A 57,671-nucleotide genomic window follows, 5' to 3' on the forward strand; every position below is an offset into this window, starting at 1 on the left:
GTAATTCCTTCTGTAAACGTTTCTAATCGGTAGTGGTGGCTGTTAGGAAGCCAGAGCCTGTTTCATATCTGAGATACGAGTCGAGAGGCTGGCATCGATCGATGTTGTCTGTGCACGTATTTTGAAGCCACCGACAAGACCGGGAACGACCGAGATAGCAAGTGAAATCTCTGAGTTGAAGCGCTTTTCCAAGAGCGAACGCAAGCGAGAAACCTGCTCTGGCGACATTTCGACCGCGCTTTGAACTGTGACAAGCCGCCTGTTTTGGATGACAGCTGACCATTCGGCGAAGCGCCGAAGGTTCACCAGAAGGCGCCCACGACGAGAACGACCGACGGCACGACGTAGCAAACGCATCGTCCACACTGAAAGCTTCGATTCAAAAATCGCGGTGGCTAGATCACCACGTTCATGGGATGTGCCTAGCGAAGCATCGGAAAGCTTCAAGCGGAGTTCACGGTTGCCTTCAAGGAAATGGCGTACTTCAAAGAGCTCGGATTCGACTCTATCGAGGCTCGAAGCACGATTCGCATCTGAAAGAACTGCGAGGATACCAAGGACCTCCGTGGCATCGGCAAAACTATCGAGATTCGACCAGTGTTCACGCACCATCATTTGAAGAACGCTGAGTGAAGCGTCCGTTGTAAGGTGCGAGCTCAGCAAAGTGCGAACCAGCTGGGCTTTGTCGTCACCACTACGTGATGGATCAGTGAATGCACGAATAACCCGCGGTTCTTTCTTCACGAGGTCAGTGATGGAGAAGAAGTCCTCTCCCACTGCACGCGCGTCGACACCGCTCTGGGCTAGTGCGTCTTCGAGTTGCGTTGCATATGCAACGCGAGAGAGTCGACCGAGTTCACTCATCGATTCGTACGCTCGCTTTCACGGAGAGTATCCGCCTCAAGATCGTCAAGGAAACGATCGACGACACGGCTGGTCAGTGCGGTGTCGCTCAGATGTTCACCAACGATCTTTTCTGCCAACTCGGTTGCCAGAAGACCAACGTCAGAGCGCAGGGAGATCTCAGCTGCCTGCTTTTCAGCAAGAATCTGACGTTGCGCGTTCTCGAGGATACGGGTTGCTTCGTTCTGTGCTTCCACCCGCGCGTCAGCAATGATGCCCTGTGCTTCTTGGGAAGCCTTTTCACGAATCTCGTGAGCCTCGATATTCGCCTGCTTCAGCACGTCTTCACGATCGCGTGTTACACGCGCCTGGTCTTCCTTTGCCTTTTCGGCAAAAGCAAGGCCCTCTTCGATCTTCGCTTGGCGTTCGTCCATTGCAGCGTAAAGACGCGGAAGAGCAAACTTACCAACGAGGAGGAGGACGATGAGCAGAACAAACGCCGACCAGAAGATCTCGTAGAGCGGAGGAAGAATGACGGCGAGGCCACCTACTTCCTCACTCGCGGCGATTACCTGGTGCATAGCGATGGTCACTTAACGATGAGCGGAAGAACGAAGCCGATGAGACCGAGTGCCTCGACCATGCCGGCGCCGATAATCATATTGGTGAACAGACGGCCACCAACCTCAGGCTGACGAGCGGTGGATTCCTGGGTCTTTCCGACCAGGAGACCAATGCCGATGCCAGGGCCAAGGGTTGCAAGACCGTAGCCGATGTAGGCAAATGCTGCGGTTGTCATAGTGTTCTTCCTTTTGTATTGGACGCCAAGAGGCGCGGTTGGGCTCAGTGAGCTTCGATGGACAGTTTGATGTAAACGGCGGAAAGGATCGTGAAGATGTACGCCTGAAGGAACGCAACGAAAACCTCGAAGGCCGTCATGACAAACATTGCTGCGCCGGTCAGCACGCCAAGGGAGCTCATTGCGTTGAGCTCGTGCAGAAGGATTGCGGTACCGAAGTAGGTCATACCCAAGAGCAGGTGACCAGCAATCATGTTCGCCAAAAGTCGCAACATCAGTGTGGACGGGCGAACGATGAACGTCGAGAGGAACTCAATCGGCGTGATCAGCAGGTACATTGCCTTCGGCAATCCCGGCGGGAAAAGTTGGGACTTAAAGTAGTGGCCAATGCCTTGGGCCTTGATACCGCTTCCGACGAAGGTCACGTAAGAGATGATGGCGAACACCATCGGAACAGCAACGACCGAGGATGCTGCAATGTTGATGCCGGGAATAACGCCGGCAAGGTTCATGGCCAAGACGCCAAAAAATGCAAACCCGATGAATCCTGCGAAGCGACGACCGTTCTTGTTCCCAAGCATTTCAAGCGCAACATTCGCGCGAATAAAATCGGCGAGGAATTCAACGGCCATCTGACCGCGACCTGGAACGAGCTTCGGCTTACGGGCAACACCGACCAGTGCAAGGCAGAGAACAAGCGCCATGATCACGCGGGCAAGAGTCAAGCGTGAGAACTCAAAAAGAGTTCCTTCCCCGAAAATTGCGCTCGGGAAAAAATCCTCAAGTCCGGGTTGATGGGGGTGCTGTGTAAAAGCGGGAATTGCCGTAACAACGATAACGATGACGAGAATGACAAGAAGCGTCCAATACCAGACCGGTTTTGCGGTGCTTGCTCGACGGCTCGTCGAGGGCGATGACGTGGACAGGGTGTCCTCCCGGGTAGGTTACTCGACTTTGACAGGCATTTTCACCGTTGATGAAGCGGTCTGACCATCGTATCAGCAGCGTGAGCTTTGATTCATCTTTAAACATGAACTCACCAGATTGGTATGGCTCACGTTTTCCAAATGGGAACGAACGAGCGTTCAGAGGAGCAGTTCACACACGCAGTCGAAAGCCAGTCACGAGGTTCTTTCTGAGCCTCGTGAACCTTCGCACAACTAGTCGACGTTGAACTGGCGCATTCGCACCAGCGCCACCAACTCGAACAATTGGGAGCCGACGATCGCGATCAAAGCGCAGGTAGCGGGAAAACGCGCCGGCTGGGCAAAAGCGGTCGGTAGATAGACGAACAGAGCGATTGCGCCGATGCGACCGATGTACGAAAAGGCAATCCACGCCAGAGGATTGCGGGCGGGCTGGGCGAGCTCCAGAAGCGACCTCACATGAATGCCAATAACTGACGCGATCACGCCGATAGCAAGGAGGATTGAGAGGATTTGCGCTCCCCCCGCGTACCCCAGCGCCCCTACAAGGAGGATCGCCACCACTGCGGTCACGATTTCAAGACGCGCAAGCTTTGCCACGGTCGAAGCAAAGAAAGCGGGACGAGAATCGTCTACTCCTTCGTTTTCCTTCGGTTCGTGATTGTGGGAGGAAGTCGTCATTACAGGGTAGTTCTCTCAAAAGTGGGCGACGGGTATTCAGCGTGCGCTGTAGCGGGCACTAGGGAATTCGCGCAGTGTCAGCCCGACAGCAACAGCCAAGAATGGGCTGGTAATCAGCAGAATGATCTTCCAGTCGACCACAAGCAGACAGACTGCGGGAATACACACTAGGGCTGTCCACATCCACATGATCGCGACGACCGTACGGTGCGAGTGTCCTCGCATGATCAGACGATCATGGAAGTGGGATCGGTCGGCGTGGAATGGGCTCTTGCCTCGAAGCATTCGCCTGATCGACGTGACAATCAAGTCAAGAATCGGGATGAAAATGACCGACAAGGGCAGAACAATCGGGAGCACCCCGACGAAAACCTGTTGCGTTCCCAGCAGTGATGGGTTAATTTGCCCAGTCATGATGATGCCGGCTGCAGCCAAAACAAGACCGAGTGTCTCCGCTCCCCCGCCCATCATGATTGACGATGGGTGGAAGTTGAACCAGAGGAAGCCGACACATACGCCTACCAGCGTGATCGTAATCAACGAGGCCGTCGTCGCATACGATGTTGCGCCGACGATGCGGGTCACCGAATAGGAATAGACGAAGAATGCCGCCGCCCCGATAGCGATAATCCCCGCTGCTAGCCCATCAAGACCATCAATGAAATTGACGGCGTTAATGATGCCGACGACAAGGAACACTGTCACGATCAAAGACAGGCGCGATGACCCGATGGTGATGCCGAAGATCGGGAAAGATACCAGCTGAACACCGTTAAACGCCATGATTCCGGTGATCAGAATCTGCCCGGACAGTTTCGCCATCCAGTCCAGTTCGATGACATCGTCGATAACTCCAAGGATGCACATTCCGAGAGTGGCAAAAAGGACTGCCCAGGGAATACTGGTTGCATACAGGGGACTCATGTAGGGAATCCTCGACGCCAATAAAAGCGTCACGACAAGACCGACCGTCATCGCGATTCCACCAAGGCGAGGAATCGGGTCCTTCTGGATATCACGGGAACGCAGCTTGGGAACAATCCCCCACGCAATGCACGCACACCTGACAATGGGAGTCATCAAAACGGTGACTCCCATGGCGACGAGCATGAGCAGAAGATAGACCTTCATCGGTCGGGGGTTCCAGGCCTTTCAGTGTGAACCGGTTGCGATCACTTTGACGTGTTCGCGGGTTCGATGGTGGTTCCAGCGGTAAGCGATAACTGTTCTAAGGATAGTGTGCCCAGACGGATTGCCCGTACCCCACCCTTCGTGAAGTCGAGGATTGTTGAGGGTGTCGAGCCGGGAGTCGGGCCACCGTCAACGTAGAGCGGAACCTGCGTCCCAAAGTAGTCCACTGCTTCGCCAACGCTTGTTGCCGGTGGATTTCCGGTGGTGTTTGCGCTGGTCAAAGCCAGTGGGCCGACCGTATCCAACAGTGTGCGGATGCGGGGCTCGTTCGGCATACGCACGCCGATTGTTCCCCCGGTTTCACCCAGATCCCAGCCAAGATCGGGGCGCGCCCGCAGGATCAGAGTCAATCCGCCCGGCCAGTATTCATCTGTCAACCGGTATGCAGCCTCGGGGATATCGACGCAAAGAGTTTCGATTGATTCGCGCCCCGGAACGACAACGGGCGGCGGCATTTGGCGACCTCGTCCCTTGGCTGCAAGAACGCGAGCCACTGCGTCAGGATTACTCGCATCGCACCCGATTCCGTACACGGTGTCTGTCGGGATGACGATCAGCTGACCGCTTTTGACAGCGGTTGTCGCTTCCTTCAGGTCTGAGCTATCCCACGTGGGGGTGCAAGAAATGATTCGCGTAGTCACATCGGCATTGTGCCACGTCTGGTAACAAGATAGCGATCACGACCCGTCAGATCGGGCATGGTCTGAGGGTGCGTGAAGCCTGCCCGTTGTGCAGCGGTACGCATCAGTTCTGATTGACTCGGCGAGTGTTCAACAATCACCCAACCGCCGGGCTTCAGCAAGGTGGCGCTGCGCGCGAGGATCGCAGATGGAATCTGCATGCCACTCTCTCCCAGCCCGTAGAGTGCCATATCCGGGTCTCGCTGGGCTTCTGCCTGCGTCGGAGCCTCGTTAAAAGGAACGTAAGGCGGGTTCGAGACAACAATGTCGACACTGCCGTCAAGGTCAGCCAAAGTGGCCGGGTCAGTTGCGTCACCGTTCACGAGGCCAATGCGCCCGCCACCGTATTTTTCACAATTTTCCCTGGCGCATTGGAATGCCACCGGCGACAGTTCGACGGCGAAAACATCGCTTTTGGGGATTTCGTGTGCGAGCGAGCAGGCGATTGCACCAGATCCGGTACACAGATCGACGAGGCGCACGCTGTCACGAGTTTTCAGGATCTCGCGCGCCTGATCGATCGCCTGGCCCGCAACGACTTCGGTTTCTGGACGGCACACGAAGACACCTGGCATTGCACGCAACGTCAGACCACGGAAGAACATGCGCTCAGTGATGTGTTGCAGTGGAACACGTTTCATTCGTCGTTCAACCCCATCAATAAAGCGATGAACGATCGCTGGGGCGATGGGCTCACGGATTAACCACAGTGATTCCACATCCGCCGCCCATTCCAGAAGTTCGCGCGCCTCGGAAGCTGGAGCGGCCTCGTCGATCTGTGAAAGCTGGGCGCGTGCGAAGGCAAGAGCGTCGCGGACGGTGGAAATCTCGGCAGTCATTGGACGATCGGTGAAATGGTCGCGAGAGACTCTCAGGCGCTGGCAGAGGCGAGTCGCTCGGCTTCATCGGCTTCGATCAGCGAAGCGATGACGGGCTCAAGTTCGCCGGCAAGCACGCGATCAAGATTGTGCGCTTTGTAGCCGGTGCGGTGTTCAGCGATGCGGTTTTCTGGGAAGTTGTAGGTGCGTACGCGCTCGGAACGATCAACGGTGCGAACCTGGCTGAGGCGCTGGGCCGATGCTTCAGCTTCGCGCTTCGCACGAGCTTCGGCTGCCAAACGGGACGCCAAGACGCGCAGGGCTGCTTCCTTGTTCTGTAGCTGCGATTTTTCGTTCTGCATCGAGACCACGATGCCCGACGGAATGTGGGTGATGCGGACAGCGGAATCCGTGGTGTTCACCGACTGGCCACCGGGACCCGAGGAACGGTAGACGTCAATGCGCAGGTCGTTCGGGTCGATGACAATCTCAGTGTCATCTTCAATTTCGGGCATGACGAAGACGCCGACTGCGGAGGTGTGAATACGACCCTGCGACTCGGTGACGGGCACGCGTTGCACGCGGTGAACTCCGCCCTCGAACTTTAAGTGAGCCCACACGCCTTCTTCTGGGGTCACGGTTCCCTTGGCGCGAATTGCCAGCGTGATGTCTTTGTAGCCACCGAGTTCAGTGTCCGTTGAAGAGAGTTCTTGGACGCTCCAGCCCTTCGATTCGGCGTAGCGCGCGTACATGCGAGCGAGGTCGGATGCGAAAAGAGCGGATTCTTCACCGCCCTCCCCTGCTTTAATTTCGAGGATGACGTCGAGGGCATCCTCACTGTCGCGCGGTGCGAGGATTTTCAGTAGCGCGTCGTAGGCGTCTTGCGCCTCATTTTCGAGGCCTGGAATCTCGTCAGCGAACGATGGATCTTCCGTGGCCAGTTCACGGGCAGCCTCAAGGTCATCTCGGGTGCTCGAGAGTCGATCAGCAGCAGCCTTGATGCGAGACAGCTCAGCGAAACGCCTTCCCACGCGACGCATCTTCGCAGGGTTGGACAGAGTATCCGGCGCCGACATCTCCTGTTCGACGCTTTCGTACTCGCTCAAGAGTGCTTCAAGGGCACTCAGACCTTCACTGGTCTCGTTATCGACTGTCATGGACTTCCTTTAAAGCTGAGTGGCCAGATACGCCTCGGCGCCGGGCGCTTAACGCTCCCGGCGCCGATCAAAACGCAACGTACGCTTGCCTCATTTGGAGGGGCGAACACGCTTTCCGTAACGTGCCTCGAACTTAGCGACGCGACCGCCGGTGTCGAGGATCTTCTGCTTGCCGGTGTAGAACGGGTGGCAAGCGGAGCAGACGTCCACGCGCATCTCACCGGTGGTGAGGGTGGAACGGGTGTGGAAGCTGTTACCGCACGTGCAAGTCACGAGGGTATCCACGTATTCGGGGTGGATGTCCTTCTTCATGGAGTATCTCCTGGGTTCGTTGGTGCCCCGGGTCCGGATCCGCAGATCTTCCCACATCTGGTGGCAAGTATCCTTCCGCCTTGGAGTATCCAATTGGAGTATCCAAACGGTGGCGAACCGGTGAACCGATGGCCGACGGCGTCAATTGTGCCACTTTCGGCGCTCTTACGTCTATGTGGCAGGGCCCTCATATGCGTGAAACGCGCGACCTTTTGACGCGCGTTTCACGTCAGGGGGTTCTCAGTCAGCACTGGGAGTGGTCTTTTGGACCATCATCAGGAACTCAGCGTTCGACTGGGTTTCCTTGAGCTTTTCAAGGATCAGTTCCAGACCGGACTGCTGATCCAGCGTGCCAATCACGCGACGAAGCTTCCACATGATGCGAAGTTCTTCAGGCTGGAACAGCATTTCTTCACGGCGGGTACCGGACGCATTGACGTCGATCGCTGGGAAGATACGACGGTCTGCCAGCTGACGCGACAGACGCAGTTCCATATTGCCGGTGCCCTTAAACTCTTCGAAAATGACCTCGTCCATCTTCGAACCGGTCTCAACCAGAGCCGACGCGATGATGGTAAGCGAGCCGCCTTCCTTGAGATTACGGGCGCCACCGAAGAACTTCTTCGGCGGGTACAGGGCGGATGCGTCAACGCCACCCGACAGGATACGGCCGGAAGCCGGTGCGGCTAGGTTGTAGGCGCGCGACAGTCGCGTGATCGAGTCAAGAAGAACGACAACATCCTGGCCGAGTTCAACCAGACGCTTTGCGCGCTCTATGGCAAGTTCGGCGACGATCGTGTGATCCGATGCGGGGCGGTCGAAGGTCGAGGCAATGACCTCCCCCTTGACGATCGAACGCATATCCGTCACTTCTTCCGGACGTTCGTCAACCAGGACGACCATCAGGTGAACCTCGGGATTGTTGATCTCGATAGCCTTCGCGATCTGCTGGATGACCATCGTCTTACCGGCCTTCGGTGGCGAAACGATCAGGCCACGCTGGCCTTTACCGATCGGAGCGACCAAGTCGATAACGCGTGGCGTGTATGCCTTTGCGGACGTTTCGAGGCGTAGTTGCTCATTCGGGTAAACCGGGGTGAGCTTGGAGAACTCGCGACGAGCCTGCGCTTCCTCGATCGACATGCCGTTCACGGAGTCAACGCGAACCAGAGCGTTGTACTTCTGACGCTGCCGTTCACCTTCACGGGGCTGCCGAACGGCACCTGCAACGGCATCGCCCGCACGCAGACCCCAACGGCGAACGTTGCCAAGGGTGACATACACATCGTTCGGACCGGGAAGATAACCAGAAGTGCGAACAAATGCGTGATTGTCCTGAATATCCAAGATGCCAGCGATCGGAGCAAACTGTTCGTCTTCGCGCACCTGTTCTTCGCGGTCGCCACGATCATTGCGGTCACGGTTACGACGATTATAGCGATCGTTGCGGTTGTTGCGATCACGGCGACGGTTGTTGCGATCACGGCGGTTACGACCGCGCTCTTCGCCTTCTTCCCCTTCGGGAAGCTCAATGGCGTCCAGGGACGGAGCCTTGACGGAAGCGTTTTCTTCCGCTTCGGGCTTCTCACCGCCCTTCTTGGGAGCCGGCAGTTCAATAGTCGCCGGTTCGGTTGGTCCGGCGGTCGCGACGCGACGACGACGTGACTTGCGCTGGGGCTGTTCAGCGTCGTCATTCTTCGTTCCCTGATCCTGGGTTCCCTGGTCCTGGGCAGGTGCCTGGGTAGCAGGCGCAACCTGCTCATGTGAAACTTCAGCGGTAGCCGCACGACGCGTACCACGGGCACGGCGCGTGGGGGCCTCGTCAGATGAAGCGGAAGCCTTCTTAGCTGGCGCAGACGAGGAAGAAAGAGCTTCGATCAGGTCGGCCTTACGCATCTTTGACGTACCCTTGAGACCTTGGCTGGAAGCTAGCGCCTGGAGTTCAGCCAGCTTCATGCCCCGCAATGCAGACTGTGTCTTGGGGGCGGCTTGTTCGTTTGTCACGAATGAATCCTCACTGGATATGGAATGCTCTTTTCGAGCAAATGGGGATCTCCCTTTAAAACGGGAGGAATACGTTGCGATAACGCTGATCGCGTGACGTAAGGGATGAGCCACCAAAACGTGGCGGGCCGTAAGACCCGCTTCAAGTGTACCAACCGTTTGTCTCTATAGGCACCACAACGTTAAAGTCGCGCGTTTGTGCGCATAAAGTCACACGAGACTGAAAGAAAACAAAGAAAACAGAACTGAAGGATAATCAGTAGAGCTTCGCCAGTCGCCCGCGAGTAATCGCCGCACCTTTGCTTGGCACGTCAAGAGCCATGACCTTCCAGCCCGCTGATCTGGCGTCCGCGCAGATTTCGTCCGGCACCGTCTCCACGGCCAGAACCGTCGGTCCAGCACCAGAAACTGTGGCCGCGATGCCGGCATTGCGCAACCAATCCACCAGCGCAAGCGAAGGCTCCATGGCTTCGCGTCGGTATTCCTGGTGCAAAACATCCGCCGTGGCATCCATCAGCAGATCATGGAACGAGGCCTGCCCCACCGAACGAGCCTGTCCTGAAAGGAGCGCAGAAAGAAGAGCGGCTCGGGCAACATTGAAGCGCGCATCTGTATGGGCGACCACTTGCGGAAGAGCGGAACGGGCCTTTTCGGTTGCCAATTTAAAGTCAGGTATAAAGACGACGGGGGCAATGGTGTGAGGAACCGAGAGTGAAACTGCACCCGGCCGGCCGTTATCGACCCACGCGATGGTTGCTCCACCAGCGATTGCTGGCGCAACGTTGTCGGGGTGTCCTTCCAATTCGGTACCGATCATGAGGACTTCTTCGTCCGTCAGGACATCCTCGCGCCCGATAAGCGCGCGAGCAAGAAGAATTCCCGCAACGATCGCACTGGCCGATGAACCCATTCCGCGCGAATGAGGGATGCGGTTTGTGCAACGCATTTTCACGCCAACCTGCGGTGCGCCCGCACGATCGAGCGCTAAGCGCATCGCTTGGACGACAAGATTGTCTTCACCGGTTGCAACATTCCCTGCGCCCTCACCTTCAACGGTGACGCTTGTGTGGACTCCGGAGGTTGCGTGAACTGCAACTTCGTCCCAAAGGTTCAGCGCCAGCCCCAGCGAATCGAATCCTGGGCCAAGGTTCGCGCTGGTTGCGGGGACGCAGACGGCAACGAATTCTTCGGTGATTCTCATGTCACTCCCCTTCGACGCGAATCGCGCTGGTGACTTCACGAACCGCGGGCGAGTGCGACAGGGCGTGTGCGACTGCCGCCAGATCCGCTTCGCGGGCAAGGTGGGTTGTCGCCACGATCACGCAGGCACCCGGCTCCTTGTCGTCGCGCTGATGCACAGACTGGATGGAGACGCCGTGGCGAGCGAATATTCCGGCAACATCGGAAAGTACACCAAGGCGATCCTCTACCTGCATACGAATCTGGTAGCGAGTGAAGGCCATGCCCGGGTCAAGAATCGGCAGGTGAGCGTAGACGGACTCACGGGGTGCGTGTCCGCCGAATGCGCGGTGGTGGGCAGCAGCGACGAGGTCCGAAAGAACAGCGGACGCGGTGGGAGCACCACCTGCACCCTGACCGTAGAACATCAGACGGCCTGCTGCTTCACCTTCGATGAGGATGGCGTTGAATGCTCCATCGACACTGGCCAGAGGCGAATCGAGCGGGACGAGCGCGGGGTGGACGCGCATGGCAACGCCGTCTTTACCGTCTTCTCCAACACAACGCTCAGCGATGGCAAGAAGCTTGATCGTACGACCGAAGAAGGCAGCTTCTTCCATATCTTCTGCCGTGATCTTGGTGATGCCCTCAACGGCAACGTCATCGATTCCGACGCGCGTATGGAAAGCCAACGAGGCCAGAATTGAACACTTTGCCGCCGCATCGAAACCGTCAACATCTGAGCTGGGATCGGCTTCGGCAAAACCGAGCTCCTGGGCTTGATTCAACGCTTCCTCATAGGACAGGCCGCGCGACGCCATCGCATCGAGGATGAAATTGGTCGTGCCATTGACGATGCCCATCACCTTGGTGATGCGGTCACCCGCAAGCGATTCGCGCAGGCCGTAAACGACGGGAACTGCGCCCGCAACCGAGGCCTCGTAGTAGAGGTCTGCGCCGGTTTCAGCCGCAGCGGCATACAGCTCTGGACCGTGAGTAGCAAGAAGGGCCTTGTTGCCGGTCACCACGGAAATGCCCTGTTTGAGTGCTCGGATGACATAGGTTCGGGCTGGCTCAATACCGCCGATCAATTCAACGACAATGTCGTGGCCATCGATGGCTTCTTCGGGATGGGTCGTCAGAAGTGCAGGATCCACATCGTAGTCACGAGGCGCATCAAGCCTGCGGACCGCTACCTTGTTCACGCGTATACGCGCACCTGAACGAGCTTCAAAATCGTCGGCCTGCTCTGTGAGCATTCGGATAACCTGTGATCCGACGGTACCTGCACCGAGAACACCGACTTTCAGTTCGGGGCTACGCTCTTCCACCGAGAAACTCCTTGACCACTCACGCACGTGTTTGCGCTGTTGGTAATGAGCATAGGCATAGATAGGACTCAATACATACGCGCGTCCATTTCTTTGAGAGAGAACAATAGTCGAGCGCAACCTCGTGCTTAAAGAACATCACACCCACACTTAGGACTAACGTCCCCCTCGAAAATGTTTATTGTTAACAATTGTGCACGTTGTGATAACCCGCACCTGTGACAAATGACCTCTGTATGGAAACCCTAACTATGTAGGTACACAATTGTTACAAGGTACCTACCGGTACACATTCGAGAATCATCTAATGCAGTGCGGTACAACGATCGGCCGCAAGCATTTATTGAGAAGAGGAACGATGACAGAGCAGACCGCTCCCAGCATCCCCACACAAGAGGCTTGGACCGATTTCAAAACTGGAAATTGGGACAAAGAAATCGACGTCCGCGACTTCATCCAGCGTAACTACACGCCGTACGAGGGCGATGCCTCCTTCCTCGCAGGTCCCACCGAAAAGACCCTCCGCGTCTGGGACACCCTCGAAAAGGAGTACCTTTCCGAGGAACGCAAGGTCCGCATCCTCGACGTCGACACCCACACCCCCGCCGACATCGACGCCTTCAAGCCCGGTTTCATCTCCTCCGACGACGACGTTATCGTCGGCCTGCAGACGGACGCCCCCCTCAAGCGCGCGATGATGCCCAACGGTGGCTGGCGCATGGTCGAGACCGCCATCAAGGAGGCCGGTAAGGAGGTCGACCCCGAGGTCAAGAAGATCTTCACCCAGTACCGCAAGACCCACAATGACGCGGTCTTCGACATCTACACGCCGCGGATCCGAGCCGCCCGCTCCTCGCACATCATCACTGGCCTGCCGGACGCCTACGGTCGCGGTCGCATCATCGGCGACTACCGCCGCGTCGCCCTCTACGGCGTCGATCAGCTCATCGAGTGGAAGCAACAGGACAAGGACCGCTACGCAGACCAGCCTTTCTCCGAGCACTGGGCACGCTACCGCGAGGAGCACTCCGAGCAGATCAAGGCGCTCAAGAAGCTGAAGAAGATGGCGGCCGACTACGGCTTCGACATCTCCGGGCCCGCGAAAACCGCGAAGGAAGCGGTCCAGTGGACCTACTTCGGCTACCTCGCCTCTGTGAAGTCGCAGGACGGCGCCGCGATGTCGATCGGTCGCCTCTCCGCCTTCTTCGACGTCTACTTCGAGCGCGACCTCGCCGCCGGTCTCATCACCGAATCCGACGCACAGGAGATCATCGACGCCCTCGTCATCAAGCTCCGCATCACGCGCTTCCTTCGCACGATTGATTACGACCAGATCTTCTCGGGAGACCCCTACTGGGCAACCTGGTCAGACGCAGGCTTCGGCGACGACGGTCGCACGCTGGTCACCAAGACCTCATTCCGCCTGTTGCAGACCCTGCGTAACCTAGGCCCCGCCCCCGAACCGAATATCACGATCTTCTGGGACGAAAACCTGCCCAAGGGCTACAAGGAATTCTGCGCAGCGATCTCGATCGAAACCTCGTCCATCCAATATGAGTCCGACCCGCAGATCCGCCAACACTGGGGCGACGACGCCGCCATCGCATGTTGCGTCTCCCCGATGAAGGTCGGCAAGCAGATGCAGTTCTTCGGCGCACGCGTCAACGCTGCAAAGGCCCTGCTCTACGCCATCAACGGTGGTCGCGACGAAATGAGTGGCAAGCAGGTCGTTGAAGGCTACGAGCCCATCACCGGCGACGAACCACTGAAGTTCGACGAGGTCTGGGCCAAGTACGAAGAGATGCTCGACTGGGTTGTCGGCACCTACGTTGAAGCCCTCAACATTATCCACTACTGCCACGACCGCTACGCATACGAAGCAGTCGAGATGGCACTGCACGATTCCGAAATCATCCGCACCATGGGGTGCGGTATCGCAGGCCTGTCGATCGTTGCTGACTCGCTGGCAGCCATCAAGTACGCAAAGGTCACGCCGATCCGCGACGAAACCGGACTGGTTGTCGACTACACAACCGAAGGCGAATTCCCGACCTACGGCAACGATGACGACCGCGCCGATGAGATCGCCGCAACCGTCGTCCACACCGTCATGGACAAGATCCGTCAGATCCCGATGTACCGCGACGCAATCCCGACGCAGTCCGTCCTGACGATCACCTCGAACGTCGTCTACGGCAAGGCAACCGGCGCATTTCCATCCGGTCACCGCGCAGGCACCCCGTTCGCACCGGGCGCAAACCCGGAGAACGGCATCGACACCCACGGCATGGTTGCTTCCATGCTGTCGGTCGGTAAGCTCGACTACAACGATGCGCTCGACGGTATCTCGCTGACGAACACCATCACCCCGTCCGGCCTTGGCCGTACAAAGGCCGAGCAGATCGACAACCTTGTCGGAATCCTCGATGCAGGCTTCGTCCCGGACGATACCTGTGAAATGATTTCCAGTAACTAATCATTCTTACCGGGAGCGGGGCACTACCAAGCCCCGCTCCCGAGACCAGACAACACCCATAAGGAGAAAATCATCATGGCAACCAAGACCTACGAAGAGCGCCTCGCAGACATGAAGGCAGCCCGTGAAGAGCGCGGCGAGTCCGACGGCCTGTACCACGCCAACATCAACGTTCTTGATCGTTCCACCCTGGAAGACGCAATCGAGCACCCCGAGAAGTACCCGAACCTGACCGTTCGCGTTTCCGGCTACGCCGTTAACTTCGTGAAGCTCACCCGCGAGCAGCAGCTTGACGTTCTCTCGCGTACCTTCCACCACTCGGCCTGATATCCGCTTTACGCTGGCGTAAAACAGATTCAGCACCTTCCGGTTCGGGGCGCGGGGTTCTTCCTGCGCCCCGAATTGCGTCGACGCCCTTAACAATTGCGCACTCACAATGAACAGAGCGTGAACGTGCGCCTCGTTCCCTTTCATTCACGATCAGGACACCATGACTGAGCTTTCCCACACCGCCCCCGTAGGCGATGGATCTTCAATCGTTCCCACCGGACCCATTGATTCCCACTCGAAGCTCCGCGATCAAGACTTCCAAGCACCGACCGGTCGCGTGGGCGGTCAAGGAGTCGCAGGCCTGGGTGAGCTGAGCGAGATGGAACGCACGGAGCGCCTGCACAAGATGCATGACGGCACGCTGGGATCCGTTCACTCGTGGGAGCTTGTGACCGCTGTCGACGGCCCGGGAACGCGTCTGACGATTTTCCTTAACGGATGCGGGCTCCGCTGCCTGTACTGCCACAATCCCGACACGTTCTTCATGAAGAATGGAACGCCCGTTGAGATCGACGAGATCCTCGGCCGTATCCGTCGCTACCGTAAGATTTTCCGCACGACGGGTGGCGGTATCACCCTGTCCGGTGGCGAAGCCATGATGCAGCCGGAGTTTGTTCGTCGCATCTTGGCCGGAGCGAAAGCAATGGGGGTTCACACCTGTTTGGATACGTCGGGGTTCCTTGGCGCGAACTGCGATGACGCGATGCTCGACGATCTGGATTTGGTTCTGCTGGACGTGAAGTCCGGCATCCCTGAGCTCTATAAGAAGGTCACGACCGGCGACCTTCAGCCGACCGTTGACTTCGGTGATCGCCTGGCGGCGCGTGGCACGACACGCGTGTGGATTCGTTTTGTCTTGGTGCCGGGATTAACTGATGGCAAGGACAATATCGAAGCGATCGGAAACATCATCACGAGGTGGCGCAATGTCATCGACCGCGTTGAGGTCCTCCCCTTCCATCAGATGGGTCAGGATAAGTGGGATTCACTGGGCTTGGATTATCAGTTGCGTGACACAAAGCCACCCTCGCCTGAGGCGACCGAGGAAGTTCGTGATTACTTCCGCTTACTGGGCTTCGAGGTTCACTGACGCTCAGTCGCTGTTCGTCCTATCGACGAGGCCCCACTTGAGTCTCTTTACTCTATGCGCCACGCACTTTGCGGGTATTTTTTCGTGAAAGGGGCGGGTGCTATCAATGAGTAGCACCCGCCCCCACGTTTATTCAGGTCGGAAGTCTCACCGTTCTTGGCACATTCGCCACGAGACGTCACGGGGTCTGACGCGATCGGCTAAGCGCCCCCAGTGAAACCAGAAGACCGAGTCAGTTGGCTGCAACAAAAGCGTCGAGCTCACCCAGCAGGCGTGCACGCTCTGCGTCGGAAACCCAAGCGATTTCAAGAGAATTACGTACCAGCTGAACAAGCATGTCCTTAGTGAAGCCTGCCTGGTCGGCAAGAGCGTAGAAATTGTCGGCAACGTAGCCACCGAAGTAGGCCGGGTCATCAGAGTTGATGGTGACCTTCACGCCACGTTCAAGGAGAGTCTTCACTTCCTTGTCCTTCATATCGTGGTTGTTCGCGGTGACGAACGAGTTCGATAGCGGGCAGGAGGTCAAGCCAATGCCCCTATCTGCGACCAGCTGAACCAGCGCATCGTCTTCCACGATGTTCGTGCCATGGTCAAGGCGCTCGGCACCGAGCTCAGTCAGCGCACGACGGATATTGTCGATAGAGCCAACCTGATCAATGTCGCAGTGCATCGTGACATGCAGACCGTTGTCCTTCGCCATCGCGAAGACCTCGGCGAACTTCTCCGGTGGATTATCGCGCTCGTCAGAATCTAGGCCAACGGCGAAGAACTTGTCCTTGTGTGGCAGTGCTGCTTCAAGGGTTTCTCGCGCGGATTCTGCGCTCATATCACGCAGGAAGCAGAGAATCAGGTCAGCGGAGAGTCCGTCTTCGCGTGCCTTCTCAACAGCCTTGTAGTAGCCGTTGATGACAGTTTCAATCGCAATACCACGCGTGGTGTGAGCCTGGGGATCGAAGAAGCACTCAGCGCGACGAACACCGTTCGCCTTGGCTCGCGCAAAGTAAGCGGAGGCCAGAGCCTCGAAGTCCTCTTCATCCTGCAGGACATTCATCGCCGGGTAATAGACGGCGAGGAACGAGGTCAGGTCGGTGAAGTTGTAGCTGGCCTGAACTTCCTCGATGGTCGACTGACCGATATCGACACCGTGCTTGGTAGCAAGAGCAAGCTTAAGATCGGGTTCAAGCGTGCCCTCAAGGTGGAGATGCAGTTCTGCCTTGGGCAGACCAGCAACGAATTCACGCGTGACGGTGGTGGTCACGATTCCTCCTTGGTAAAAGTTGTGCGACGAAAGTGTCACCCGCCCATTGTGTCACGACCGAATGACGAACATCTAGCCACTGAACAAATCGGTAGAGTGCCAGTTCGTGCCTCGTCAATTTCCTTCCCCACTTTGTCACTTTTCGCAACTAAGCTTGATTGCATAAGCGTGCTAGTCCACGCATTCACCAACCGTCAGGAGCACCCATGCCTACCCGTCACGCGTCCGGTTACGAAATCTTTCTTTCTTCTGGAGAATATGAGGCTCGGATTGTTACCGTCGGCGCCGGACTCGCCGCACTCACGTACGCAGGGCGCGACTTAGTCGTCGCCCATGACGCGGATGAAATTCCCGAAGGCTACTTGGGGAAAACGCTGATGCCCTGGCCGAACCGTATTGCTGGAGGAACATACACATGGGAAGACATCACCTACACGGTTGACGTGAATGAAGCTGCAACCGGCTCAGCATTGCACGGTCTGATGACCTGGGTTGACTGGACGATCATTCACGCTGATTCTGACTCAGCAACACTGGGAGCATTCATCGCTCCCCGCTATGGCTACCCGTGGCCGATTGAAGCGTGGGTAACCTACGCGCTCAGCGCCTGCCGTGGTCTGACCGTCACTCTAGTGGCAAAAAACATCGGCTCCGCACCCGCCCCATATGGTGTTTCGTCCCACCCCTACCTGTCACTCGATGGCAAGAAGAATGATGGATACGAGGTTACGATTCCAGCCTCTGAAATCATCCGGGTCGATCAGAACATGGCTCCTGTTGAAACGGTCCCGGTAGATGATCTTGAGCGTGATTTCCGCACTCCGCGCCTACTTGGCTCACAATCTGTTGACCATGCTTTCACCGGTTTGCCCGAAGGTGAATGGACCGTTCAACTGCGTGATCCAGAAACCGGATTGACGGTTCAATTGAAGGCTGACACCCCGTGGGTTCAGGCGTTCACTGCTGATTCCATGGGACGAACCGGCATCGCTGTTGAGCCAATGACCTGCCCCCCGAATGCCTTTAATTCAGGCAAGGATCTCATTGTGCTTGCCCCTGGCCAATCCCACACGATGACCTTCACGATCATCGGTTCGATCGAAAGCTGAGACTTTAACCCATACACGTACTGCGGGCCGACGGTATTCACTGTCGGCCCGCAGTACATACGCTCGAGTTACAGGCGTCCAAGCGTCGCGCTTAAGAGTGTCGCTCCCACGGCTCCAGCCGTCGACGAGCGAAGAACATTCGCGCCAAGACCAACCAAAGACGCCCCAGCGTCTTGAAGCCAGTTCACTTCTTCGCTCTTCATTCCGCCTTCTGGGCCAACCAGCAGCGTCAAACTTGACGCTGTGGTGAATGACGTGGGATCACTGGCAATGATTGAGCTCAGCGATTCGGTTGCTTCCTCGTGGCAAATTAAAACTTTGCCCCCGGCTTCTCTCTTTGCCTCAACCCATGTGGCGAGCGCTTTTGAGTTGACAACGTCGCCGACGCTGGGGATCCACGCTCGCCGCGCCTGCTTAGCGGCCGCACGAACGACGGATTCCCACTTCGCTTTACCTTTTGAGGCTTTTGAACCGTTCCACCGGACAACCGAATACTCAGATTGCCAGGGAATCACTTGATCAATCCCGATTTCGGTGCAGGCTTCAATTGCCTGTTCGTCTCGTCCAGCCTTTGCAAGCCCCTGAACAAGAATCAGTTGGGGCGTCGCCTGAGGTTCGATCACACGCTGATCGACACGAAGAACAAGACCTTTCTTCGAGGTGGAGAGAACCTCGCACGTGAGCCTCGTTCCGTGGCCATCTATCAGGTCGATCCACTCACCTACTCCGATGCGCCGAACGGTGGCCGCGTGATGGCCTTCAGTTCCTTCAAGCGAGACTGTATCGCCTGCATCCAACTCGCAGGGGACGAGGTCGCCCTCGTAAATGAAAACGGGACGTGTCATTGGCCAGTGAACGCTTCGCGGATCTTGTCGAACATTGACGAGGGACGACGGTCAGGTTCGATACGCGTCTCTTTGCGAAGATTCGCAAGCTGCTCAAGAAGGTCACGCGAACGATCATCAAGCTTCTTCGGGATCTCAACATTCACGTGGACGTGCAAGTCACCGCGACCAGAACGCTGCAAACGACTGACGCCCAAGTTCTTCAGTTCAATATCAGCATTCGGCTGAGTACCAGCCGGGATCTCGACGTGTTGCGCACCGTCGAACGTATCGAGGTCAAACTTCGTGCCCAAGGCCGCCGTTGTCATCGGGATCGTGATCCACGTGTGCAAGTCATCGCCTTGGCGGACGAAAACATCATCCGCTTTCTCGTTGATCTCAAGATAGAGATCACCATTCGGACCGCCACCGGGGCCAACTTCAGCCTCGGAATCAACCCTGATACGAGTTCCTTCGTCTACACCGGCGGGAATATCAACCGTAATCGTACGACGCGAACGAACACGCCCCTGACCGGCACATTCATGGCAGGGCGATGCAATAATCGTGCCATACCCCTGACAGGTCGGACAGGCTCCACGCGACTGCATACGACCAAACATCGTGTTCTGGACGCGCGTCACCGAGCCCGTTCCATTACACGTCCCGCACCGTGTGGGCTCAGTATCCGGAGCACACATCGAACCATGGCACGAATCGCACAGAATATATGTTCCGTATGAAACTTCCTTCTTCGCGCCGAAAACAGCGTCCTTCAAGGAAATCTCCACGCCGATCAGCTGGTCGGAACCACGACGAACGCGAGGCGCAGGCCCGGAAGCTTGACCGGAGAAACCAGAGAACATCACATCAAAGATGTCAGATAACCCGCCACCAGCACCACCAAATGGTGAACCGCCACCCCGCAAGGCATCCGGCCCTCCAAGGTCATACATTTGACGCTTCTGGGGATCTAAGAGCGTTTCGTAGGCGACAGAAAGCTCTTTGAAAGCCTCTTCTGACTCGGGCCCAGCGTAGTCAGGGTGTAGCAGACGTGCTTTCTTGCGATACGCCTTCTTAATCTCGTCGACAGTCGCATCCTTTGATACGCCAAGGACCTCGTAGTAGTCGTTCACTCGTCTTCGTTCCTTATGTTCTTTCGTGTGATCACCGCATCGGCGGTGAAAGCTCATGGGAGGTAATCTAGCGATTCAAGTACCGCGAAAGATAGGCAGCAACAGCCCTGACCGAAGCCATCGTTCGCGCATAATCCATGCGAGTCGGGCCAACAATACCAAGGTGAGCACGCGTATCACCACTACGTGGAGGCGCATGGTACGTGGAAGCCACAACCGATGCTTCAGCAAGCGCGTCATGTTCATTTTCCGCACCGATCGAAACATGAACATCATCATCAAGCTGCAGTTCAGAGAACAGGCGCATCAATACCACCTGCTCTTCCAAAGCGTCTAAGACCGGCGCAATATCATGGAAGTCAACCGCTCCCCTAGCAAGATTCGACATACCAGCCATGACGATCTTCGATTCACCACTGGGGCGAAGGAGACGCGCAATGCTCTGGGCAAGAGCATCTGCCACATCATGCAAACGCATTTCAAGAAGCGCCTTCAGGGCCTCGACGCTAGCAAGAATCTCATCGGGGCCAAGAGCTGAAAAAACAGCGTTGAGCTTCTCGCGAAGAACCGCAATATCTCCGCTAGTCAACTGCGTACGAAGCTCAATAGTGTCCTGAGAAACGCGTCCGGAATCGGTCACGACAATGACCAGCACGTTGGTCGCAGCAAGATCAACGATCTCTACCCGCTTCAACGTCTGCAACGCCAACGTCGGATACTCAACAACAGCCACCTGATGCGTTACTTGCGCCAGCAGACGCACGGTCCGAACAACCACATCGTCCAGGTTCGAAGAGTCCTCAAGGAAATGCTCAACAGCACTGCGCTCCGGGTCACTCATCGGTTTCAACGCGGACAGGGAATCAACAAAAAGTCGGTAGCCCTTATCCGTGGGAACACGACCAGCACTGGTATGAGGCTGATAGATCAAACCGGCTTCTTCCAACAGAGCCATGTCATTACGAATCGTCGCAGAAGAAACACCTAAATCGTGCGACTGAGCAATCACCTTCGAACCCACGGGTTCACGGGTGTGCACGTATTCAGTGACGATCGCTCGAAGAACGCCGAGCCGACGATCGTCGTTCATGTGTCCTCCGTTCCAAGCGAAAACTGACGCGGAGTACCACACGCCATCGAAGCCGTGATGTGAAGGATCGGTTTCGACACGAATCTGGCACTCACTCTATCTGAGTGCCAATTCTACTCCCTGCCCATCAAAGCACCCAGCCGAAGTAACGAGCACAACGTTGGCACTACCTCTTCACAATGGGCACTACTCAAGCAAAGTCTTTGCTGACAGTCCCGGCCTCGTCACTACGAAACAATGAACGGCGGTGGAAATATCCCCCAACTGCGCAGACGCTAACGAGTACCGGGTTCAGTGACAAAATCAATCAGCTCTTCAACGCGCCCCAACAGAGCCGGCTCAACGTCCTTATAATTGCGGACCTGGGCGAGAATTCGCTTCCACCCCATCGCAATATCCGCTTGATTTGCATGCGACCAGCCCAGCGCATCGAGAGTGCCATGCTTAATATCCGTACCTCTCGGAATATCCGGCCAGCGAGTCAGCCCCAGGCGAGCAGGTTTCACAGCCTGCCAAATATCCACAAACGGGTGACCAACAACCAGCACACCGCTAGACCAACGCGACTGAACACGCTGGGCAATCCGCGACTCTTTCGACCCCTCCACAAGGTGATCGACCAGAATACCGGCGCGAACTTCATCAGACGGTCCGAAGACTTCCAGGATCTCTTCAAGATGATCCACGCCCTCAAGCAACTGGACGACTACTCCCGCTTCTGCCAGATCATCGCCCCACACGTGTTGGACGAGCTCCGCATCGTGGCGACCCTCAACCCAGATCCGCGACTGCTTCGCTATCTTCGGGCCCCCCTTCGGCCCAGCAATCGAACCCGAGTTCGTCACCGCACGCCCACCATGGGTAGTCAGCTGAGGCTTGAGTGTGGGCACATCAGATTCTTGTCGACGAGGTGGCGCAAGCATAACGGGACGGCCCTCCAGCCAGAAACCGCCACCGAGCGGGAAGGAACGGACAGAGCCTCGCCGATCTTCTAATTCAACGACGTGCATGCCACCCGATTTTTCAACGCGAATAACAGCACCCACCCAGCCTGTTGCCACGTCCTCTAACACCATGCCCAGTTCAACCGGGATTTCCTGCGAACGCGGGCGAAGCGCATGTGGCCCCTCACGGTGCGGGTCGGAGCTCAAAATATCCGTGCCATACGGGTCGAACGAAGTCGAATATGGGTCGAAGCGGTTTTCTTGGGACATCACTCGACCACACTAAGCAAGATTGCGCGGCAGTGCCTGCCCGAAACGCCGCCGTTGATGACCAGACGGACACGTACGCGACTGTCCCCCCTCCGCTGATCGCCCCTACCAGTTCGGTTATACGAGGCGACAGAATCGGGCTCCCCGCCAAGAAAACGGCGCCTTACACGACACACCCCACCACAGCGCCCCGCCCGAAACGCAGGTGCCCGGCACCCCTCATGGGGCACCGGGCACCTCAGTGCACAATCGCACCAGAACGCGTGAGTTCGCGTTGATCAGTTCAGCGTGTCCTTGCGGGTCTTGGAGTACAAGAAGCCGATCACACCAGCGAAAACGACCAAGCCGAGCCACTGAGCAACTCCCGCGAACGAGTCAGGCATGAACGCAAGTGGTGCGTCCTTACCGGAGAAGCCGACGATACCGGCGTAAACGACGCCCCAGAGGGACTCACCGACGATCAAACCGGTGGCAACCAGGGTACCCATGCGCCTTGCCTTCTCGGGATCCTTCTGCTTAACGGCCCACTTGTCGTGGATCATGCCGAGTAGCGCACCGATCGGGATAGTCAGGGTGATCGAGATCGGCAGGTACATGCCCATGCCGACAGCCAGACCGGGGAGCGACATCTTCTTGGTGGTCTTCTTCAGGACCTCGTCAATGATGATGACGACGATGCCGATCAGTGCGCCGATGCCCAACAGGTTCCAGTTCAAGTCTCCGCCGAAGACGCCCTTGATCAAATCAGAGATCAGAGAGGCCTGCGGAGCTGCAAGAGCGTTTTCGCCAGCGCCCGGAGCTCCCTGGAAACCGAAAGCATTTCCCATCAGGTTCAGAACCGGCGGAATGATGATCGCGCCGAAGAGAACGCCGATGACCAGAGCAACCTGCTGCTTCCACGGGGTTGCACCCACCAGCTGACCGGTCTTCAGATCCTGCAAGTTGTCGTTCGAAATCGTGGAGATACCGAAAACAACGGCTGCAGTGAACAACGTGTAGGCAACCAGGGCGGACAGTTCGTCACCGGATGCGGTGCCGTGAATAGCCTTCACAACCAGGGCAGCTGCGATAGCGACGATGATGCCGACACCGGAAATCGGCGAGTTGGAGGCACCAATCAGACCCGCCATGTAACCGCAGACGGACGCAACAGCAAGCCCCGTGATCAGGATAAACAGGATCGAAATGATGATCAGGCCCAACGAGTTGTGTGCAATGGCGGTGTCTTTTAAGAACAGCCAGAGCAGAACACCGATCGGGAGCATCACCGCAAGGGTCACGCCGATAACGATCTTGCCGGACAGGTCCTGCTCGGTCAGCGGGACAGTTTCGCCCGACTCGCGCTTCGCGGTCGATGCAAGCGAATCCTTAATACCGATGACGATGGGGCCGATCAGCTTGATCAGCGTCCACACTGCTGCAACAGCAATCGCGCCGGCGCCGATCAACCGGACTTCAGAACGGAAGACGGTACCAACCGTGTCAGCCAGAGCCGAGGGATCAACAATTCCCCAGGTCCGCCACGGTAGCAAGACGATGTACGAAATCGCCAGGCCGACGATCATTGCGATACCCACACCAATGCCAACCAGGTGGCCAACACCGATCAGGGCCAGCGAGAACGAAGCCGAAGCCATGGTGCCACCCGCTCCGAACTTGAAAGCGGTGCCGATTTCGGTCCCGAGAACCTTCATCGAACCGAGGATGGCAAAACCAGCTGATGACAGACCGCCCCAGATAATGGCGAGCAAACCACGCTTGGATTCTTCGGCACCTTCGTTGGTGTCGCCAACCTTCAGGACCTCGGCAGCTGCGACGCCTTCGGGGTACGGGAGATCAGAGTGCGTGACCAGTGCGCGACGTAGCGGGATCGAATACATAACGCCGAGAATGCCACCGAGAGCGATGACGAAGACCGACTGCCAGTATGGGAAACCCTGCCACCAACCGACCATGACTAGGCCAGGGAGAACGAAGATGATCGCGGACAGTGTGCCTGCCGCGGACGCGATCGTTTGAACGATGTTGTTTTCTTGGACCGTATGGTCTTTGAAGTAACGCAGAATTGCCATCGAAATGACGGCCGCGGGGATGGAGGTTGCGAAGGTCAGGCCCGCCTTCAGGCCGAGGTACACGTTCGCTGCGGTGAAGATGATGGTGATGATGCCACCGATAATGACGCCTCGCAGGGTCAGTTCCTTCACCGACGTCCCCGTCGATTGTGTTGTCTGGGACATATAACCGGACTCTCTACTTAATAGACTGTGCCGATGGGAGTTTACCACCGCACTATTTCTCAGCAAATTCGGCAAAAGTTTGTCATTGTTGCAGTTCACGTACATGCTCAGCCTCTAGTTTCGCCGACGAGGCACCGCGATGGGACTACAGGCTGGATTTGAATGGAAACAAAAAGCGGGTAATACCGGATCGCTCCGGTATCACCCGCCCCTTGAAAGACTCAGTGCCTTCTATAAAACTCAGTGTTCGCCATGCTCCAAGGCTTCGGCTTCCATGGCTTCTTCGTAGGTCACGTGGATGGTGCCATGTGCGTGCTCCGGCGGAGCGTAGATCGAGTAGACGCGAAGGGGCTCATCACCGATTGCGGTGACGTTGTGCCAAGAGCCAGCCGGAACGAAAATGGCATCATCGTCTGAGGCTTCGGCCTCGAAGGACAGATTATCCTTGGTCGGCCCCATCTGCACCAGGCCTCGCCCGCCTTCGATGCGGAGGAACTGGTCGTGGTCTTCGTGAATTTCCAGGCCGATGTCGTGTCCGGGCTGGATGCACATGACGGTGAGCTGCAAGTTCTTACCAGTCCACAGAGTGGTGCGGTAGTTGGTGTTTTCCATCGTCGCATCTTCGATGTTGACGACGTACGGGTTGGGTCCCATGTCTTGGCTCATTGCGCCCTCCTATTGACGGATCATCTGCGGCCAGTAATGACCGCGCTCCCTTTCAAGAATAGAGGCACCCCTGTAGGGGTGCAGTGGCAACGAGAGATGAAGGTTAGAATCCCATGAGTTCGCGGGTCACATAATCGGCAAGAAGTCGCCCTTTCAGGGTCAGAACGACCCGCCCTTTCAGCGCATGTCCTGCGTCGATCAGCTGGTCTGCGATCAAGCCTGGCAACGCGTGGATATTGATGACATCCGAGACGCGTATGCCTTCGGAGGTGCGCACGGCGAGCATGATTTTCTCCAGTGCTCGAGCATCGGATTCAAGTATTTCGCCCGCGAGCGCCGGAGAAACTCCCGCTTGCACGCGCCCCGCGTAGGCGGTCGGGTGTTTGACGTTCCACCAGCGGTAACGTCCCACGTGCGAGTGCGCGCCGGGCCCTAGCCCCCACCAGTCCCAGTCACGCCAATAGGCCAGGTTATGTCGACTTGCGTGGCGCAGTTCGGTCGGTTCCACGCCAGCTTCGTTTACGTCCGGGCGCGCAAAATTCGAGATTTCGTACCATTTGAAGCCCGCATCAGTAAGGACCTGGTCAGCGAGTTCATACTTGGTTGCTTCGTCGTCCGGGTCCGGCATGGGCAACTCACCGCGAGCGACCTGCGCCCCCATTTTTGTGCCCTCTTCGATCACCAGCGCATACGCACTAATGTGATCCGTTTCCAGGGCGACCGCAGCATCCAACGACCGATGCCAATCATCGATGCTCTCCCCCGGCGCCCCATAGATCAGGTCGACGGACACGTCCAAGCCAGCATCGCGCGCAGCTTGGACGACAGAGGGGACTTTCTGGGGATTGTGCGTGCGGTCCAACGTTGCAAGCACCTGAGGTACTGCTGACTGCATTCCGAAAGAAACCCGAGTGACACCCGCCTCTTTTAGCTTGAGCAGCCCCTTGGCGTCGATTGAATCGGGATTCGCTTCAATCGTGAGCTCGGCTTGGTGTGCGATCCCAAAATGATTTCGCAGGCTATCGAGGATGCGTGCCAGTTCGTCGGTGTCAAGAAGAGTGGGCGTTCCACCACCGATGAAGACAGTTTCGGCTGGTCGCGGTTCAAATCCGGCATTCACGAGGCCGCGCCTACCGAATTGTGCTTCGGCTTCAATTGAGCGCGCGTATGAGCCCGGCTCTGCCCCCACGCCGAACCCTGTTGTGTACGTGTTGAAGTCGCAGTATCCGCATCGAACCGTGCAGAATGGCACATGCACGTAGAGCGAAAGCGGACGCCCTTGGTCGACTTCAGCTAATGCTGGCTCAAGATGGCCATCTTTTGGCCATTCAATTCCATCGGGTTGGACCGGAGGCAACGGCCAGCTCCTTATTCCGCCTGATCGGAAGTATTTTCACCCTGGGTCGTACGCGCATTCGTGGTTTCACGAGGCAAACGAACTCCGACAACGTCGTGGGCAACGCGACCTTCGTTAAGGCCTCGGGTTTCGAAGTGCGTGACAATGCGACCTGCAAAGCGAGGGGCAAAACCACCGCGAGTCGGTTGTTCATCGGCTTCGTCGGGGCGCTCGCCTTCGTAGGGATTAGCCAGCAACGGGCATCCCTCTACTACGTCGCGCATCTGCCAGGCGTAGTCGTCCCAATCGGTTGCAAGTCGCCAGATACCGCCGTCAGCGAGGATTCGTGCAACCTCGAGCGCAAAATCGGGGGACACAAGACGACGCTTATGGTGACGCGACTTCCTCCACGGATCGGGGAAGAATGTCCACACCTCGTCTGCGACTGAGTCGGCGAAAACAATCGGGAACGCCTGCTGAGCATCGGCTTCGATCACACGAATATTCGTTGCTCCAGCTTCAACGGCTTTGGAGATCAGCTTCGCGATACCGGGCACCCACACTTCAAATGCCAAGTAATCACGTTCGGGGTGTGTGCGAGCCGCTTCAACGATCTGTTCACCCGTGCCCGATCCGATTTCAACGGTCAGAGGGGCCTTGCGAGCGAAAAGTTGAACCGGATCCAAGCGAAAAGTATCGGCGACAGTCGTATGGCCGATCCCTCGCTCAGGTTCGATCACATACTTCGACGCGTGAGCATCCCAGGTTCGCTGGAGATTCAGCGGGAGCTCACGACTACGACGTGTAAACGACTTGGTCCGCGCGAAGAAGACTTCCCCTTCGGGAGCCTCTCCTGGGCGATAGCTGGGGCGATCCGCCACAATCACTTCTTTCCGGTTGGAACATCCGATGTCAGAGCTGCGATGAAGGCTTCCTGTGGCACGTCCACGCGACCGATGGACTTCATGCGCTTCTTGCCTTCCTTCTGCTTTTCGAGCAGCTTGCGCTTACGCGTAATGTCACCGCCGTAGCATTTAGCCAGCATGTCCTTACGCAGTGCCTTGATCGTTTCGCGAGCGATAACGCGTGCACCTACTGCCGCTTGAACAGGGATTTCGAACTGCTGGCGGGGGATCAGCTCCTTCAGACGCTTCGTCATCCGCTGACCGTACGCATATGCAGCATCGCGGTGAACAATCGCGCTGAACGCGTCAACGCGGTCACCGTTGAGCAAAATATCGACCTTCACCAGATCGGCACTCTGCTCGCCCTTCTCCTGGTAATCGAGCGAGGCGTATCCGCGAGTGCGCGACTTCAACTGATCGAAGAAGTCGAACACGATTTCTGCCAGAGGCAAGGTGTAGTGGAGCTCGACGCGGTCTTCGGACAGGTACTCCATGCCCTTCATGGTTCCGCGACGATCCTGGCAGAGTTCCATGATCGTGCCGGTGAAATCAGTCGGCGTCAGGATTGTTGCTTCAACAAGAGGCTCGCGAACCTCAGAGATCTTCCCTTCGGGGAACATCGCCGGGTTTTCAACGATGATCTCGCTCGCGTCTTCTGCAACGACCGTGTAGACAACGTTCGGCGCTGTTGCGATCAAGTCGAGTCCGAATTCGCGTTCCAATCGCTCCCGGATAATTTCGAGGTGCAACAGGCCCAAGAAGCCACAACGGAACCCAAAGCCGAGGGCTGCCGACGATTCAGGTTCGAAGGTGAGCGCTGCGTCATTGAGCTGAAGACGTTCAAGGGCATCTCGCAGATCAGGGAAGTCCGAACCGTCAACCGGGTAGATACCGGAGAAGACCATCGGACGCGGATCCTTATATCCGGACAGCGGTTCCTCAGCGCCTCGAACGTTCAATGTCACCGTGTCACCGACGCGCGACTGACGCACGTCTTTCACGCCCGTGATGAGGTAGCCTACTTCGCCGGCGGCAATACCTTCGCTGGGCATCGGTTCTGGCGAAATCACACCGATTTCAAGCAGTTCGTGGGTCGCGCCGGTCGACATCATCTTGACGCGCTGGCGCGTGGACAGGGCACCATCAACGACACGAACATAGGTCACCACACCGCGGTAGGTGTCGTAGACGGAGTCGAAAATCATGGCTCGGGTTGCACCGTCTGGGTTGCCATTCGGAGCGGGAACGACTTCGACGATACGATCCAGCAACTCGGCAACGCCTTCACCGGTCTTACCCGACACTTTCAGGACCTCGGATTCATCGCAACCAATCAGCTGAGCAACCTCGGCAGCATACTTTTCAGGCTGAGCACCGGGCAGATCGATCTTGTTCAAAACGGGAATGATCGCAAGATCGTTTTCCAGAGCGAGGTAAAGATTCGCCAGAGTCTGTGCTTCAATACCCTGCGCAGCATCAATCAGAAGAACCGCGCCTTCACACGCTGCAAGCGATCGAGAGACCTCGTAGGTGAAGTCAACATGACCGGGCGTATCGATCATATTGAGCGCGTACGCCTGGCCATCTCGTGTCCACGGCATACGAACAGCCTGAGACTTAATGGTGATGCCACGCTCACGCTCAATATCCATACGATCGAGGTACTGAGCGCGCATATCACGCTGCTCAACAATGCCGGTCAACTGCAACATGCGGTCAGCAAGCGTGGATTTACCGTGGTCAATGTGCGCGATGATGCAGAAGTTTCGCAGGCGTGACTGCTCGGTGTGAGCAGGACGAATCGTTTCCACTTGTGCGGGCGTAGGGATTGGCACGGTACCTCCAATAGATATTCCCCTTTATCGTCCCATTAACGCGCCCCCAAGTGCCAACTATGAGCGCGCGACCTCGCGCACATCACGTTCTTCCGTGTAAAAGAACTGTGTCGCATCCCTACTCTTCACCTTCCATGACAACGATCTGACGATAGCTTTCACTAATCTGGCGGAAGGTTTCGATCTCTTCTTCTTCCAATTCTTCGGGGGGATCATTGACAAGCATCTCTGAGAGGTCGATAACCGCCTGCGAATCATCCATATCAATCGACGCAGCAAGAAGAACACAATGAATCTCAAGTGTCAGCGGATTATGTGCTCCAAGAACCTCTACGCAGTCGGTGAACGTCTGTTTCCACTCTTTCATCGCCTGTTTTCTGCGTCCAAGCAAGAATTTTGTTCGAGCAATTTCCCCGCGCAGGCGAAGAGTTCTTCCGTCTTCAAGCCCCCACTTCTTCTTTGAGATCCCATGCAGACTTCTATAGATTTTTAGTGCAGAGTCGTACTTATCAGCCAGCACCAAGGCTTCAGCCAAGTTGTCTTGCGCGGCCATCGCCAGCGAGTCGTCTTCGGCCAAGCGCGTCCCCATATCGCGCACAACGCGCCGATAAATTGAAACGGCCTTTGTAAAGTCACCCCTAGCTTTAGCGGGCATCGCGGAATTTGTTCGCACCGCCCACGCAAGTTCGCTGTGGTTCCCCATGACATGCTCAACATCGCGAATCAGAATCCGGTAGTTCTTATCGATATTTTGATAGTTTCCCAGCGTCACCTGCCAGTAAAGCTCAGAATTACGGGCAACCAACACATCCTCATCCAACGGTCCCAGGTTGTCCATTCCGATCTCGGTGGCGATACGTGCCACGCGAAGACAGTCGGTTGCTTGGTCGTTGAGCGCATACCAATCAACAAGTGCGCGAGCAATCGTCAACCGCTCGCGCACATCAACTGATTCATCCTTGACCAGCTCCTCAATCTTTGCGATTACCTCGCCCGAGTCTGATTGGAGAGCCTCTTCCATACGCTCGCGCACACGCATGTGCGGAAAACCCATGCCGGTCCCACCCCAGTCAGGCGCATGCGAATCGGCGGGATTCCCTGCCTCGTCGATAGGGGTGGCAGACGTGCACTGAAGTGCCATGATCGCGTTCCTCCTTGTACGCATTGGTCACTGGTGCACCCACTGTCTGCCTTCGACGAAAAGTGCGCCATCTTCCCGGTGAGAAATTGTGGATAACTCAGGGGGTGTGCACTGTGTGGATAACTTCGCGCCCGCCATCACGCGGAAGTCGGAATCCTCGTGTCACACTTGACCGCAGAAAACAGTAAGGAAGGACCTCACGCGGCACAGGAAGCATGTAACGGTAGGTACTGGCTGGATATCGGATCGGGCGCATGGGACACATCAGGTCGCCCATCCGAGGTTCGCTTGGACCGAGCTCTTGTCGTGAGCCCCAGCACTATCAGGCGTGAGGGCGCCACTGTGCCTCGCGACACGTGGGAAATGATGCTTCAAGCGCTCAAGAAGCACCCATAAGCGCGTTTAGTGAGCGCATTCACGCCCACTTTCCGCTAAGAAAATAGCGTTCGACGTATCGCGCTGGTAACGTTGTTAGTCGGACTCCCGGCCTGGTCGGGCAGGGGGTCTGGTCCGAGCCGTTTGCGGATGTCCCCACGTCCCAGTCCCGGTTCTGACACAGCCCTCACCGACCCTGTAATCACTTCAAGCAAGGAGTTTTCCGACTGTGGCGAATATTAAGTCTCAGATCAAGCGGATCCGCACCAACGAGAAGCGTCGTCTTCGTAACCAGTCTGTGAAGTCCGAGCTCAAGACGCTCGTTCGCAAGACCCGCGAAGCTGTTGAAGCAGGAGACAAAGAGCTCGCAATCGAGTCCCTCAAGACTGCTTCCCGCAAGCTGGATAAAGCCGTTTCCAAGGGCGTTATCCACAAGAACCAGGCCGCTAACCGCAAGTCCAAGCTTGCAAAGCGAGTTTCTTCGCTCGGCTGATCGCTCATTCTTCACCTTTGGGGTCGCATCCACGTGAGATGCGACCCCAAAGTGTTTGTGTACGGCGTGTTCATCAGGCAACGGACGGACGTGTTGGGTAACCCGTTCGCCCCGCGAACTTGAGCGTTTAACGCCTTCGACGCAACCGACAGATCGTCGTAATGGCCTTTTCAACTGCGTAGCGCGGGTCTCGGGACAAGCCTTTTGTTTCACTGTCTGCACGTCCAAGCGCTTGGATAGCATCTGCGAGCGAACGATCGTTCCACCCCCGCAACTGGCTACGCACGATATCCACCTGCCACTGTTGCATTCCCACGTTGACTCCGCGTCCGCTTGATGAGGCAGATACTTTCACCATCTGTCGGATCTTGATTGCCAGGGCAGCGACAAGCTGTTGAGGTTCAACACCCGTAGCGAACGCGTGCCGTACAAGGGTGAGGGCTCGCGCTGTTTCACCAGCGATGGCTGCATCGGCTACTTCGAATCTGCTTGCTTCAATGCGTCCCGCGTGATAACGATGCACGTCCTCTAGCGTGATTGTGCCGTCGCAGTCAGAGAGAAGCTGGGCAACTGCGGCCGCCATTTCGCGCAGGTCGGAGCCAAGCGCGTCAACGATCGCTTGCATCGCATCACGATCCATCTGACGGTGAGCACGGCGAACATCAGAGCGGATCAGCTCAAGCTTGTCCCGGTCAGATTTAATGATTTCTGCTGAGATAACGGGGAATTTAGCTTTTGCGATAGCGTCGGTGACCTTTTTTCCCTTCGCGTTTCCGCCGGGGTGAACCAGAAGAAGCCACACATCGAAGGCAGGGGCCGCAATATAGGTCAAGAGGTCGTTGGCAAGAGCGTCGCTCATCGTTTCAAGGTCACGAATGATCACCAGTCGGCTTTCACCAAACAGTGATGGCGAGGCAATCATGTCCAGTTGACCCGCCTGATAGGTGGCAGCGTTCAGGTCTGTGCGTTCAAGGTTTGGATCTACAGAACGCGCCTGCGAGCGCAGAGAATCAAGAGCGCGATCGATCAGCAGCCCTTCTTTGCCCTTAATCAAGACAATAGGAGCCAGTTCAATAGCAACCGGAGCTGACGGTTTACTTCCCCGACTAGCCATTGATTACCTCTCTTTCTTCGCACGCCCTATAAGTCTGACACGTTCCATGTACACATGCGTTTGCACTCGACGTAGTAGGGGGATGACGAGCGCACGCTTCCAGTAGAGCACCAGTGTCGCGCTCACAATGCTAGCGACGATCACGTCACGCGACGAAAGCTGATGGCTAGCCCCTGGAAGGTGTGCAAAGAAGAAAGCAACGTTCGTAATCCACCGCGTGAAGAACGCTGATCCTTGCGCACACGCGTGAGCGAGCCAAGGAGAGACTCCAAGCAGGCACGTTGCCGCGATCGCCAGCAATGTCGCCGGCGCAACCGCTACCGAGGCCATAACATTCGCCGGTATGCCGTATACCGGGACGCGTGGGGTGGCAAGAAGCAGGATGGGGAAAGTCATCGCATAGCAACTGACTGGGATTGCCAAGTAGTCAATCGCGACGCCAATTGTTTTGCCGATGAGTGTGTCCGAACGGATTTTTCTGCGCCGATAATCGAGGATGTGCCGAGCGATCACAACCATTCCAAAGGTCGCCGCTACGGAGAGTGAAAAACCGAAGTTACTTGCGACCCACGGGTTGAACAGGATTGATCCGATGGTGACTGCGCTTAACGTCGTCACCCCCTGTTTTCCCCTACCGCTAGCCTCTGCCCCAATCCCCAACGCCGAGGTGAGTACCGCTCGCATTACTGCAGGCGTTGCCCCAACTATTGCAACCACAATGGTCAGAACTACTACGATTCCGAACAGACGAAAACGTGTGCGGCCTCGTAGGACGAGGGCCGCAACTCCCATGATGATCGCCAAGTGCGAGCCGGAGACTGCAGTTAAATGCAATAGTGAGGTCCGGCGAAAAGCTTCCTTCAGTTCTTTCGTCATTGCAGAGTCATTACCGATTGCCATTCCCGGAACCAAAGCTTGCGCTTGAGGTTCCAAGTCAGCAACCAGATCGACGAGGCCGGCGCGAATTCTTCGCACCGTAGCTCGCCACCCTTGTGGCCTAGCAACACATTTCAGTTTCGAGGTGTGAATGATTCCTGCCCAAGGAAGATGCGCGCTGAACTCAGTGTCGATCACTCCCCTGGTTTCAACTGTGTCCCCACGATAGAGAGTGGGCCAGTGGCTTCCTGTTAGTCGCACTTTAATAGGGCGAGTTGGTCGCATCCCTTGTGTGCCCGCGCCTGTCACGCGAAGGGAAACGATCTGCGAATCTGACGAGAACTTCCCTGAGACTTCAGATGGATCATCTTCTAGCTCGCCACGTATCGTGATCAGCGATCCGGTTTGAGCCGCTTGAAAGACCTCGGTGCGCCGTGCACTGTTGTGAGCGACCGCCCCCAAACACACGGCCACAACAGTGGCAAAACAGACCAGTGCTAGCAGGGCTCGCAGGGAACCAAATGGGATCAGGGTGTGACGCCCTTGGCGTGGATGAACCGCATTCAACGATGCCAGCATCCACACGCACCCCAGGCTTGTAGCACCAGCAACAGCAGCTATGGCCGTGTTGCTGTCCGTTTTCGTTCCGAAGAGGGCACCGCACCAGACTGCCACCGCCACGGGGGCAAGACGCCAATCATGCATTGCCGGTGGCGGTTTCATTGACACGCCCGAGAACGGATCTTCTCTAGTAGTGCTGGTCCTATCCCCGGCACCGCATCAACGTCATCCACCGATTGGAACGGACCGGATTGGTCTCGGAACTCTTTGATTCGCCGGGCAAGTGCCGGACCAACGCCATCTAACTGCTCGAGAGCACCAACATCGGCCGTATTCAGGTCAATACATGAGCTCCCAGTTGTTGATGCGGTCGGTGACGAGGAATCAGAAGGGGTGTGTGCGACCTCGCCCACCCGAGGAATCACAATATGTTCCCCGTCCACCAGTGGGCGCGCTAGATTTACTTGTTCAACATCGGCATCTTCTGCCACTCCGCCCGCTTCTTCGAGTGCGTCAGCGACCCGTTTGCCCATTTCTAGGGTCAATAGGGACGGCGAATTGACCGCTCCCGTCACATAAACGGTGACCTGTTCTCTGTTCTGTTGAGGTGCCGGAAGCGACGTGGGTTGGCTGGCGGATGACGCTACCCGAATCGACTGCCCAGACTCAGTGCTGGCGTAGTCTTCACTGTCATTCATCTGTTTCGCCGACGATGCCGTGGTTGTTTTCCACACACCGATCCCCGCAACAAGAAGAACAACGACTCCCAGTAGCACCATCGATTGAACCGACGGGAGCAGACGCACCTTCCACTCGGGACGCGGCTCATCGAGCGGATCCTCATCTTCAGGCTCAAACACTGCCTCGGTCAGACGAGCGACATTCAGACGATTCGTGACATTCATGCGCACACACTAAGAAGCAACACCTCCTCGCGCACCTACGCAATAAGAAAACTGTGGATAACTCATCCGGCTATCAACAGGTTGGCTTGAGTCACGCCACCCGGCCTCGTCCCCCTTGAGGATGAAAGGTAGAACGTCGAGTTCAGACATTCCCCGAAACGCCTTTGGCGTTGAACGAGGTTCTGACGCATCGTGGTACCGGACAAGCATGTGTCACGGTTCTCAATGAATCAGGTCGCCCAACTCCGGTTGCGCCGACGTCCATGTGGGCACCGCTTGCGTCATGAGACCGGCACGCGCTGACTTTTGAGAAGGACTCCAAATCAGACAGGCGCGCACACTACGGCCTATCCCAACTAAGCTAAGGGGTTAAGGAACACAGCAGTGGCGAGCATCTCGCTTCATCCACTGCGGGATGCTCCTTCATCAAGCAGAGCCTGAAAGAGGAATCGACATGCGCATCGGATTTATTGGAGCCGGTTCAATGGTCGCCGCAATTGCACGCGGTGCGGTTGCGGCCGGAATGAACGGAGCTGATTTCCTTTTCACTGACGCGAATGGTGTCCATGCTCCGGCGCTTGCCCGCGAAGTTGGTGGGCAGGTTGCTTCATCCAATGGGTCGCTCGCTCATCAGGTTGACCTGCTTGTCCTTGGGGTGAAACCTCATATTCAGACTGAAGTGATCGAACAGATCGCTCATATCGTTCGCGAGCGTCCAGATATGGCCGTTGTTTCTTTGGCTGCCGGTCGCACCCTTGATTCAATGCTCCGCGATTTCGGCGCAGCGGTTCCCTTGATCCGCGTGATGCCGAATGTCAACGCACAGGTTGGCCAGTCAATGAGCGCAATCTGCTCTCAGGATGCAACCGAGGCTCAGCTTGGAGCAACCGAACGCCTGCTCAGCGCTGTCGGGCGTACCGTGCGAATCAGCGAGAAAGAATTCCCTGCGTTCATGGCGTTGGCAAGTTGCTCGCCCGCGTGGGTTTTCCAGATTATTGAGACGCTTGCCCGAGCCGGCGTGAAACATGGGCTGACGAAGTCTTCTGCCACCTTGATTGCCGCCCAGGCTGTTGCTGGCTCAGCGGACCTGCTTCTTGCAAGCCAAGAACGCGGTGTGAATGCTGCCCAGCTTATTGATTCGGTCTGCTCGCCCAATGGCACCACGATTGCCGGTCTGCTGGCCGCTGAAAACGCCGGTCTGTCCCCCGCACTTGTGACAGCTGTCGACGCTGCTATTGCACGCGATCAGGAAGTGTCTTCCTGATCTTTGTCTGTCCTGCGCGTCATCGCTCCCAGTTGCGCGAACCCGACCAAGAAAACCCCATCTCCCCATGAATGCTGTTGTCCTCTGATTGCGGATTTCACACTCGCGTGACTGGCTACGAAGGAGACTTCGTAGCCAGCCTTTATTGTGTTTCATTAACGAGGTTCCTCCCCGGGCCTCGTTGATTGATCACCAGGGGGCAAAGGTCGCGAATACCCGATGCGCACGTTTGGTTTTCCCCTTGAAACCCCACTACTCTAGTGGGGTACATGTCCACGACTCGGATGGAGAATATTGATATGGGTGGCCGTCTTTCGACCCCGACTTCTGTTGTAGCACCGACGGTTCCTGACCGTGTTGGCGCTGAAGGTTTGGAACACAAGTGGGGTGAGAGCTGGGAGAACGCAGGTACCTACGATTTCGATCGTACGGCAACGCGCGAGCAGGTGTACTCGATTGACACTCCGCCACCCACGGTTTCGGGTTCTCTTCACGTTGGACACGTGTTCTCGTACACCCACACTGACGTTATTGCGCGTTACCAGCGCATGATGGGTAAGTCCGTTTTCTACCCGATGGGTTGGGATGACAACGGTCTGCCGACTGAGCGTCGCGTGCAGAACTACTTTGGTGTTCGCGTTGATCCGACGCTCCCCTACGATCCTGACTTTGTTCCCCCACATGAGGGTGGCGAAGGTAAGTCGATCAAGGCTCGTGATCAGAAGCCGATTTCGCGTAAGAATTTCGTTGAGCTCTGCGAACGTCTGACGGTTGAAGATGAGGCTCAGTTCGAGGCGCTGTGGCGCTACCTTGGTCTGTCCGTGGATTGGAAGCAGCATTACCAGACGATCGGTAAGCGCGCCCGCAAGGTCGCTCAGGCTGCATTCCTCCGCAACTTGGCTCGCGGCGAGGCCTACCAGAGCGAGGCTCCCGGTCTTTGGGACATTACGTTCCAGACCGCTGTTGCTCAGGCTGAGCTTGAGTCGCGTGAGTACCCGGGTTTCTACCACCGTCTGGCGTTCCACCTCACAGATGCTGATGCTGCCGCGAAGGCTGTCGCTGCCGGTGCTCCCGTGGAGAACGGCGTGGATGTCTGCATCGAGACAACTCGTCCAGAGCTGCTCGGCGCGTGTGTCGCCCTTGTTGCTCACCCGGATGATGAGCGTTACAAGCCTTTGTTCGGAACGACCGTTGCCTCCCCCGTCTTCGGTGTTGAGGTTCCTGTTCTTCCTCATCCGCAGGCCGAGATGGATAAGGGCGCTGGTATCGCCATGTGCTGTACCTTCGGTGACACCACGGATATCGACTGGTGGCGTGACCTCGACCTTCCTCTGCGCGCGATCCTACGTAAGGACGGCCGTATCATCGCTGAAACGCCCAAGTGGATCACGTCCGCTGAAGGTATCGCAGCATTCGAGGCGATCGCCGGTAAGACGACGTTCTCCGCACGCGAGACCCTGGTTGCGATGCTCGCCGAGTCCGGCGAGATGCGCGGTGAGCCGACGAAGACGATGCGTCAGACGAACTTCTTCGAGAAGGGCGATAAGCCACTCGAAATCGTGACCTCGCGCCAGTGGTACATCCGTAACGGTGGCAAGCCGTGGACGAACCCGGCGTCGGGTAAGGATCTGAACGAAGAGCTGGTTGCTCGCGGTCGCGAGCTGGCATTCCACCCCGACTTCATGCGTGTACGCTACGAAAACTGGGTGACTGGCCTGAACAATGACTGGTTGGTTTCCCGCCAGCGTTTCTTCGGTGTTCCATTCCCGCTGTGGTACAAGGTGAACGAGGCCGGCGAGGTCGATTACAACCAGATCATTACGCCGGCCGAAGACGAACTGCCCGTCGATCCTTCGTCTGATGTTCCGACTGGATACACCGAAGCCCAGCGTGGCGTTGCCGGCGGTTTCGTGGGAGAACTGGACATCATGGACACGTGGGCAACGTCGTCCCTGTCCCCGCAGCTGGCATGTGGTTGGCTCGAGGACGAGGATCTGTTCAGCCGTACGTACCCGATGGATCTGCGCCCTCAGGGTCAGGACATCATTCGTACCTGGCTCTTCTCGACCGTTGTTCGCGCAAACCTCGAGTTCGGAGAACTTCCGTGGAAGCACGCTGGTATCTCGGGCTGGATCCTTGATCCGGATCATAAGAAGATGTCGAAGTCCAAGGGCAACGTGGTCACCCCGATGGGTCTGCTTGAAAAGTACGGTTCGGATGCGGTTCGCTACTGGGCAACGTCCGCTCGACTGGGCTTGGATGCGATCTTCGACGAAGCGCAGATGAAGATCGGTCGTCGTCTGGCAATCAAGGTTCTGAACGCTTCGAAATTTGCTCTGACCATGGGTGGTGAGGGCGCGGCGATCGATCTGGATCCGGCGCAGGTGACGGTGCCGCTGGATCGTTCGGTTCTGGCGACGCTGGCCTCCGTCATCGACGAGGCCTCGGCTGCTCTGGCGTCCTACGAGCACTCTCGCGCGCTCGAGGTCACGGAGTCGTTCTTCTGGACGTTCTGCGACGACTACCTGGAGCTGGTCAAGGAGCGCGCCTACAACCGTGATAGCGCGTGGGACGAGGCCTCGGCCGCATCCGCCCGTGCGGCTCTGGCGATCGTTATCGACAACGTCGTGCGTCTGCTCGCCCCCTACCTGCCGTACGTGACGGAAGAGGTGTGGAGCTGGTACCGCGAGGGCAGCGTGCACACCGCTCCGTGGCCGGTCGTAGCTGACCTGGCTGGCGTCGAGGGCAATCCCTCAGTGCTCGAAGCCGCGTCCTCTGCTCTGATCGCGCTGCGTCGCGTGAAGTCTGAAGCGAAGGTGTCGCCGCGTACGCCGTTCCTAGCGGTGACGGTGCGCGCCCCGCAGGCTCAGGTCGAGGCTCTGAAGTCCGTGAAGGGTGACCTGGAGGCCGCGTCAAAGGCCGTGGATGCCCTGACCGTGACCGCCTCCGATGACGCTGAGGCCACCGAGGCCGTCGTCGAGTCCTTCAAGCTGGGCGAGGCTCCTGCCAAACGCAAGGGCTGAGCGTTAGGCTGCTGGGGCCTCCGTGGGAAACCACGGAGGCCCCTCCTTTTACCCAGTATTGAAAGACGGGGCTAATGTCCGAAAGACACAGGTCTCAACAGCACTGATCTGCACGTTGACGACCTAGGGTGAAGCCATAGCACTCAAGAGGCTCAATGGGTTCCTGGCGGCCATCCCACACTCCGACAACCGCGCTCGGATGGTAGAGGTGGCGGACTGGGGTGTTCACAACTCCCCGGAACTGGAGCTACGCATCGCGTGGAACCAGCCGATGTTCACTCACCACAGCACGTATATCATTCGCGCTGAACTGGGATTGAATAGAACGAGCGATGCTCTCGCCTGATCCTGTCCCGCAAGGCTCGGCGACAGTTCAGAGAACTTCGACGCTCCCTCTCCCCCGTTCTACGGGCGCGTAGGATAGGGGGGGGAACAGTAGGAGCGCCGCTGGCCCCGTCCCGCAGCACACACCGCCCAGCGACCAGGGAGCAGACATGACCGCCGAAGAAACCCCGGCCTCGTCCAACGACGACACGACGACGCAGGCGCAGACGACCACCAAAGCCCTCGAGTGGCACGCCCCCGTCCTGGTGCGCATCGACGATCACACGACGATCCCCCACCTGCTGAAAGAGCGCGTGCAGCGCAGTGCCATCCGCCCCCTCATCCTGCGCAAAATCGGTATCGGCGACACGTGGCGTTCCATCACGGCGCGCGACTTCTACGATGAGGTGCACGCGCTCGCCGCTGGCCTCATCGCGCGGGGCCTCGAACCCGGCGACCGCGTCGCGATTATGAGCCACACCCGCTACGAGTGGACGCTCCTCGACTTCGCGTGCTGGGCGGCCGGCCTCGTCCCCGTGCCCATCTACGAGACCAGCTCCATCGACCAGGTCGCCCACGTCCTCGTCGACGCGGACGTCAACCTCATCATCACCGAAACCGTGTCCATGGCAGAGATCGTGCGCGCGGCAGCAGAGCGAGAAAACCGGGACAGCACCCACGTGCTCTCCCTAGACTCCGAGGCCATCGAGACCCTCATCGCGGAGGGCTCGGCCACCCCGCGCGAGCGCGTCCTCGCCCGCTCGGAGGCCCTCACCAAGGACGACATCGCAACCATCGTCTACACATCGGGCACGACGGGCACGCCCAAGGGCACAGTCCTGTCCCATGAGAACTTCACGAACCTATGCCTGAACGCCCACTCGTGGATGCCGGAGATTGCCGCCGGCAAGGACTCGCGCCTGCTCCTCTTCCTACCGCTGGCCCACGTGTTCGCGCGCTTCCTGCAGGTCTTCCAGATCAGTGGCAACGGCGTGCTTGGCCACGCCTCTAACATCAAGAACCTGCTGAACGACCTGGCATCTTTCAAGCCGACCTATCTCCTCGTCGTCCCGCGCGTCCTAGAAAAGATCTACAACTCGGCGGACACGAAGGCTTCCGGCCCCAAGCGCAAGATCTTCCGCTGGGCCGCCAAGATCGCGATCGCCTACTCGCGTGCCCTCGACACTGAGGAAGGCCCCAGCGCCTCCCTCAAGGCCCAGCACGCGCTGGCGAATAAGCTCGTCTACCAGCAGATCATCCGCCTGGTGGGCGGCAACGCAGACTACATCGTCTCGGGCGGCGCACCCCTGGCCACTTGGCTCGCCCACTTCTATCGCGGCGTCGGTATCCCCGTTCTAGAGGGCTACGGCCTGACAGAGACGGTCGGCCCGGTCTCTGTCAACACGCCCCACCTATCCAAGATCGGCACCGTAGGCCCGGCTCTGCCGCCCATGTCCTTCAAGATCAGCGACGAGGGTGAGATCCTACTCAAGGGCCCAAGCATCTTCCAGTACTACCACAACGACCCCGAAGCAACGACCGCCTGCTTCACCGAAGACGGCTGGTTCCGCACGGGCGACCTGGGGTCCCTGGACCGCGACGGCTACGTGTCCATCACGGGCCGCGCGAAAGAGATCATCGTGACGGCGGGTGGCAAGAACGTCGCCCCGGCTGTCCTCGAAAACCCGATGCGCTCCCACCCGCTCATCTCCCAGGTCCTGGTCGTGGGCGACCAGAGGCCGTTCATCGCCGCGCTTATCACGCTGGACGCGGAGATGCTGCCCGATTGGCTCGCCACCCATTCGCTGCCCCCGATGAGCGTGGCGGAGGCAGCCACGAACGTCGAGGTCCTGGCCTCCCTAGAGAAGGCGGTGGCCTCGGCGAATAAGCACGTCTCGCGCGCCGAGTCGATCCGCAAGATCAAGGTCCTCACGACCGACTTCACGGAGGCAAACGGCCTGCTCACACCCTCGCTCAAGGTCAAGCGCCTGAAGGCCACGCATCGCCTTGCCTCCGTCATCGACGAGATCTACGGCGGTCCCGTGCAAAACTGACCTGCTCATGAACAAAGCCGTGGCCGGCTCGCTCCCCTCTCGGTGTCGGGGTTGGCGAGTCGGCCACGGCTTTCTTATGTGGGCAACCTACTGCGAGGCGAGCGCCGCTGTGGGTGGCGTGCGGGCCGCTCGGATCGCGGGGTAGAGCCCGGCGACGGCGCCGATGAGGAGAGTGGAGCCGAGGCCTGCGGCGATCACCCACCAATGCAGAGTGGGCGGCCAGCCGTACGCGTAACACATGCCCCAGGTGACACCGGCGCCGATGAGGCATCCGGCGAGTCCTCCGAGGAAGGACAGCAGCAGGGCTTCGGCCAGGAACTGCACGGTGACGTGTCCCCGCTTGGCGCCGAGCGAGCGGCGCAGGCCAATCTCCTTGCGACGTTCCAGGACGGAAATGATCATCGTGTTGGCCACGCCGATGCCACCGACGAGCAGGGCGATCGAACCGACGCCGGCGAGCAGGGTCGTGAGCGTCTGGTCGGCCGCGTTTTGGGCGGCCAGTGCGTCGGAAGGGCGTGAGACCTTGAGGCCGGTGGCGCCCTGCGGGGCGAGCGTGGGTCCGAGGAGCTCGCGGACGTTCTCCACCTGGTCCTCGGAGGAGCGCTCATAGATCGTCGTGGGGGTCTTGCCTGCGCCGAAGTACGTGTCCGCGGCGGCAACGCCGATGAGGGCGGCGTTATCAAGTTCCTCGGCCAGGGGTGCTGGATCCATAATGCCCAAGACGGTGAACGACATGCCACCCAGCCACACCTGGGTGCCTGGCTCGACGACGCCGAGCAGCTGCGCGGCTTTCGAGCCCAGGACGACGCCCGGATACTTCGCGGTGGCATCGTTGAGCCACGTGCCCTTCTTCATGGTCCCGGATACGACATTCAGGAGGTTCGTGTCAGCCGCCATCGTGATGATGCCGCCGGTCGCGTTCGGGTCGGACAGGCGCGAGCGGTACACGGAGACGCCACTCAGCGTCGACGTCGAAGCCGCGTCGGTGACGCCCGGGATCATGAGAGTGCGGCCCACGGCGTCCTCGGGCAGGATGAGGTCCGTCCCCGACAGGTCAGCGCCGCTGCGCGCCGTCAGCATGTTGGTACCTAGCGCCCGCAGCTGCTCTTGCAGGCGGGCCTGCGAGGATGCGGAGACGCCGACGACGCCGACCATGGCCGCGATGCCGATCGCGATGCCCAGGGCCGAAAGGACGGCGCGCATAGGGCGAGCGCGTAGGCCCGTCAGGCCCAGGCGCGCGACGTCCGAGAGGCGCAGGGCGGAGCGACCGGTTTCTGAATTCTTCTCACTCTCCATGGCCACCTCCCGGGTGTGCGGAGTCGGAGACAATCTCGCCATCGCGGATGGCGATCTGCCTGGGCAGCGAGGCCGCCAGGTCGTTGTCGTGGGTGATCACGATGATGGTGGTGCCGGCCTCGTTGAGCTCGCGCAGGAGGGTGACGATGGACGCGCCCGAGCGCGAGTCGAGGTTGCCGGTGGGCTCGTCGGCCAGCAGCAGGGCCGGGTGCCCGATGATGGCACGAGCGATTGCGACGCGCTGGCGTTCACCGCCCGACATCTGGTGGGGCTTGTGGTCCATGCGGTGTCCGAGGCCCACGCGGGTCAGAGCCTCACGCGCGGCCTCGCGACGCTTGGCACGGGGCACGCCCCGATAGAGCAGTCCGTCTGCGACGTTGTCAAGGGCGCAGACGCCGGCCGTCAGGTGGAACTGCTGGAACACGAAACCGATCAGCGACGATCGCACTCCCGACAGCTCCGTGTCACGCAGGGAGGACACGTCTGTGCCGTTAATGCACACGCTGCCCGAGGTGGGGCGGTCGAGCGTTCCGATGAGGTTGAGCAGAGTGGATTTTCCGGAGCCGGACGGCCCGACGATGGCGACGAACTCTCCCTCGTCGACGGCCAGGGATACTCCGTTACAGGCATGCACGGGCGGGCTGCCGAAGGACCGGTGCACGTCGGTCAGTTGCAGGATGTGGCTCATCGGTTGGGCACCACCACGCGCTGGCCTTCGGCGATCTCGTCGCCGCTCACTTCGACGCGGTCTCCCGCGAACAGGCCGACGGTGACAGGGACCCGACGAATCTTGCCCGACTCATCCACGACCTCGACGCCGAACTGGTCGGCACTCAGGGCCACGAGCGCGCTGAGGGGCACAGACAGCACGTCCGTGCGAGTCTCGGAGGTCAGGCCCAGGGAGACCGAGGCCTCCTGGAGCCCTTCGAGGGCGGAGGTGTCATCGGGGGTGACGGTGATCGGAATAATTCGTTCCTTGGTCGTCTCCTCGGATCCCTCCTCGCTGGCTTTTTCGCGCGGGGGTTCGACCGAGGTAATCGTCCCGGTCGTCGTGGTGGTGGAGCCGGGCAGGCGCACGGTCACTGAGTTTCCGACGACGCCGAGAGCCTGGTCGGAGAGCTTCAGGTTCGCGGAGATGACTTGACGCGAGGAAGAGGCCGTGAACAGTTCCGTCTCCATCGTCGCGTTGTCGCCGACACGGGCCTTCAGGGCACCAATACGCAGGTCCTCAGGTGCAAAGAGGACGGTGCCCAGCGGCAGCGAGCCGGTCTGGGGTAAGTTGAGGGCCTTTTGCCACCTCTGGATCGCCACGGTCGTGTTCCAGTCGAAGTGGGCATCGGGGGTAGCCTCGAAATAGCCGAGCTCGGACAGCGCGGTCTCCAGCTGGGTGACATCCTCGCCGTTGTCCATGCCTGCCTCAAACGTGCGCCAGGCGGGGGTAGAGCCGTGGAGCAGATACGTGTTGTCGCCACCGACCGTGTACACGTGCGATCCCTGGGTGAGGGTCGTGCCGGGCGTGGGCAGGGAGGTGACAACGCCTTCGAAGGCGCTCTTGAGGGTGTAGGAGTCGGCGTAGTGGAGGTTTCCCTGGACGGTGGTCTCCCCCGCCAGGTCTCCCTTCGTAATGGTCTCCGTCGCACCGTCAAAGGACTGGGGGGCTTGGGCGTCTGTGTTGGTGCCCGAGCAGGCGGACAGGGTCAGCGCGCCGATCGCCAGGATCGCGAGTGCCGCGGGGCGCAGGGTTTGCGAACGCTTCACTTGGCGGCCCCTGACTGCTGGAAGCACTTGTTGAGCACATCCTCGGGGATGTCCTTGACGCTGATGCCTTCGCCCGCCTGCGGGTCCTTGACGTCATATCCGGCCTCACGCAGGCACTGCGCTGCCTTGACCATTGACTCGCGCGCTGCGGGGTCGTTCGCAATGTTGTCCTCGCCGGTCAAGCCGGAGACCTTCATCATGCACTCGTTGAGGGCAGAGTCGAAGGCGGTGGAGTGATCGTTGAGCTGATCGGGCGTCAGGCCCGTGTCAGGCACGTCGAAGCCCTTGTCACGCATGCACTGAGCAAACAGCAGATTCGGGTCGTTGCTGGCCGCGCTGGTGGCCGTTCCGCTCTGGCTCTTGGTGCTGGACGCGGACGAGGTGGACGAGCCGGTCGATCCGCATGCGCTGAGGACCGTAGCCAGGGTGACGGCGACGACGGCAAGAGCGCGCATCTGCGTGCGATTCTTCATCAAAAAACTCCTTGAGGACTGCTTATCGGCAATGGTTCTCACTGCCTGAATAGATTACAGTCCACAACCCTGAAAGCTGCCTGAAAACTATCGGGGAGCCTGCGCAGAATTTCATCAGACACCCCTGAGAGGGCAAAACGAGACGGGGGACGCTCGCACATCCACCGTCTCTCAACAGATTCTCTTCCTCGTCGGGTGCTTATACGGTCAGTCTTCGCCCCCTCGGAGTGAGCTGTGTTTTGCTCGAGGATGGACAGGATCTCTACGTGCTTGGCCTCACTCAAGGCAACCTACCCGAGTGCCCATCATCTCCCAACAATGCCATGCTTCGGTATTGAGTGGGCGCTCCCCTCGTCGTACTCGGCCTTGATGTCTTCGTGGTGGCGAATAACTTCCTTCACCATGAAGGCAAGGAACTTTTCAGCAAAGTCGGGGTCGAGGCCGGATTCTTCGGCGAGCGATCGCAGACGCGCAACCTGTCGTGCTTCACGTGCCGGGTCAGCCGGCGGAAGATCATGGAGAGCTTTGATGTGTCCGACTCGCTGGGTACAGCGGAAACGCTCAGCAAGAATATGGACGAGCGCAGCATCGATGTTGTCGATGGTTCCACGCGCGTCAGCCAGCTCGGCAGGGATGCCTGTTCCGATCAGGGCCTCTCCGGACGTGTGGGCGCTGATCTGTGTTTCTTCTGCCACTGGTTTTCCCATCCGGTTCAGGCGGTGCGAATCTGATGAGCGCGCTCGGCGTAGAGCTCAGGCTCACCTTCACCAAGAACGTACTCGCGCGTAATCACAACGCGCCCCACGTCGTCACGGCTGGGCAGCTCAAACATCAGGTCAGACAGTGTGTTCTCCATGATCGACGACAGGCCACGGGCACCGGTCTTACGCTCGTTCGCCAAGGCCGCGACCTCGAGCAACGCCTCGTGCGTGAACTCCAGATCAATGCCGTCAAGCTCGAAAAGATGCTGGTACTGGCGAACTAGGGAGTTCGTCGGCTCGGTCAGGACGCGGACGAGGTCTTCTTCGGTCAGTTCCTGCGTGGACGTCAGGATCGGCAGACGACCAATGAATTCTGGAATCATGCCGAACTTGTGCAGATCTTCCGGGGTGATCTCTTTGTACAGGTCACCCATTTCAGCAGCAGACTTCAGGTCTGAGCCAAAACCGGTGGAACGCTGACCCAAACGAGCCTTCACGATCTCTTCAATACCGGCGAAAGCCCCCGCTGCGATGAACAGGATGCCCGACGTGTCAATCTCAAGGAACTGCTGGTTCGGGTGCTTGCGTCCGCCCTGCGGCGGCACCGAAGCAACCGTGCCTTCAATAATCTTCAGCAGAGCCTGCTGGACACCTTCGCCGGAAACATCGCGTGTAATCGAGGCGTTCTCTCCTTTACGGCCAATCTTGTCGATTTCGTCGACGTAGATGATGCCCCGTTCAGCCTTTTTAATGTCACCATCCGCGGTCTGGATCAGACGAAGAAGAATATTCTCGACGTCCTCACCAACGTAGCCGGCTTCCGTCAGCGCAGTCGCGTCAACGATCGCGAAAGGAACGTCAAGCATACGCGCCAGCGAACGCGCCAAGTGAGTCTTGCCCGTACCCGTGGGGCCAAGCAACAGAATGTTCGACTTGGTCCCCTGCATATCTTCAGCATGCCCAGCGTCACGCGACTTCACACGCTTGTAGTGGTTGTAGACCGCGACAGACAGCGCACGCTTCGCACGATCCTGGCCGATCACCCACGAATTCAGGAAGTCGTTGATTTCAATTGGCTTCGGCAGGGGCAGTTCCGAGGTTTCTTCGGGAGCCTTGCCCAATTCCTCAGCGATGATTTCGTTGCAGAGGTCTATGCACTCGTCGCAGATGTAGACACCGGAACCGCCGATGAGCTTGCGCACCTGCTTCTGACTCTTTCCACAGAACGAGCACTTGAGCAGTTCAGCTCCGTCGGTCAGTCGAGCCACGTTAGCCCTCCATCGATCAAAATTCATCACTACCGCGCGCCACCGGGACGTCACACGTAGATATGTTGGTTGCCACCTAGGATTGGCGTGCAAACGCTTCCGTTCAGCGTGTCTTCAGCCTATGTGAGGACAGGTAAGTCCGCCATTCGGCGCGCCATTTTCTCCCCACAGCGTAGCCACCTTCACGCTAGTGAGCGCCAGCGTTTTAGCCCTTGCGGGACTGAAGAACCTGGTCGATCAGGCCGTATTCTTTCGCCTGGGGAGCGGTCAGGATCTTGTCGCGCTCGATGTCGCGACGAACCTGCTCAACCGGGGTGCCCGAGTGATGCGCGAGCGTATCTTCCAGCCACGCGCGCATACGGTCGATCTCGTCAGCAACGATCTGGATATCGGATGCCTGCCCCTGCATGCCTTCCATGGCCGGCTGGTGGATCAGAACACGAGCATTCGGCAGTGCCAGGCGCTTGCCCGGTGAACCGGCCGCCAGCAGAACGGCTGCAGCCGATGCGGCCTGACCAAGGCACACGGTCTGGATCTGCGGCTTAATGTACTGCATCGTGTCGTAGATTGCGGTCAGCGCGGTGAAGGAACCACCGGGGCTGTTGATGTACATGGTGATCAGCGAATCTGGATCCTGGCTTTCCAGAACCAGAAGCTGCGCCATCACGTCATCAGCAGACGCGTCATCAACCTGCACGCCGAGGAACACAATGCGATCCTCGAATAGCTTGGCGTAGGGGTCCTGGCGCTTAAAACCGTAAGCGGTGCGCTCTTCGAAATTCGGCAGAACATAGCGAGCCTGTGGCATCTGACGGGCGATACCTTCAAAGTACGGGGTGGTGCTCATCAGTTTTCTCCATCCTGGCCGAGCGTACTAATTTCCTGCGGGTTCACGATGACCTTGTCAACGAAGCCGTATTCCAGGGCCTCGTACGCCGAGAACCAATTGTCACGGTCCGCGTCCAGTTCGATCTGCTCAACGGACTTGCCGGTACGCTCAGCGGTGATCTCAGCGAGTTCCTTCTTCATCTTCAGAATCAGGTCCGCGTTAATACGAATCTCAGTGGCGCTACCACCGGCACCACCAAGAGGCTGGTGGAGCAGGACGCGAGTATGCGGGGTGATGAAGCGCTTGCCCGGCGCGCCTGCGGTCAGCAGGAACTGACCCATCGAAGCAGCCAAGCCCATTGCGACAGTGACGACATCAGGCTTGACGTACTGCATAGTGTCGTAAATTGCCATGCCTGCGGTCACCGACCCACCCGGGCTGTTGATGTACAGGTAGATGTCGCGGTCCGGATCTTCGGCGGCAAGCAGAAGCATCTGGGCGCAGATCGCGTTGGCGTTTTCATCACGGACCTCGCCGTTCAGCCAAATGATGCGTTCTGCAAGAAGTCGCTGGTACACGGAGTCGGACAGACCCATCGGCGATTGCACGCCGCCGCCTGCCATTACAGCCTGGTCGCTCACGAGGATTCTCCTTGGTCGAATAGATCCGCTTTCAGATCCCACTGGGTATAACTTATCGGTTTCACGCGGACAAGGCTCAGCCAATCCCCCTCTGTTCGCTGTAGGCGCAGTGCTCATAGCAGTATGAGGCCTCCCACATGCAATGTGGCCGGTACCCGAAAGTACCGGCCACATTCACTAGCGTGTGTTGCTAGCGCATGCTTGAATCAGGCTTCAGTGGTCTCTTCTGCCTCTTCAGCTTCTGCTTCTTCCTTTGCAACGTCGCCGAAGAACTCAGAGAGGTCAACGACCGTGCCTTCGGTGTCCTTGACGGTGACCTGACGCAGAGCCTCGATCATAGCCTTGGAACGTCCGAGGTCTGCGACAACTGCTGCCATCTGCTGCGAGGAGGAGAACAGCTGGTTGATGTCGATGCCGAGGTTCTGCGACATCTGGATCGCGTAGTCGATGAGTTCCTGCTGGGAAACCTGAACATCGAACTTCTTCGCGATTGCCTCGGAGAGGAGTTCAGAACGCAGTTCGCGCTCGACGGCCGCGCGCGCTTCCTTCTTTTCTTTCGGCTTGGCATCTTCGGAGACGCGGCGCGAAACCTCGTGCTCGATGACCTCTTCAGGAAGAAGAATCTCAACCTGTTCGAGGAGGTCGGTGATCAGGTTGTCGCGGGCCTGTAGCGCCTGCTGCGAGGTCTTTGACTGGCCGGCCTGCGTGCGCAGGTCTTCCATGAGCTCGTCGATGGTGTCGAATTCAGAAACCATCTGAGCGAAGTCGTCGTCCGCCTTCGGCAGTTCGCGCGCCTTCATGGACTTCACGGTGATGGTGATGTCTGCTTCTTCACCTTCGTGGTCGCCGCCCTTGAGGGTGGACGTGAAGGAAACCTCGTCGCCTGCCTTGGTGCCACGCAGAGCCTTGTCCTGACCATTGAGCATGTTGCCCGAGCCGATTTCGTAGGACACGTCTGCGACCGAGTCGACCTCTTCACCGTTGATGGTGGCAACCATGTCGATGGTTGCGTAATCGCCGGTCTTGGCCTTGCGGTTGATGGTCTTCAGAGTTGCGAAGCGAGAGCGGAGCTCGTCGAGTTCCTTCTGGACGTCTTCGTCGGTGACCTCGGTGGTGTCGACGGTGACAACGGTCTTCTCGTCGAATTCGGGGAGCTCGAAGTCCGGCACAACCGGGACCTCAGCGGTGAAGATCAGCTGTCCCCCCTGTTCGCCGGTGGTGTTCGGGATCTCGGTGACCTCGACCTGTGGCTGTTGCATCGGGCGGAGCGAATGCTCTGCGACTGCATCCGAGTAGTGACCCGGCAGGACCTCGTTGACGACCTGTTCGATGACGGCTGCGCGACCGAAACGCTGGTCGATGATGCGAGGTGGCACGTGGCCCTTACGGAAACCGGGGATGGAGACCTGCTGGGAGATATCCTTGTAGGCCTTGTTCATCTCATCGGACAGTTCCTCGTAGGGAACCTCAACGGTCAGGCGAACCTTGGTGGGTTCGAGAGTCTCAACGGTGCTCTTCACGTGCGTGCACTCCAAAACGTTTCAAATTTGCGGGAGCACCCAATTCGGGCGCATGACAACTCGCCTAGTTTACGACAGACCCGCGTCAATGTCCCTATCGAGACCAGGTTTATGGCTTAAATGCGCGCAACTCCACTAATCGAGGGCGACTCCACCTTCGAAGTTTCCAAGGAGTGATCCACAGACCAGTCATTCGGCAGTCGTGCGCAAACTCGAGGATCCCTAGGCTCTCACATACATAACCCCGACACTGCAGCTTTCGCCAGTGAAAGATCTGGGGTCTTCATCTCAGGCATACAGAAATTATCGCGAGGAGTATCCGCTGGGCGCGCCATTTCCCAGAAGGAGATCCACTCAATCCGTCTGCCTCGCCCTACTTAATCGCCAGAAGAAATCATGGACGCACGGCGTATGCGTAGTACACCGACGAGGCCGAGGACAAGGAAGAGGCTCGCGGCTAGGAGCGCCCAGCTTGTGGCATCGCTAAAGCCCCTCGTCAGTGCTTCCACGGTGAGAGCAGTTTGATCACCAAGGGCGCTGTGATCGCCTTGAGCTCGCAGTTGCGCGATCATGACGCCGGCGGACGAGCGCGTTGCCTCGGCAATGGAATCGAATGCCTCCCCTGTCAGTCCGGCGTCTTCAAGCGCTTGAGGAAGAGCCATCGAGAGCGAAACGGAGAGCATGGCCCCCGCAACAGCAGTTCCCAAAGCCGAACCAATCTGCCTGACCGTACTCTGTGTCGCCGATCCTTGACCGGAGAATTGAACAGGAATATCCCGAAGTACCGTGCCCGTCAACTGCGCTGATGCAAGACCGAGTCCAAGACCATAGACGGTCAGAGGCAGGCCAATCCCCCATCCCGGGGTCGTCGGGCTCACAAGAAGTGCGAGAACCAGAATGCCTACCACTTCCAGAGCCAGTCCGATCAATACTGTCGCCGGAGCGCCGAACCTCGCCGCAAGATGTCGCGCAGACGCACCCGACAAGAACGCACCAACTGCCATCGCCGCAAGGACGAGCCCCGCGCCCATGATGTCCAAGCCAAGTGCGTTGATGAGATACAGGGGAAGAACAAAAATGATCGCGAATTCTCCCACTGCAACCATTCCGGCAGTCACGTTCCCCCACGCAAAGGTCGGCAGAAGGAAGAGGTCCAGGCGAAGAAGAGCTGTGCGCTGAACCTTCTCACGATGGCGTTCCCACATCACGAAGAGAGCCAGCGCAATCACTGCGACTCCCAAGGCAACGGGGACGGGAGAAAGCGCAGCAGTTGTCGGCCAATCCCGCCCAAAGATGCTGAATTCACCCTTCGGAGTCCACCACCCAAGGTCAGGGCCCTCGATAACGGCGAAGACAAGAGCTCCGAAGCCAATCGCGCTGAGCATGGCTCCATCAACATCGATGCCGGGACGCCCACTCTTCCCCCGAGTATTCGGCACGGTAAACAGCGCGGCGACGAATACCAGCGCGCCAATCGGAAGGTTGACCAGGAAGATCCACGGCCACGAGGCCCACTGAGTCAGCGCTCCACCCGCAAGTGGCCCAACTGCGGCAGCGCCGGAAATAACGGCACCCCAGACACCGAATGCCGCCGCCCTATATCGACCACGGAATACCGCGTTTACCGTTGAAAGCGTCGAGGGCATGATGAAAGCCGCCCCCAATGCTTGGATCGCGCGCGACGAGATCAGAACCCCCGCGGTTTCGGATTGGGCAGCTAAGAGACTCCCCGCTACGAACACGACGATACCGATCAGGAATACTTTTTTACGCCCCCACCTATCAGCCAAGTTGCCCGTCGAAAGCAGAAGCGCTGCGAGCAGGACTGCATAGAGACTGTTTACCCATTGCGCGTCGGTGATATTCAGCTGCAAGTCCCCAATAATGACAGGGAGAGCAACTCCGACGATTGTGCCGTCAAGGACAATGAGCCCCAGACCGATGGAGAGAACTGCTAGAGCCATCCAGTCACGGCGCGTGGGTGCTACTTCAGAATTCTGGTTTACTGCGCTCATACTTCAATGACCTTTGACGTGGATCAACGAACGAATGCCATATACACAATTATTATGACACTCTGTCAGATACTTTGCTGAGCGAAACGCACATAAAAGAGGCAAAGCACCGAAGAGGGACAATCTCGCAGCGCTGAGGGCAAACTTTATCTGGCCAAAGAAGCGAAACCTTACCCGCGCCACCCCACCGTTCTAATACCACCAAGACAACGGCGGGCAGGTAGTCGCGTTGGGGTTACCTGCCCGCCCTGTTGACAGGTAGCAGGCCGGATACGGACTTGCGAGGGGCGGATGTTAGGAGTTGGCGAGTTGGCAGACGCGAGAGCGAGACAAGCCCATAATGTAGCTAATATCTGCCAGAGAATAGTTGGCGTCTTTCAGCGCTCGTATTGCTTTTCGGGACGCTACGGAGGCTACTTTGGCGGATTCTTCAGCTGTTTTAGATGCTTCGATGGATTGTTTTACTTGGGCGGATTGCTCTATCTCAGGGACGATAGTGATGTTCCAGGTGGAGTGATCGACGTTTTCTTCCATCGTGTCGAGGTAGTCGATTACTTGCTGGCGGGCTTTGGGAAGAGTGCGCACTTGTGTCCAGATGTCGTCCCCGTTCCACAGTTCCCAGCCACCGCTCCAGTGGCGGGCGGTGATGGTTATCGTGTTCATTTTGTGTTCCTTTTGCTTGCTTCGATCGTTTTGAACGCTTTGCGGGTCAGGCCCGGGGAGATTTCGCGGGTTTGGGTGATGGAAACGCTGAAAGACCCGTTTGACCATATTTCGTGATCGCCTTTGCCTTGGCGTGAAGTAAAGCCTGCCTCTTTGAGGAGTGTGGTCAGTTTATGGCATCAGGATCCGTAAAATCCTGACGAGTACTGGAGTCGAATCCTATTCAGAACGGCAATTCAATGATCTCAAGGCTGTTGGGAAGCTACTTGATCATGTGGAAACCGGCAAAAAGTACATCCTCGTAACTGGTAGACATGCTGCTCTAATCAGAAATACAGGAAGCAGATACGAATATTTGGAGCTACAAAGCCCCTATCCAGATCAAAACGGCTGGCATGAGCTCACAAAAGCAGAACTGCGAGAGCGTTTCGCCTGTAAAATGTCACATAGTTTCCGAGGTTTTAGGTACGAGGCTGACTCGACAATCGCGGAAATCACCACACTTGCACTCAGTGACGGAGACGCTGAACTGGTGGGCTACCTTAACACTGTGGAAACAGCGCAACGAAAGGGGTCGCTAGGTGCTGTTAAATGATGAGTTTGTCATCGACGATCCTGAAGTTGCTGATCCTCATGTGTGGACTGTAGGGCGCGTCTGTGAAGATGGGTCTTTTGAGATAGGTTCCCTGTATGTCACGTTCGATAAGAAGACAGTGTTGAACCTGTGGACGGACTACCCGCAAAAGTTCACTCCAGAGCAGATTCAGATCCTGCGGGAAGAACAACCATACTGGTATAAGTTCTTCCTGCCGAGGCTAGAAGAAGCTTGAGGGCTCTATTCAGACGCAGCACCAATACACATCGACATCAGTCGGGCAGAAAGCCGTTTACGACCACAAGCCGGTGCAGATTCATTTCAGCGTTCCCCAAGGAACTCGGGCGGTCAATCCGATGCGGATTGGTCAATACGGTGCATCTGAGCGCGAAATCATTCTCCACCGCGGCCTGAAATACAGAATCGATCACGTGCAAAACGATGAAATGGCAGGCCAGATTCACGTCTTTGCTACGATTCTCGAGGAAAAAGAGTAGAACAACGCCATGGAACCGCAGAAGAAGAAGCCACTCTCGAATGAGGAGCTGAACAGGCTCGTCGAAGAATCCGGCTGGATCGACGGCGAGTGGCATTCTGCCGCTGCGGCAAGTCCCGCCGGCGAATCGTCCCTCCCGGAGGGCCGCTACCCATGCATGCTCTTCCTCGTCGACGAGACGCCAGTCTCATGGGTCGACCTGATCCGCGATGGCAAGGTCGTCGCCATGCTCGCCTGGTACGGAGACCCCGTCACCTACATCGACCCGGACTGGATCAGCCTCAGCACGCGCGATGATGAGCTCCAGCACTACATGGACGAACTCGGGATCCGCGGACTCACCATGACCGAGGCGCGCGACCACATCCTGGAGATCTGGGAGCACACCGAGATCCGCACAGGCACCCTCGGAGAGTGCAACGCGATCTACGAAGAACGGCTGAATAAGCTGTAGAAGCCCAAGCGCTAACAGCACCAACACCTTCAACACACAGAGAGAACCCCGAAGCCACTGAGGCTCCGGGGTTTCTTCATGCCAAGGTTAGAAGAAGCCTGAGCGACCAGAAGCTCACAAGCTACTCCCAACCCCTGTCACCCGTTAGTGGTGCCGGGGTTTTCTTATACCCAAGTTTTCCCTGACCACTGGGGTTCAGTGGGTTCATTATGGCCGACGGGCCTTGTACGGAGAGGACACACTTGGCAGACCAGCAGACCGAGCTATTCCCGATGGATTGATGAATTCACCACTTCCCGCGGCCTGTCGTCAGTGCCCCTCACAATCCGCACGGGAAAGTGAGGGCGGTTTTTGCGTATCTGCCATCAATTGGTTGTCTTTGACCAGTTGCCGCGTCCTGGGCGACGAGCGTTCCACTCGTCGATTGTTTCTACTTTCCAGCCCATTGTGCGCCTGCCTTCGAGTCCGATGTACACGTCGGGCTCTGGAAGCGTGTAGCGCCCTAGAGTGCCTACTTGTACGCCAATACGGCGGGCAAGGTCAGAGCGAGACAGGTAGACGGGTGTCTGGTCTGTCATTTCTTGTTCCTTCCCATGATGAATGCAATCAGGTAGATGACCCATGCGACGACAAGCAACGTGCCTGCGATTGCTGCGTAGACCGCATACCCTTCAACGGCAAGCCAGACGATGACGCATGCGAGAGCGAGCGAGATCAGGATGTCCTTGATGTTGTTCATGTTGTGTGGTGGAATTTTTCGTAGGGCCGGTGACCCGGAGTTGTTAGTGGCATCTCCGGGCCATCGGTCTTATTTGCGGTTGTTCTTCGATGCTTTGACCATCTTGGCGCTTGCCTTGATGATTTCAGCGATCCCGACGAGGATTGCCAGTAATTCCTACGAAATCCGTTTCCTTCACCTCCTTCCTACACCTCCTTAATACCACACTAGCAAAGTGTTAGCAAATAAAAAGAGGATAGAAGCAAGAAAATGACTAGAACTTAAAACTCTCCCCCAGCTTCCGCGCGTTCGGCTTCCTCAGCTTCCTTCCGACGCTTACGACGATCAGCGGGTGTGATATACACCCCACGAATCATCTCTGATTTCGCAATCGCCATCGCGTTTTGGGCGTCCTTCAGGTTGGAATATGAGCCGATTAGGTACCGTTTGCCCTCAAAACTGAAGCGGACGCGGTATTTTCCTCAGTATTTCTCGATTCCACGCGGTAAATGCGGCATTTCAGCTCCGTTGGTTGTGCCTGGTATCAATTTCAGTGGCTCTTGGTATCAGGCGGGCTTGATACCAAGATGATACCAATTTCAGGCACCTAAACGGCTCTAAACGGCTTTCACTCTCCCCCACACCACCCCACCACAAACGGCGCGATAGCAACAAAAACCCCCGATCCTCAACGAAAACCGGGGGTTATCAGATACTTAGACGTCGAAAATGATAAAAGCCGCGTGAGTTCCTGAACCCCTTTTGACCAGTGGTTTTATCGCGTTTAGGGCTGTTTGCTGCCGTGCTGGAGTCTCGGCGATCTGGCGCTTGTGGCTGTTGCGTTCGTTGGGTTGGCGCGCATTTCCGGCTGAGGGGGCCTGCCGGTGGGCTTGCGTTAGCGGGTATCTGGCGAGGGGGTTATTTCTGTAGTCCTTCTGGGAGCAGCTTGTTCAGCTCGTCTCGGGTGAACTCTTTGAGTCCATCTTCTTTCAGGCGCTTCTGGGCTTCCTTGAAACTCTTGTTATCGGTGCGGTCGATACTGCTGTAGATCTCTGCAGTTTCATCTATCAGGGCGTTGCGGCGTTCACGAATCGTAGACGTATCGAGGTCGTTGAAATCAACGAGTAATGACTGGTATTTGCGTACCAGCAGCCATAGCTGATCGCCCGCTTTGCGATGCCGTGCGATCTTCGCGCCAATCTCGAGGCGGAAGCTATACGAGTTAACAAAGAGCAGGATGAAGGTAGAGACTGCTGTGATGGCGTTGATCCATATTTGTTGAGTGAAGAAGAAGCCCACCAGTCCAGCAGCTGACATCGCAGACAGTGTGATCTGAATGATCTTGATGATTTGCTCACTTCTGGCTAGTCGGCTGCGCTGTTCTTCCTGAGTAGCGTGGGAATAGACCACACTGCCGTACTCGTGTTCAATCTGGGAATAAAGGCGGTCACGTTCAGGACTCTGGGAATTTGTCACCATAGATCAGTCTCCACGTTGATACTGCGTCAGGATTATCGGTGCGGGCAGCGCTGCGACTGGCATCCGCATAGATTTTGAGGAGTTCGAGCTCGGTTCTATTGAAACGCACGTCTATGCGCCTGCGACTACCAGGAGCTTCGATCCAACCGTTCCGGTTGAATTCGCTGACCCAGTAGGCAAAGAAATCACGTGTGTGCCAATCAAAATACAGGAAAGGATCCTTGTCGGCGTTCTCGCTGGTTAACCAATATTCATAGGCCATCGCGTCAATGGCTTGTCCAGGAAGCTGTAGATCGCTTTTGATATTCCAAGCGCGTAGCATTCTGCAGAACTTTTTCAATCCTCCTGGTTTCGCGCTGGAAAGCTCAGCAAAGGCGCGTGATTCAAGTTCTGGCTTCATGTGCTGCCAGCTACCGCCATTGTGAGTATCGGGGTAGGCAAGAGTTTGGTAGCCATCAGAGAAGACTGGAACAACTTCGAACTTCACGCCATCACTGAACCCAACGACGATGACTTGGCCGTCGCCGCGTAATTTCGTTGTCGGGTACGTTTGCTGGAGGCTTTCTTTCACTCGCTGGAGTAAGCGTGAAGGCCCATTGCTCCCAAGCAGCGTCTGCATCCAATACGTTTCGTAGACGTCGCTTGGTAGTTCGACGAGTATGTCGATGTCGCTGGTGGAGATGGCGGTTCCTCGCCCGTAGGACCCTGCATACCGCGAGTGTTGGGTATCGGAGTTGATGCCCCAGAAGTCCATATTGAGTCTTCGAGTGATTGTACGGTATCGAAGCCTCACTGATTCCACCGTCGACGGTGACATGCGCAGGTTCGCTTCGAATCGACGGAAGAGCGAATGAACATCAGTCATCCTCAGGCTCCTCGCTGTCTGGGGCATTTTTCACTTCCAGGTCATCTTGTGCATCGTTGATGCGGTAGTAGACGAGGTCGCTGATCTCGCGGATGATTTGTTCACGGTTGGCGGCGCTGGAGAAGAAGTAGTCCATAATCTTGGATTGGTCTTCTTGGTGGCTGACTACTGCGTCTTCAACTGCCCGTTCGAGGTCGCGTGATTCGCGGAACTGTTCGCAGGTGTTGGCGTAGGCTTGTTGGCGGATGCCTTCTTGGTCAACGAGGATCGTGACGACGCCTTGGACCCAACTGTCAACGGCGTTGGGGCTGAAGTCAACGCCTTCGAATAGTTTGTTGATTTT

Annotated in this window: 54 protein-coding genes and 1 pseudogene (1 of these 55 cut by a window edge); 12 read left to right on the plus strand and 43 right to left on the minus strand. The window is 57.6% G+C overall.

The annotated features are described in order from the left end of the window. Positions 1-42: 42 nt before the first annotated feature. The 13 genes from atpH to G5S47_RS05060 all read right to left on the minus strand — a co-directional run bounded on the left by atpH (position 43) and on the right by G5S47_RS05060 (position 11,921). A complete protein-coding gene (atpH, locus tag G5S47_RS05000) occupies positions 43-864 on the minus strand; it encodes an ATP synthase F1 subunit delta (RefSeq protein ID WP_179369756.1) in 822 nt (273 codons plus the stop codon). Then, positions 861-1,424, minus strand: coding sequence for a F0F1 ATP synthase subunit B (locus G5S47_RS05005; RefSeq protein WP_103631928.1), 564 nt, complete (start codon positions 1,422-1,424; stop codon positions 861-863). Before G5S47_RS05005 ends, atpH begins: the two co-directional genes overlap by 4 nt. Positions 1,425-1,432: 8 nt before the next feature. Then, complete coding sequence (gene atpE, locus G5S47_RS05010; RefSeq protein WP_006681264.1) at positions 1,433-1,642, minus strand: ATP synthase F0 subunit C; 210 nt, start codon at positions 1,640-1,642, stop codon at positions 1,433-1,435. Positions 1,643-1,686: 44 nt separating this feature from the next. Beyond that, entirely contained in the window at positions 1,687-2,568 is an 882-nt protein-coding gene (atpB, locus tag G5S47_RS05015) for a F0F1 ATP synthase subunit A (RefSeq protein ID WP_219585870.1), read from the minus strand. Positions 2,569-2,802: 234 nt separating this feature from the next. Continuing rightward, on the minus strand, positions 2,803-3,249 hold the full coding sequence (locus tag G5S47_RS05020; RefSeq protein WP_219585209.1) for a hypothetical protein: 447 nt from the start codon (positions 3,247-3,249) through the stop codon (positions 2,803-2,805). Positions 3,250-3,285: 36 nt separating this feature from the next. Continuing rightward, on the minus strand, positions 3,286-4,380 hold the full coding sequence (locus tag G5S47_RS05025) for a glycosyltransferase family 4 protein (protein ID WP_103631931.1): 1,095 nt from the start codon (positions 4,378-4,380) through the stop codon (positions 3,286-3,288). 41 nt (positions 4,381-4,421) lie between these two features. Then, entirely contained in the window at positions 4,422-5,081 is a 660-nt protein-coding gene (locus tag G5S47_RS05030; RefSeq protein ID WP_219585210.1) for an L-threonylcarbamoyladenylate synthase, read from the minus strand. Next, positions 5,078-5,959, minus strand: coding sequence for a peptide chain release factor N(5)-glutamine methyltransferase (gene prmC, locus G5S47_RS05035; protein WP_219585211.1), 882 nt, complete (start codon positions 5,957-5,959; stop codon positions 5,078-5,080). The genes G5S47_RS05030 and prmC overlap by 4 nt, the downstream gene beginning before the upstream one ends. 32 nt (positions 5,960-5,991) lie before the next feature. Further along, complete coding sequence (gene prfA / locus G5S47_RS05040) at positions 5,992-7,095, minus strand: peptide chain release factor 1 (RefSeq protein WP_219585212.1); 1,104 nt, start codon at positions 7,093-7,095, stop codon at positions 5,992-5,994. Between the two features lie 90 nt (positions 7,096-7,185). After that, positions 7,186-7,407: a 50S ribosomal protein L31 gene (rpmE, locus tag G5S47_RS05045; RefSeq protein WP_006681271.1), complete on the minus strand. Its 222-nt coding sequence runs from the start codon at positions 7,405-7,407 to the stop codon at positions 7,186-7,188. Positions 7,408-7,647: 240 nt separating this feature from the next. Then, on the minus strand, positions 7,648-9,411 hold the full coding sequence (gene rho / locus G5S47_RS05050; RefSeq protein ID WP_219585213.1) for a transcription termination factor Rho: 1,764 nt from the start codon (positions 9,409-9,411) through the stop codon (positions 7,648-7,650). Positions 9,412-9,667: 256 nt separating this feature from the next. Beyond that, positions 9,668-10,612 carry a homoserine kinase gene (gene thrB / locus G5S47_RS05055; protein ID WP_179369763.1) on the minus strand — a complete coding sequence of 315 codons (945 nt, stop codon included), beginning with the start codon at positions 10,610-10,612 and terminating at the stop codon, positions 9,668-9,670. Position 10,613: 1 nt separating this feature from the next. Next, complete coding sequence (locus tag G5S47_RS05060; protein ID WP_219585214.1) at positions 10,614-11,921, minus strand: homoserine dehydrogenase; 1,308 nt, start codon at positions 11,919-11,921, stop codon at positions 10,614-10,616. 358 nt (positions 11,922-12,279) lie between these two features. On the opposite strand from G5S47_RS05060, the gene pflB reads away from it, so the two are divergent. The 3 genes from pflB (at position 12,280) to pflA (ending at position 15,817) form a co-directional block, all read left to right on the plus strand. After that, complete coding sequence (gene pflB, locus G5S47_RS05065; RefSeq protein ID WP_219585215.1) at positions 12,280-14,397, plus strand: formate C-acetyltransferase; 2,118 nt, start codon at positions 12,280-12,282, stop codon at positions 14,395-14,397. Between the two features lie 75 nt (positions 14,398-14,472). Continuing rightward, positions 14,473-14,724 carry an autonomous glycyl radical cofactor GrcA2 gene (gene grcA2, locus G5S47_RS05070; protein ID WP_179369766.1) on the plus strand — a complete coding sequence of 84 codons (252 nt, stop codon included), beginning with the start codon at positions 14,473-14,475 and terminating at the stop codon, positions 14,722-14,724. Positions 14,725-14,887: 163 nt separating this feature from the next. Then, positions 14,888-15,817, plus strand: coding sequence for a pyruvate formate-lyase-activating protein (gene pflA / locus G5S47_RS05075; RefSeq protein ID WP_218840325.1), 930 nt, complete (start codon positions 14,888-14,890; stop codon positions 15,815-15,817). Between the two features lie 232 nt (positions 15,818-16,049). Here pflA and add read toward each other — a convergent pair whose 3' ends face one another. Next, positions 16,050-17,075, minus strand: coding sequence for an adenosine deaminase (gene add / locus G5S47_RS05080; protein ID WP_219585216.1), 1,026 nt, complete (start codon positions 17,073-17,075; stop codon positions 16,050-16,052). Between the two features lie 206 nt (positions 17,076-17,281). Here add and G5S47_RS05085 point away from each other — a divergent pair, with 206 nt between their 5' ends. Beyond that, the gene (locus G5S47_RS05085) at positions 17,282-18,184 is read left to right on the plus strand and encodes an aldose-1-epimerase (RefSeq protein ID WP_219585217.1); all 903 of its coding nucleotides are present in this window, start codon (positions 17,282-17,284) and stop codon (positions 18,182-18,184) included. Positions 18,185-18,252: 68 nt separating this feature from the next. On the opposite strand, the gene G5S47_RS05090 is transcribed toward G5S47_RS05085, so the two are convergent. From G5S47_RS05090 to G5S47_RS05135, 10 genes are all read right to left on the minus strand, one after another. Beyond that, positions 18,253-19,029 (minus strand): 16S rRNA (uracil(1498)-N(3))-methyltransferase, encoded by a 777-nt coding sequence (locus tag G5S47_RS05090; RefSeq protein ID WP_219585218.1) that lies wholly within the window; start codon positions 19,027-19,029, stop codon positions 18,253-18,255. Beyond that, positions 19,026-20,144, minus strand: coding sequence for a molecular chaperone DnaJ (gene dnaJ, locus G5S47_RS05095; protein WP_219585219.1), 1,119 nt, complete (start codon positions 20,142-20,144; stop codon positions 19,026-19,028). The genes G5S47_RS05090 and dnaJ overlap by 4 nt, the downstream gene beginning before the upstream one ends. Positions 20,145-20,211: 67 nt before the next feature. Next, entirely contained in the window at positions 20,212-21,234 is a 1,023-nt protein-coding gene (hrcA, locus tag G5S47_RS05100) for a heat-inducible transcriptional repressor HrcA (RefSeq protein WP_219585220.1), read from the minus strand. A gap of 275 nt (positions 21,235-21,509) precedes the next feature. Continuing rightward, positions 21,510-22,448, minus strand: a complete 939-nt coding sequence (locus tag G5S47_RS05105; RefSeq protein WP_103631945.1) for a DUF3097 family protein — start codon at positions 22,446-22,448, stop codon at positions 21,510-21,512. A gap of 278 nt (positions 22,449-22,726) precedes the next feature. Next, positions 22,727-24,685 (minus strand): OPT family oligopeptide transporter, encoded by a 1,959-nt coding sequence (locus G5S47_RS05110; RefSeq protein ID WP_179369771.1) that lies wholly within the window; start codon positions 24,683-24,685, stop codon positions 22,727-22,729. 240 nt (positions 24,686-24,925) lie between these two features. Next, on the minus strand, positions 24,926-25,351 hold the full coding sequence (locus G5S47_RS05115) for a cupin domain-containing protein (protein WP_006681285.1): 426 nt from the start codon (positions 25,349-25,351) through the stop codon (positions 24,926-24,928). Between the two features lie 103 nt (positions 25,352-25,454). After that, positions 25,455-26,708, minus strand: coding sequence for a radical SAM family heme chaperone HemW (gene hemW, locus G5S47_RS05120; protein ID WP_219585221.1), 1,254 nt, complete (start codon positions 26,706-26,708; stop codon positions 25,455-25,457). Between the two features lie 11 nt (positions 26,709-26,719). Next, positions 26,720-27,574: a tRNA (guanosine(46)-N7)-methyltransferase TrmB gene (gene trmB, locus G5S47_RS05125; protein WP_219585222.1), complete on the minus strand. Its 855-nt coding sequence runs from the start codon at positions 27,572-27,574 to the stop codon at positions 26,720-26,722. Then, the gene (gene lepA / locus G5S47_RS05130; protein ID WP_219585223.1) at positions 27,571-29,427 is read right to left on the minus strand and encodes a translation elongation factor 4; all 1,857 of its coding nucleotides are present in this window, start codon (positions 29,425-29,427) and stop codon (positions 27,571-27,573) included. Before lepA ends, trmB begins: the two co-directional genes overlap by 4 nt. A 118-nt stretch (positions 29,428-29,545) precedes the next feature. Further along, positions 29,546-30,568, minus strand: coding sequence for a tetratricopeptide repeat-containing protein (locus G5S47_RS05135; RefSeq protein ID WP_219585224.1), 1,023 nt, complete (start codon positions 30,566-30,568; stop codon positions 29,546-29,548). Positions 30,569-31,172: 604 nt separating this feature from the next. Here G5S47_RS05135 and rpsT point away from each other — a divergent pair. Beyond that, positions 31,173-31,436 carry a 30S ribosomal protein S20 gene (gene rpsT / locus G5S47_RS05140; protein WP_006681291.1) on the plus strand — a complete coding sequence of 88 codons (264 nt, stop codon included), beginning with the start codon at positions 31,173-31,175 and terminating at the stop codon, positions 31,434-31,436. Between the two features lie 127 nt (positions 31,437-31,563). Here the strand turns inward: rpsT and holA are convergent, their stop codons facing one another. From holA to G5S47_RS05155, 3 genes are read right to left on the minus strand one after another with little or no spacing between them, the layout of a single operon-like run. Next, on the minus strand, positions 31,564-32,550 hold the full coding sequence (holA, locus tag G5S47_RS05145) for a DNA polymerase III subunit delta (protein WP_179369775.1): 987 nt from the start codon (positions 32,548-32,550) through the stop codon (positions 31,564-31,566). Between the two features lie 3 nt (positions 32,551-32,553). Beyond that, complete coding sequence (locus tag G5S47_RS05150; protein WP_219585225.1) at positions 32,554-34,149, minus strand: ComEC/Rec2 family competence protein; 1,596 nt, start codon at positions 34,147-34,149, stop codon at positions 32,554-32,556. Beyond that, complete coding sequence (locus G5S47_RS05155; RefSeq protein WP_219585226.1) at positions 34,146-34,892, minus strand: helix-hairpin-helix domain-containing protein; 747 nt, start codon at positions 34,890-34,892, stop codon at positions 34,146-34,148. Before G5S47_RS05155 ends, G5S47_RS05150 begins: the two co-directional genes overlap by 4 nt. A 143-nt stretch (positions 34,893-35,035) precedes the next feature. Here G5S47_RS05155 and G5S47_RS05160 point away from each other — a divergent pair. The 4 genes and pseudogenes from G5S47_RS05160 to G5S47_RS05175 all read left to right on the plus strand — a co-directional run. After that, a pseudogene (locus G5S47_RS05160) lies at positions 35,036-35,179 on the plus strand (helicase HerA-like domain-containing protein); the annotation flags it as partial. A 167-nt stretch (positions 35,180-35,346) separates the two neighbouring features. Further along, on the plus strand, positions 35,347-36,156 hold the full coding sequence (gene proC / locus G5S47_RS05165; protein WP_006681295.1) for a pyrroline-5-carboxylate reductase: 810 nt from the start codon (positions 35,347-35,349) through the stop codon (positions 36,154-36,156). Between the two features lie 299 nt (positions 36,157-36,455). Then, entirely contained in the window at positions 36,456-39,179 is a 2,724-nt protein-coding gene (gene valS / locus G5S47_RS05170; protein WP_219585228.1) for a valine--tRNA ligase, read from the plus strand. Positions 39,180-39,673: 494 nt separating this feature from the next. Beyond that, positions 39,674-41,557 (plus strand): AMP-dependent synthetase/ligase, encoded by a 1,884-nt coding sequence (locus G5S47_RS05175; RefSeq protein WP_219585229.1) that lies wholly within the window; start codon positions 39,674-39,676, stop codon positions 41,555-41,557. Between the two features lie 87 nt (positions 41,558-41,644). Here the strand turns inward: G5S47_RS05175 and G5S47_RS05180 are convergent, their stop codons facing one another. The 11 genes from G5S47_RS05180 to G5S47_RS05230 all read right to left on the minus strand — a co-directional run bounded on the left by G5S47_RS05180 (position 41,645) and on the right by G5S47_RS05230 (position 52,721). Further along, complete coding sequence (locus tag G5S47_RS05180; RefSeq protein WP_006681298.1) at positions 41,645-42,853, minus strand: ABC transporter permease; 1,209 nt, start codon at positions 42,851-42,853, stop codon at positions 41,645-41,647. Beyond that, positions 42,843-43,541 carry an ABC transporter ATP-binding protein gene (locus tag G5S47_RS05185; protein ID WP_006681299.1) on the minus strand — a complete coding sequence of 233 codons (699 nt, stop codon included), beginning with the start codon at positions 43,539-43,541 and terminating at the stop codon, positions 42,843-42,845. Before G5S47_RS05185 ends, G5S47_RS05180 begins: the two co-directional genes overlap by 11 nt. Then, complete coding sequence (locus G5S47_RS05190) at positions 43,538-44,611, minus strand: peptidoglycan-binding protein (RefSeq protein WP_181002091.1); 1,074 nt, start codon at positions 44,609-44,611, stop codon at positions 43,538-43,540. Before G5S47_RS05190 ends, G5S47_RS05185 begins: the two co-directional genes overlap by 4 nt. Then, positions 44,608-45,084, minus strand: a complete 477-nt coding sequence (locus G5S47_RS05195) for a hypothetical protein (protein ID WP_219585230.1) — start codon at positions 45,082-45,084, stop codon at positions 44,608-44,610. Before G5S47_RS05195 ends, G5S47_RS05190 begins: the two co-directional genes overlap by 4 nt. 305 nt (positions 45,085-45,389) lie before the next feature. Next, complete coding sequence (locus G5S47_RS05200) at positions 45,390-45,779, minus strand: chorismate mutase (protein WP_006681302.1); 390 nt, start codon at positions 45,777-45,779, stop codon at positions 45,390-45,392. Positions 45,780-45,796: 17 nt separating this feature from the next. Continuing rightward, complete coding sequence (clpX, locus tag G5S47_RS05205) at positions 45,797-47,053, minus strand: ATP-dependent Clp protease ATP-binding subunit ClpX (RefSeq protein WP_006681303.1); 1,257 nt, start codon at positions 47,051-47,053, stop codon at positions 45,797-45,799. A 205-nt stretch (positions 47,054-47,258) separates the two neighbouring features. Next, the gene (locus G5S47_RS05210) at positions 47,259-47,900 is read right to left on the minus strand and encodes an ATP-dependent Clp protease proteolytic subunit (protein WP_006681304.1); all 642 of its coding nucleotides are present in this window, start codon (positions 47,898-47,900) and stop codon (positions 47,259-47,261) included. Next, complete coding sequence (locus G5S47_RS05215; RefSeq protein WP_040318567.1) at positions 47,900-48,505, minus strand: ATP-dependent Clp protease proteolytic subunit; 606 nt, start codon at positions 48,503-48,505, stop codon at positions 47,900-47,902. The genes G5S47_RS05210 and G5S47_RS05215 overlap by 1 nt, the downstream gene beginning before the upstream one ends. Before the next feature lie 224 nt (positions 48,506-48,729). Beyond that, entirely contained in the window at positions 48,730-50,043 is a 1,314-nt protein-coding gene (gene tig, locus G5S47_RS05220) for a trigger factor (protein ID WP_006681306.1), read from the minus strand. A 377-nt stretch (positions 50,044-50,420) separates the two neighbouring features. Then, positions 50,421-52,058 carry an MFS transporter gene (locus G5S47_RS05225; protein ID WP_219585231.1) on the minus strand — a complete coding sequence of 546 codons (1,638 nt, stop codon included), beginning with the start codon at positions 52,056-52,058 and terminating at the stop codon, positions 50,421-50,423. 294 nt (positions 52,059-52,352) lie between these two features. Then, on the minus strand, positions 52,353-52,721 hold the full coding sequence (locus tag G5S47_RS05230; RefSeq protein ID WP_219585232.1) for an antitoxin HicB: 369 nt from the start codon (positions 52,719-52,721) through the stop codon (positions 52,353-52,355). A gap of 581 nt (positions 52,722-53,302) precedes the next feature. Between G5S47_RS05230 and G5S47_RS05235 the strand changes: the two genes are divergently transcribed. Genes G5S47_RS05235 through G5S47_RS05245 form a run of 3 tightly spaced genes read left to right on the plus strand, consistent with a single transcriptional unit; the run spans position 53,303 to position 54,266 of the window. Then, positions 53,303-53,551 carry a DUF7675 family protein gene (locus tag G5S47_RS05235; RefSeq protein ID WP_219585233.1) on the plus strand — a complete coding sequence of 83 codons (249 nt, stop codon included), beginning with the start codon at positions 53,303-53,305 and terminating at the stop codon, positions 53,549-53,551. A gap of 7 nt (positions 53,552-53,558) precedes the next feature. After that, positions 53,559-53,813, plus strand: coding sequence for an ADP-ribosyltransferase (locus G5S47_RS05240; protein WP_219585871.1), 255 nt, complete (start codon positions 53,559-53,561; stop codon positions 53,811-53,813). 9 nt (positions 53,814-53,822) lie between these two features. Continuing rightward, positions 53,823-54,266, plus strand: coding sequence for a hypothetical protein (locus tag G5S47_RS05245; protein WP_219585234.1), 444 nt, complete (start codon positions 53,823-53,825; stop codon positions 54,264-54,266). 365 nt (positions 54,267-54,631) lie between these two features. On the opposite strand, the gene G5S47_RS05250 is transcribed toward G5S47_RS05245, so the two are convergent. From G5S47_RS05250 to G5S47_RS05270, 5 genes are all read right to left on the minus strand, one after another. Beyond that, positions 54,632-54,844, minus strand: coding sequence for a helix-turn-helix transcriptional regulator (locus G5S47_RS05250; RefSeq protein ID WP_219585236.1), 213 nt, complete (start codon positions 54,842-54,844; stop codon positions 54,632-54,634). Further along, positions 54,841-55,005, minus strand: coding sequence for a hypothetical protein (locus G5S47_RS05255; RefSeq protein ID WP_179369785.1), 165 nt, complete (start codon positions 55,003-55,005; stop codon positions 54,841-54,843). The genes G5S47_RS05250 and G5S47_RS05255 overlap by 4 nt, the downstream gene beginning before the upstream one ends. Positions 55,006-55,902: 897 nt before the next feature. Next, positions 55,903-56,463, minus strand: coding sequence for an SLATT domain-containing protein (locus tag G5S47_RS05260; RefSeq protein ID WP_219585237.1), 561 nt, complete (start codon positions 56,461-56,463; stop codon positions 55,903-55,905). Then, entirely contained in the window at positions 56,438-57,328 is an 891-nt protein-coding gene (locus G5S47_RS05265) for an SMODS domain-containing nucleotidyltransferase (RefSeq protein ID WP_219585239.1), read from the minus strand. Before G5S47_RS05265 ends, G5S47_RS05260 begins: the two co-directional genes overlap by 26 nt. Then, positions 57,321-57,671, minus strand: partial view of a type I restriction endonuclease subunit R gene (locus tag G5S47_RS05270; protein WP_219585241.1) — the 3' portion only. 2,817 nt of this gene lie beyond the right edge of the window; only the last 351 of its 3,168 coding nucleotides appear in the window; the start codon falls outside the window, past its right edge; the stop codon is at positions 57,321-57,323. The genes G5S47_RS05265 and G5S47_RS05270 overlap by 8 nt, the downstream gene beginning before the upstream one ends.

The organism is Schaalia turicensis (genome assembly GCF_019380255.1).
GTDB lineage: Bacteria > Actinomycetota > Actinomycetes > Actinomycetales > Actinomycetaceae > Pauljensenia > Pauljensenia turicensis_A.

What these genes read in the sequence shown, in the direction of transcription:
- G5S47_RS05175 (WP_219585229.1), top strand. Translation starts at nt 39,674, where the DNA reads ATGACCGCCGAAGAAACCCCGGCCTCGTCCAACGACGACACGACGACG.
- G5S47_RS05105 (WP_103631945.1), bottom strand. Translation starts at nt 22,448, where the DNA reads ATGTCCCAAGAAAACCGCTTCGACCCATATTCGACTTCGTTCGACCCG.
- atpE (WP_006681264.1), bottom strand. Translation starts at nt 1,642, where the DNA reads ATGACAACCGCAGCATTTGCCTACATCGGCTACGGTCTTGCAACCCTT.
- holA (WP_179369775.1), bottom strand. Translation starts at nt 32,550, where the DNA reads ATGGCTAGTCGGGGAAGTAAACCGTCAGCTCCGGTTGCTATTGAACTG.
- G5S47_RS05110 (WP_179369771.1), bottom strand. Translation starts at nt 24,685, where the DNA reads ATGTCCCAGACAACACAATCGACGGGGACGTCGGTGAAGGAACTGACC.
- G5S47_RS05210 (WP_006681304.1), bottom strand. Translation starts at nt 47,900, where the DNA reads ATGAGCACCACCCCGTACTTTGAAGGTATCGCCCGTCAGATGCCACAG.
- valS (WP_219585228.1), top strand. Translation starts at nt 36,456, where the DNA reads ATGGGTGGCCGTCTTTCGACCCCGACTTCTGTTGTAGCACCGACGGTT.
- G5S47_RS05025 (WP_103631931.1), bottom strand. Translation starts at nt 4,380, where the DNA reads ATGAAGGTCTATCTTCTGCTCATGCTCGTCGCCATGGGAGTCACCGTT.
- G5S47_RS05225 (WP_219585231.1), bottom strand. Translation starts at nt 52,058, where the DNA reads ATGAGCGCAGTAAACCAGAATTCTGAAGTAGCACCCACGCGCCGTGAC.
- G5S47_RS05250 (WP_219585236.1), bottom strand. Translation starts at nt 54,844, where the DNA reads ATGACAGACCAGACACCCGTCTACCTGTCTCGCTCTGACCTTGCCCGC.
- G5S47_RS05185 (WP_006681299.1), bottom strand. Translation starts at nt 43,541, where the DNA reads ATGAGCCACATCCTGCAACTGACCGACGTGCACCGGTCCTTCGGCAGC.
- G5S47_RS05150 (WP_219585225.1), bottom strand. Translation starts at nt 34,149, where the DNA reads ATGAAACCGCCACCGGCAATGCATGATTGGCGTCTTGCCCCCGTGGCG.
- pflA (WP_218840325.1), top strand. Translation starts at nt 14,888, where the DNA reads ATGACTGAGCTTTCCCACACCGCCCCCGTAGGCGATGGATCTTCAATC.
- grcA2 (WP_179369766.1), top strand. Translation starts at nt 14,473, where the DNA reads ATGGCAACCAAGACCTACGAAGAGCGCCTCGCAGACATGAAGGCAGCC.
- G5S47_RS05215 (WP_040318567.1), bottom strand. Translation starts at nt 48,505, where the DNA reads ATGGCAGGCGGCGGCGTGCAATCGCCGATGGGTCTGTCCGACTCCGTG.
- G5S47_RS05115 (WP_006681285.1), bottom strand. Translation starts at nt 25,351, where the DNA reads ATGAGCCAAGACATGGGACCCAACCCGTACGTCGTCAACATCGAAGAT.
- prmC (WP_219585211.1), bottom strand. Translation starts at nt 5,959, where the DNA reads ATGACTGCCGAGATTTCCACCGTCCGCGACGCTCTTGCCTTCGCACGC.
- hrcA (WP_219585220.1), bottom strand. Translation starts at nt 21,234, where the DNA reads ATGAACGACGATCGTCGGCTCGGCGTTCTTCGAGCGATCGTCACTGAA.
- G5S47_RS05230 (WP_219585232.1), bottom strand. Translation starts at nt 52,721, where the DNA reads ATGAACACGATAACCATCACCGCCCGCCACTGGAGCGGTGGCTGGGAA.
- G5S47_RS05255 (WP_179369785.1), bottom strand. Translation starts at nt 55,005, where the DNA reads ATGAACAACATCAAGGACATCCTGATCTCGCTCGCTCTCGCATGCGTC.
- rpmE (WP_006681271.1), bottom strand. Translation starts at nt 7,407, where the DNA reads ATGAAGAAGGACATCCACCCCGAATACGTGGATACCCTCGTGACTTGC.
- G5S47_RS05180 (WP_006681298.1), bottom strand. Translation starts at nt 42,853, where the DNA reads ATGGAGAGTGAGAAGAATTCAGAAACCGGTCGCTCCGCCCTGCGCCTC.
- thrB (WP_179369763.1), bottom strand. Translation starts at nt 10,612, where the DNA reads ATGAGAATCACCGAAGAATTCGTTGCCGTCTGCGTCCCCGCAACCAGC.
- G5S47_RS05195 (WP_219585230.1), bottom strand. Translation starts at nt 45,084, where the DNA reads ATGAAGAATCGCACGCAGATGCGCGCTCTTGCCGTCGTCGCCGTCACC.
- G5S47_RS05005 (WP_103631928.1), bottom strand. Translation starts at nt 1,424, where the DNA reads ATGCACCAGGTAATCGCCGCGAGTGAGGAAGTAGGTGGCCTCGCCGTC.
- G5S47_RS05090 (WP_219585218.1), bottom strand. Translation starts at nt 19,029, where the DNA reads ATGACACGTCCCGTTTTCATTTACGAGGGCGACCTCGTCCCCTGCGAG.
- G5S47_RS05155 (WP_219585226.1), bottom strand. Translation starts at nt 34,892, where the DNA reads ATGAATGTCACGAATCGTCTGAATGTCGCTCGTCTGACCGAGGCAGTG.
- G5S47_RS05135 (WP_219585224.1), bottom strand. Translation starts at nt 30,568, where the DNA reads ATGGCACTTCAGTGCACGTCTGCCACCCCTATCGACGAGGCAGGGAAT.
- pflB (WP_219585215.1), top strand. Translation starts at nt 12,280, where the DNA reads ATGACAGAGCAGACCGCTCCCAGCATCCCCACACAAGAGGCTTGGACC.
- G5S47_RS05265 (WP_219585239.1), bottom strand. Translation starts at nt 57,328, where the DNA reads ATGACTGATGTTCATTCGCTCTTCCGTCGATTCGAAGCGAACCTGCGC.
- proC (WP_006681295.1), top strand. Translation starts at nt 35,347, where the DNA reads ATGCGCATCGGATTTATTGGAGCCGGTTCAATGGTCGCCGCAATTGCA.
- atpH (WP_179369756.1), bottom strand. Translation starts at nt 864, where the DNA reads ATGAGTGAACTCGGTCGACTCTCTCGCGTTGCATATGCAACGCAACTC.
- prfA (WP_219585212.1), bottom strand. Translation starts at nt 7,095, where the DNA reads ATGACAGTCGATAACGAGACCAGTGAAGGTCTGAGTGCCCTTGAAGCA.
- G5S47_RS05245 (WP_219585234.1), top strand. Translation starts at nt 53,823, where the DNA reads ATGGAACCGCAGAAGAAGAAGCCACTCTCGAATGAGGAGCTGAACAGG.
- G5S47_RS05020 (WP_219585209.1), bottom strand. Translation starts at nt 3,249, where the DNA reads ATGACGACTTCCTCCCACAATCACGAACCGAAGGAAAACGAAGGAGTA.
- G5S47_RS05085 (WP_219585217.1), top strand. Translation starts at nt 17,282, where the DNA reads ATGCCTACCCGTCACGCGTCCGGTTACGAAATCTTTCTTTCTTCTGGA.
- G5S47_RS05260 (WP_219585237.1), bottom strand. Translation starts at nt 56,463, where the DNA reads ATGGTGACAAATTCCCAGAGTCCTGAACGTGACCGCCTTTATTCCCAG.